At 74.2% G+C, this 53,923-nt stretch carries 58 protein-coding genes and 1 pseudogene; 31 read left to right on the top strand and 28 right to left on the bottom strand.

Features of this window, described 5'->3' with window-relative positions; genetic code table 11:
• Window positions 1–33 precede the first annotated feature (33 nt).
• The 4 genes from ABD324_RS08800 (at window position 34) to ABD324_RS08785 (ending at window position 2,131) form a co-directional block, all read left to right on the top strand.
• Window positions 34–870, top strand: coding sequence for a sulfurtransferase (locus ABD324_RS08800; protein ID WP_344414398.1), 837 nt, complete (start codon window positions 34–36; stop codon window positions 868–870).
• Window positions 871–872: 2 nt separating this feature from the next.
• Entirely contained in the window at window positions 873–1,172 is a 300-nt protein-coding gene (locus ABD324_RS08795) for a DUF1416 domain-containing protein (protein WP_344414396.1), read from the top strand.
• A gap of 177 nt (window positions 1,173–1,349) precedes the next feature.
• The gene (locus tag ABD324_RS08790) at window positions 1,350–1,508 is read left to right on the top strand and encodes a hypothetical protein (protein ID WP_344414394.1); all 159 of its coding nucleotides are present in this window, start codon (window positions 1,350–1,352) and stop codon (window positions 1,506–1,508) included.
• Window positions 1,505–2,131 carry a heme-binding beta-barrel domain-containing protein gene (locus ABD324_RS08785; RefSeq protein ID WP_344414393.1) on the top strand — a complete coding sequence of 209 codons (627 nt, stop codon included), beginning with the start codon at window positions 1,505–1,507 and terminating at the stop codon, window positions 2,129–2,131. Before ABD324_RS08790 ends, ABD324_RS08785 begins: the two co-directional genes overlap by 4 nt.
• A gap of 34 nt (window positions 2,132–2,165) precedes the next feature.
• On the opposite strand, the gene ABD324_RS08780 is transcribed toward ABD324_RS08785, so the two are convergent.
• A complete protein-coding gene (locus ABD324_RS08780) occupies window positions 2,166–4,205 on the bottom strand; it encodes a hypothetical protein (protein WP_344414391.1) in 2,040 nt (679 codons plus the stop codon).
• Between the two features lie 44 nt (window positions 4,206–4,249).
• Window positions 4,250–5,485, bottom strand: coding sequence for a hypothetical protein (locus ABD324_RS08775; RefSeq protein ID WP_344414389.1), 1,236 nt, complete (start codon window positions 5,483–5,485; stop codon window positions 4,250–4,252).
• Between the two features lie 164 nt (window positions 5,486–5,649).
• On the opposite strand from ABD324_RS08775, the gene ABD324_RS08770 reads away from it, so the two are divergent.
• A complete protein-coding gene (locus tag ABD324_RS08770) occupies window positions 5,650–6,090 on the top strand; it encodes a Fur family transcriptional regulator (protein WP_425565765.1) in 441 nt (146 codons plus the stop codon).
• On the top strand, window positions 6,087–7,139 hold the full coding sequence (gene ygfZ, locus ABD324_RS08765; RefSeq protein ID WP_344414387.1) for a CAF17-like 4Fe-4S cluster assembly/insertion protein YgfZ: 1,053 nt from the start codon (window positions 6,087–6,089) through the stop codon (window positions 7,137–7,139). The genes ABD324_RS08770 and ygfZ overlap by 4 nt, the downstream gene beginning before the upstream one ends.
• Window positions 7,140–7,144: 5 nt before the next feature.
• Here the strand turns inward: ygfZ and ABD324_RS08760 are convergent, their stop codons facing one another.
• Complete coding sequence (locus ABD324_RS08760; RefSeq protein WP_344414385.1) at window positions 7,145–7,966, bottom strand: DUF8083 family protein; 822 nt, start codon at window positions 7,964–7,966, stop codon at window positions 7,145–7,147.
• A gap of 187 nt (window positions 7,967–8,153) precedes the next feature.
• On the opposite strand from ABD324_RS08760, the gene ABD324_RS08755 reads away from it, so the two are divergent.
• Complete coding sequence (locus tag ABD324_RS08755; protein WP_344414383.1) at window positions 8,154–8,354, top strand: DUF3073 domain-containing protein; 201 nt, start codon at window positions 8,154–8,156, stop codon at window positions 8,352–8,354.
• Window positions 8,355–8,508: 154 nt separating this feature from the next.
• On the opposite strand, the gene ABD324_RS08750 is transcribed toward ABD324_RS08755, so the two are convergent.
• Complete coding sequence (locus ABD324_RS08750; RefSeq protein WP_344414381.1) at window positions 8,509–9,498, bottom strand: Gfo/Idh/MocA family protein; 990 nt, start codon at window positions 9,496–9,498, stop codon at window positions 8,509–8,511.
• Window positions 9,499–9,603: 105 nt separating this feature from the next.
• On the opposite strand from ABD324_RS08750, the gene ABD324_RS08745 reads away from it, so the two are divergent.
• Window positions 9,604–10,005, top strand: a complete 402-nt coding sequence (locus ABD324_RS08745) for a VOC family protein (RefSeq protein WP_344414379.1) — start codon at window positions 9,604–9,606, stop codon at window positions 10,003–10,005.
• A gap of 54 nt (window positions 10,006–10,059) precedes the next feature.
• Here ABD324_RS08745 and ABD324_RS08740 read toward each other — a convergent pair whose 3' ends face one another.
• The gene (locus ABD324_RS08740; protein WP_344414377.1) at window positions 10,060–10,521 is read right to left on the bottom strand and encodes a MarR family winged helix-turn-helix transcriptional regulator; all 462 of its coding nucleotides are present in this window, start codon (window positions 10,519–10,521) and stop codon (window positions 10,060–10,062) included.
• Between the two features lie 76 nt (window positions 10,522–10,597).
• Between ABD324_RS08740 and ABD324_RS08735 the strand changes: the two genes are divergently transcribed.
• Together ABD324_RS08735 and ABD324_RS08730 are read left to right on the top strand one after the other, a co-directional pair.
• Window positions 10,598–11,266 (top strand): DUF4386 domain-containing protein, encoded by a 669-nt coding sequence (locus ABD324_RS08735; RefSeq protein ID WP_344414375.1) that lies wholly within the window; start codon window positions 10,598–10,600, stop codon window positions 11,264–11,266.
• On the top strand, window positions 11,263–12,081 hold the full coding sequence (locus tag ABD324_RS08730) for an LLM class flavin-dependent oxidoreductase (protein ID WP_344414373.1): 819 nt from the start codon (window positions 11,263–11,265) through the stop codon (window positions 12,079–12,081). Before ABD324_RS08735 ends, ABD324_RS08730 begins: the two co-directional genes overlap by 4 nt.
• Here the strand turns inward: ABD324_RS08730 and thpR are convergent.
• Entirely contained in the window at window positions 12,068–12,577 is a 510-nt protein-coding gene (thpR, locus tag ABD324_RS08725; RefSeq protein ID WP_344414371.1) for an RNA 2',3'-cyclic phosphodiesterase, read from the bottom strand. The two genes, ABD324_RS08730 and thpR, sit on opposite strands and share 14 nt — an antisense overlap.
• A gap of 50 nt (window positions 12,578–12,627) precedes the next feature.
• Here thpR and ABD324_RS08720 point away from each other — a divergent pair, with 50 nt between their 5' ends.
• The 3 genes from ABD324_RS08720 to ABD324_RS08710 all read left to right on the top strand — a co-directional run bounded on the left by ABD324_RS08720 (window position 12,628) and on the right by ABD324_RS08710 (window position 15,205).
• Window positions 12,628–13,440, top strand: a complete 813-nt coding sequence (locus ABD324_RS08720) for an MOSC domain-containing protein (RefSeq protein WP_344414369.1) — start codon at window positions 12,628–12,630, stop codon at window positions 13,438–13,440.
• A gap of 113 nt (window positions 13,441–13,553) precedes the next feature.
• A complete protein-coding gene (locus tag ABD324_RS08715; RefSeq protein WP_344414367.1) occupies window positions 13,554–14,504 on the top strand; it encodes a serine hydrolase in 951 nt (316 codons plus the stop codon).
• Between the two features lie 14 nt (window positions 14,505–14,518).
• On the top strand, window positions 14,519–15,205 hold the full coding sequence (locus ABD324_RS08710; RefSeq protein ID WP_344414365.1) for a type 1 glutamine amidotransferase: 687 nt from the start codon (window positions 14,519–14,521) through the stop codon (window positions 15,203–15,205).
• On the opposite strand, the gene ABD324_RS08705 is transcribed toward ABD324_RS08710, so the two are convergent.
• Complete coding sequence (locus ABD324_RS08705) at window positions 15,169–16,395, bottom strand: cytochrome P450 (protein ID WP_344416292.1); 1,227 nt, start codon at window positions 16,393–16,395, stop codon at window positions 15,169–15,171. The genes ABD324_RS08710 and ABD324_RS08705 overlap by 37 nt on opposite strands.
• Before the next feature lie 227 nt (window positions 16,396–16,622).
• On the opposite strand from ABD324_RS08705, the gene ABD324_RS08700 reads away from it, so the two are divergent.
• Window positions 16,623–17,246, top strand: a complete 624-nt coding sequence (locus ABD324_RS08700; RefSeq protein WP_344414363.1) for a TetR/AcrR family transcriptional regulator — start codon at window positions 16,623–16,625, stop codon at window positions 17,244–17,246.
• A 22-nt stretch (window positions 17,247–17,268) separates the two neighbouring features.
• Here the strand turns inward: ABD324_RS08700 and ABD324_RS08695 are convergent, their stop codons facing one another.
• Genes ABD324_RS08695 through ABD324_RS08685 form a run of 3 tightly spaced genes read right to left on the bottom strand, consistent with a single transcriptional unit; the run spans window position 17,269 to window position 19,471 of the window.
• Window positions 17,269–18,123 carry a 5-oxoprolinase subunit C family protein gene (locus ABD324_RS08695; protein ID WP_344414361.1) on the bottom strand — a complete coding sequence of 285 codons (855 nt, stop codon included), beginning with the start codon at window positions 18,121–18,123 and terminating at the stop codon, window positions 17,269–17,271.
• Complete coding sequence (locus tag ABD324_RS08690; RefSeq protein ID WP_344414359.1) at window positions 18,120–18,716, bottom strand: 5-oxoprolinase subunit B family protein; 597 nt, start codon at window positions 18,714–18,716, stop codon at window positions 18,120–18,122. Before ABD324_RS08690 ends, ABD324_RS08695 begins: the two co-directional genes overlap by 4 nt.
• Window positions 18,713–19,471, bottom strand: a complete 759-nt coding sequence (locus ABD324_RS08685; RefSeq protein ID WP_344414357.1) for a LamB/YcsF family protein — start codon at window positions 19,469–19,471, stop codon at window positions 18,713–18,715. Before ABD324_RS08685 ends, ABD324_RS08690 begins: the two co-directional genes overlap by 4 nt.
• A gap of 62 nt (window positions 19,472–19,533) precedes the next feature.
• Between ABD324_RS08685 and ABD324_RS08680 the strand changes: the two genes are divergently transcribed.
• Together ABD324_RS08680 and ABD324_RS08675 are read left to right on the top strand one after the other, a co-directional pair.
• Window positions 19,534–20,298, top strand: coding sequence for a sulfite exporter TauE/SafE family protein (locus ABD324_RS08680; protein WP_344414355.1), 765 nt, complete (start codon window positions 19,534–19,536; stop codon window positions 20,296–20,298).
• A gap of 230 nt (window positions 20,299–20,528) precedes the next feature.
• On the top strand, window positions 20,529–21,071 hold the full coding sequence (locus tag ABD324_RS08675) for a hypothetical protein (RefSeq protein WP_344414352.1): 543 nt from the start codon (window positions 20,529–20,531) through the stop codon (window positions 21,069–21,071).
• On the opposite strand, the gene ABD324_RS08670 is transcribed toward ABD324_RS08675, so the two are convergent.
• Window positions 21,068–21,541 (bottom strand): MarR family winged helix-turn-helix transcriptional regulator, encoded by a 474-nt coding sequence (locus ABD324_RS08670; RefSeq protein ID WP_344414350.1) that lies wholly within the window; start codon window positions 21,539–21,541, stop codon window positions 21,068–21,070. The genes ABD324_RS08675 and ABD324_RS08670 overlap by 4 nt on opposite strands.
• Window positions 21,542–21,644: 103 nt before the next feature.
• On the opposite strand from ABD324_RS08670, the gene ABD324_RS08665 reads away from it, so the two are divergent.
• Window positions 21,645–22,289: an FMN-dependent NADH-azoreductase gene (locus ABD324_RS08665; RefSeq protein WP_344414348.1), complete on the top strand. Its 645-nt coding sequence runs from the start codon at window positions 21,645–21,647 to the stop codon at window positions 22,287–22,289.
• Here the strand turns inward: ABD324_RS08665 and ABD324_RS08660 are convergent.
• The 3 genes from ABD324_RS08660 to ABD324_RS08650 all read right to left on the bottom strand — a co-directional run bounded on the left by ABD324_RS08660 (window position 22,286) and on the right by ABD324_RS08650 (window position 24,305).
• The gene (locus ABD324_RS08660) at window positions 22,286–23,350 is read right to left on the bottom strand and encodes an NYN domain-containing protein (RefSeq protein ID WP_344414346.1); all 1,065 of its coding nucleotides are present in this window, start codon (window positions 23,348–23,350) and stop codon (window positions 22,286–22,288) included. The two genes, ABD324_RS08665 and ABD324_RS08660, sit on opposite strands and share 4 nt — an antisense overlap.
• A 62-nt stretch (window positions 23,351–23,412) precedes the next feature.
• Window positions 23,413–23,826, bottom strand: a complete 414-nt coding sequence (locus tag ABD324_RS08655; protein WP_344414344.1) for a hypothetical protein — start codon at window positions 23,824–23,826, stop codon at window positions 23,413–23,415.
• Window positions 23,823–24,305, bottom strand: coding sequence for a GNAT family N-acetyltransferase (locus tag ABD324_RS08650; RefSeq protein ID WP_344414342.1), 483 nt, complete (start codon window positions 24,303–24,305; stop codon window positions 23,823–23,825). Before ABD324_RS08650 ends, ABD324_RS08655 begins: the two co-directional genes overlap by 4 nt.
• 123 nt (window positions 24,306–24,428) lie before the next feature.
• On the opposite strand from ABD324_RS08650, the gene ABD324_RS08645 reads away from it, so the two are divergent.
• On the top strand, window positions 24,429–25,286 hold the full coding sequence (locus tag ABD324_RS08645; protein ID WP_344414340.1) for an alpha/beta fold hydrolase: 858 nt from the start codon (window positions 24,429–24,431) through the stop codon (window positions 25,284–25,286).
• Here the strand turns inward: ABD324_RS08645 and ABD324_RS08640 are convergent.
• Window positions 25,283–25,744, bottom strand: coding sequence for a 6,7-dimethyl-8-ribityllumazine synthase (locus tag ABD324_RS08640; RefSeq protein WP_344414338.1), 462 nt, complete (start codon window positions 25,742–25,744; stop codon window positions 25,283–25,285). The genes ABD324_RS08645 and ABD324_RS08640 overlap by 4 nt on opposite strands.
• 140 nt (window positions 25,745–25,884) lie before the next feature.
• Here ABD324_RS08640 and ABD324_RS08635 point away from each other — a divergent pair, with 140 nt between their 5' ends.
• Window positions 25,885–27,108: a M23 family metallopeptidase gene (locus ABD324_RS08635; protein WP_344414336.1), complete on the top strand. Its 1,224-nt coding sequence runs from the start codon at window positions 25,885–25,887 to the stop codon at window positions 27,106–27,108.
• 70 nt (window positions 27,109–27,178) lie between these two features.
• On the opposite strand, the gene ABD324_RS08630 is transcribed toward ABD324_RS08635, so the two are convergent.
• Window positions 27,179–27,715, bottom strand: coding sequence for a dihydrofolate reductase family protein (locus ABD324_RS08630; protein WP_344414334.1), 537 nt, complete (start codon window positions 27,713–27,715; stop codon window positions 27,179–27,181).
• A gap of 61 nt (window positions 27,716–27,776) precedes the next feature.
• The gene (locus ABD324_RS08625; RefSeq protein WP_344414331.1) at window positions 27,777–28,148 is read right to left on the bottom strand and encodes a hypothetical protein; all 372 of its coding nucleotides are present in this window, start codon (window positions 28,146–28,148) and stop codon (window positions 27,777–27,779) included.
• A gap of 202 nt (window positions 28,149–28,350) precedes the next feature.
• On the opposite strand from ABD324_RS08625, the gene ABD324_RS08620 reads away from it, so the two are divergent.
• The gene (locus ABD324_RS08620; protein ID WP_344414329.1) at window positions 28,351–29,577 is read left to right on the top strand and encodes a glycosyltransferase family 4 protein; all 1,227 of its coding nucleotides are present in this window, start codon (window positions 28,351–28,353) and stop codon (window positions 29,575–29,577) included.
• Between the two features lie 141 nt (window positions 29,578–29,718).
• Window positions 29,719–30,294 carry a dihydrofolate reductase family protein gene (locus ABD324_RS08615; protein ID WP_344414327.1) on the top strand — a complete coding sequence of 192 codons (576 nt, stop codon included), beginning with the start codon at window positions 29,719–29,721 and terminating at the stop codon, window positions 30,292–30,294.
• 52 nt (window positions 30,295–30,346) lie between these two features.
• On the opposite strand, the gene ABD324_RS08610 is transcribed toward ABD324_RS08615, so the two are convergent.
• Window positions 30,347–32,077: an FUSC family protein gene (locus ABD324_RS08610; protein WP_344414324.1), complete on the bottom strand. Its 1,731-nt coding sequence runs from the start codon at window positions 32,075–32,077 to the stop codon at window positions 30,347–30,349.
• A 188-nt stretch (window positions 32,078–32,265) separates the two neighbouring features.
• On the opposite strand from ABD324_RS08610, the gene ABD324_RS08605 reads away from it, so the two are divergent.
• Window positions 32,266–35,052 (top strand): ATP-binding protein, encoded by a 2,787-nt coding sequence (locus ABD324_RS08605; RefSeq protein ID WP_344414320.1) that lies wholly within the window; start codon window positions 32,266–32,268, stop codon window positions 35,050–35,052.
• 62 nt (window positions 35,053–35,114) lie between these two features.
• Window positions 35,115–36,605 (top strand): FAD-dependent monooxygenase, encoded by a 1,491-nt coding sequence (locus ABD324_RS08600; protein WP_344414318.1) that lies wholly within the window; start codon window positions 35,115–35,117, stop codon window positions 36,603–36,605.
• Between the two features lie 43 nt (window positions 36,606–36,648).
• On the opposite strand, the gene ABD324_RS08595 is transcribed toward ABD324_RS08600, so the two are convergent.
• The 5 genes from ABD324_RS08595 to ABD324_RS08575 all read right to left on the bottom strand — a co-directional run bounded on the left by ABD324_RS08595 (window position 36,649) and on the right by ABD324_RS08575 (window position 42,610).
• Entirely contained in the window at window positions 36,649–37,341 is a 693-nt protein-coding gene (locus ABD324_RS08595; RefSeq protein ID WP_344414317.1) for an LLM class flavin-dependent oxidoreductase, read from the bottom strand.
• On the bottom strand, window positions 37,338–39,260 hold the full coding sequence (locus ABD324_RS08590; protein WP_344414315.1) for an acetoacetate--CoA ligase: 1,923 nt from the start codon (window positions 39,258–39,260) through the stop codon (window positions 37,338–37,340). The genes ABD324_RS08595 and ABD324_RS08590 overlap by 4 nt, the downstream gene beginning before the upstream one ends.
• A 71-nt stretch (window positions 39,261–39,331) precedes the next feature.
• Window positions 39,332–40,096, bottom strand: coding sequence for an SDR family NAD(P)-dependent oxidoreductase (locus ABD324_RS08585; RefSeq protein WP_344414313.1), 765 nt, complete (start codon window positions 40,094–40,096; stop codon window positions 39,332–39,334).
• Window position 40,097: 1 nt separating this feature from the next.
• Complete coding sequence (locus tag ABD324_RS08580; RefSeq protein ID WP_344414311.1) at window positions 40,098–41,087, bottom strand: LLM class flavin-dependent oxidoreductase; 990 nt, start codon at window positions 41,085–41,087, stop codon at window positions 40,098–40,100.
• Complete coding sequence (locus ABD324_RS08575; protein ID WP_344414309.1) at window positions 41,084–42,610, bottom strand: acyl-CoA synthetase; 1,527 nt, start codon at window positions 42,608–42,610, stop codon at window positions 41,084–41,086. Before ABD324_RS08575 ends, ABD324_RS08580 begins: the two co-directional genes overlap by 4 nt.
• Window positions 42,611–42,722: 112 nt before the next feature.
• On the opposite strand from ABD324_RS08575, the gene ABD324_RS08570 reads away from it, so the two are divergent.
• A complete protein-coding gene (locus ABD324_RS08570) occupies window positions 42,723–43,340 on the top strand; it encodes a TetR/AcrR family transcriptional regulator (protein ID WP_344414307.1) in 618 nt (205 codons plus the stop codon).
• 4 nt (window positions 43,341–43,344) lie between these two features.
• Here ABD324_RS08570 and ABD324_RS08565 read toward each other — a convergent pair whose 3' ends face one another.
• Window positions 43,345–44,244, bottom strand: a complete 900-nt coding sequence (locus tag ABD324_RS08565; protein WP_344414305.1) for a LysR family transcriptional regulator — start codon at window positions 44,242–44,244, stop codon at window positions 43,345–43,347.
• 108 nt (window positions 44,245–44,352) lie between these two features.
• Between ABD324_RS08565 and ABD324_RS08560 the strand changes: the two genes are divergently transcribed.
• From ABD324_RS08560 to ABD324_RS08550, 3 genes are all read left to right on the top strand, one after another.
• Window positions 44,353–45,285, top strand: a complete 933-nt coding sequence (locus ABD324_RS08560; protein WP_344414303.1) for a family 2A encapsulin nanocompartment shell protein — start codon at window positions 44,353–44,355, stop codon at window positions 45,283–45,285.
• Window positions 45,260–47,122 carry a family 2A encapsulin nanocompartment cargo protein cysteine desulfurase gene (locus tag ABD324_RS08555; protein WP_344414301.1) on the top strand — a complete coding sequence of 621 codons (1,863 nt, stop codon included), beginning with the start codon at window positions 45,260–45,262 and terminating at the stop codon, window positions 47,120–47,122. Before ABD324_RS08560 ends, ABD324_RS08555 begins: the two co-directional genes overlap by 26 nt.
• Before the next feature lie 124 nt (window positions 47,123–47,246).
• Window positions 47,247–47,753 (top strand): pyridoxamine 5'-phosphate oxidase family protein, encoded by a 507-nt coding sequence (locus ABD324_RS08550; protein WP_344414299.1) that lies wholly within the window; start codon window positions 47,247–47,249, stop codon window positions 47,751–47,753.
• A 13-nt stretch (window positions 47,754–47,766) separates the two neighbouring features.
• Here the strand turns inward: ABD324_RS08550 and ABD324_RS08545 are convergent, their stop codons facing one another.
• The 4 genes from ABD324_RS08545 to ABD324_RS08530 form a co-directional block, all read right to left on the bottom strand.
• Window positions 47,767–48,507 (bottom strand): hypothetical protein, encoded by a 741-nt coding sequence (locus tag ABD324_RS08545; protein ID WP_344414297.1) that lies wholly within the window; start codon window positions 48,505–48,507, stop codon window positions 47,767–47,769.
• 115 nt (window positions 48,508–48,622) lie between these two features.
• Window positions 48,623–49,300, bottom strand: coding sequence for a class I SAM-dependent methyltransferase (locus ABD324_RS08540; protein ID WP_344414295.1), 678 nt, complete (start codon window positions 49,298–49,300; stop codon window positions 48,623–48,625).
• 83 nt (window positions 49,301–49,383) lie between these two features.
• Window positions 49,384–49,584, bottom strand: a complete 201-nt coding sequence (locus ABD324_RS08535) for a cold-shock protein (RefSeq protein WP_344414293.1) — start codon at window positions 49,582–49,584, stop codon at window positions 49,384–49,386.
• 178 nt (window positions 49,585–49,762) lie between these two features.
• Entirely contained in the window at window positions 49,763–49,960 is a 198-nt protein-coding gene (locus ABD324_RS08530; RefSeq protein ID WP_344414291.1) for a hypothetical protein, read from the bottom strand.
• Between the two features lie 437 nt (window positions 49,961–50,397).
• Between ABD324_RS08530 and ABD324_RS08525 the strand changes: the two genes are divergently transcribed.
• The 4 genes and pseudogenes from ABD324_RS08525 to ABD324_RS08510 all read left to right on the top strand — a co-directional run.
• Entirely contained in the window at window positions 50,398–51,348 is a 951-nt protein-coding gene (locus tag ABD324_RS08525) for an acyl-CoA desaturase (RefSeq protein WP_344414289.1), read from the top strand.
• A 162-nt stretch (window positions 51,349–51,510) separates the two neighbouring features.
• On the top strand, window positions 51,511–52,197 hold the full coding sequence (locus ABD324_RS08520) for a response regulator transcription factor (RefSeq protein ID WP_344414287.1): 687 nt from the start codon (window positions 51,511–51,513) through the stop codon (window positions 52,195–52,197).
• Window positions 52,194–53,555 (top strand): HAMP domain-containing sensor histidine kinase, encoded by a 1,362-nt coding sequence (locus ABD324_RS08515; protein ID WP_344414285.1) that lies wholly within the window; start codon window positions 52,194–52,196, stop codon window positions 53,553–53,555. Before ABD324_RS08520 ends, ABD324_RS08515 begins: the two co-directional genes overlap by 4 nt.
• Window positions 53,556–53,679: 124 nt before the next feature.
• Window positions 53,680–53,923, top strand: a pseudogene (locus ABD324_RS08510) (hypothetical protein); the annotation flags it as partial.

Below are 53,923 nucleotides of genomic sequence, written 5' to 3'. Positions count from 1 at the left end.
CCCTCTCACCACGACACAACAGGAGTGACTGAAATGAGCCGCGAGGACGTCCTGGTCACCGCCGACTGGGCGGAGAAGAACCTGGGCACCGAGGGCGTCGTGTTCCTCGAGGTCGACGAGGACACCACCGCCTACGACGGCGGCCACCTCCCGGGTGCCGTCAAGATCAACTGGACCACCGAGCTGCAGGACGCCGTCCGCCGCGACATCCCGACGCAGGAGCAGTTCGGCGCCCTGCTGTCGGCCAAGGGCGTCACGAACGACGACCTCGTGGTCCTCTACGGCGGCAACAACAACTGGTTCGCGGCCTACGCGTACTGGGAGTTCAAGCTGTACGGGCACGAGAAGGTCGTGCTGCTCGACGGTGGCCGCAAGAAGTGGGAGCTCGACGGTCGCACCCTGACCACCGAGGTCGCCGACCGCACGGCCACCAGCTACACCGCCAAGCCGGCCGACAACTCGATCCGCGCCCTGCGGGACGAGGTCGTCGCGGCGATCGACACCAAGAACCTGGTCGACGTCCGGTCGCCCGACGAGTTCTCCGGCAAGATCCTCGCGCCGGCGCACCTGCCGCAGGAGCAGTCGCAGCGGCCGGGGCACATCCCGTCGGCCATCAACATCCCGTGGTCGAAGGCGGCCAACGAGGACGGCACGTTCAAGTCGGACGAGGACCTCACCGCGCTCTACGGCGAGGCCGGTTTCGACGGGGGCAAGTCGACCATCGCGTACTGCCGCATCGGCGAGCGTTCCTCGCACACCTGGTTCGTGCTGCGGGAGCTGCTGGGCCACGGCGACGTCAAGAACTACGACGGCAGCTGGACCGAGTACGGCTCGCTGATCGGCGTGCCCATCGAGCTGGGAGCGAAGTAAGTATGTGTGGAGCACCTGACCAGACCGTGACCCTGCCCGCGGGGACGGACCTGACCAAGGAGACCGTGCTGTCCGGGCGCGTCGTGGCCGGCGGGCAGCCGGTCGGCGGCGCGTTCGTCCGGCTGCTCGACGGCACCGGCGAGTTCACCGCGGAGGTCGTCTCGTCGGCCTCCGGTGACTTCCGGTTCTTCGCCGCCCCGGGCACCTGGACGGTCCGGGCGCTGTCCCGGAGCGGCAACGGCGAGTCCGTGCTGACCCCGGCCGGCCCCGGCCTGCACCGCACCGAGATCGCCGTCGCCTGACGCTGCTCTCTCCCCCACCGCCCCGGCTGCCCTCCGGCACCGGGGCGGTGGTCTGTCCACCCCCGCCCCGCGAGTCGGCACTTTCGGTCGCCCGAATGTGACGTTCCGGTGGTCCCCCGGGCCGGGGCAGCGTGCCGTCCGGGCCGGGGTCCGCCGGTCGGACTATGCTCGCCCGCCGTGCACTGGTTCTTCACCGTGCTGGTGATCGGCGCGAGCGCGGGGACACTCGCGTTCACGGGCGCCCTGCTGCGCCGGCTGTTCACCACCGCGCCCGACGCCGCGGCCGCCCTGGCGGCCCACCCGACCGAAGATCTCCCGGAGGAACCCTCCGCATGACCCAGCCAGACCCGGACCTCCCCACCACGATCACCGGCCCGGTCAATGCCGCACCGGACTCGCCGCAGCGCAACCGCCCGCGCTGGGAGGACCTGCCGGTCCCGGACGACACCGCCAACCTCCGCCAGGGGCCCGACCTGCACGAACAGTGCGTCGGCCTGCTGCCGTTGATCGGCGTGTGGCGCGGCACCGGCGAGGTCGTCTACCCGACCATCGACGGCCCGTTCCACTTCGGACAGCAGCTCGTGTTCGCCCACGACGGGCGCCCGTTCGTGTCCTACGAGGCGCGGGCCTGGCTGCTCACCGAGGACGGCGAGGTGATCCGGCCCGCCGCCCGCGAGACCGGGTTCTGGCGCCCCCAGCCGGACGGCTCGCTCGAGGTCCTCATCGCGCACGCGACCGGGATCATCGAGGCCTGGTACGGCGAGAAGGGCGACCTGCGCTCCTGGCAGATCGAGACGGACGCCGTGGTGCGCACGCCGTCGGCCAAGGAGGTCACCGCCGCGAAGCGGCTCTACGGCCTCGTGAACCAGGGCGATCTCGCCTACGTCGACGAGCGGGCGATGATGGGCCAGGACCTGCAGCCGCACATCTCGGCGCTGCTGCACCGCATCGCGGGCTGACCGGCGGGCTCTCGGGCCCGCCGGCCCCGGCAGATCAGCGGTGCTGCTCCTGCGCGAGCAGGCGCTCCACCTCGGACGGGTCCATCCCGCTGAGCTTCGCCACCTGGGCGGGCTCGAGCCCGGCGGCCGCGAGCCGGCGGATCACGCCGTGCAGCTCGTCCGTGAGGCGGGCGAGGTCCTCCTGATGGGCCTGCAGGTCCACGGTGGCGCCGACGGCGCGCGCCGGGTCCGACAACAGCACGGCGAGGAGCTTGTCACGGGCGTCGCCCCGGCGTAGCTCCGCCAGCTGGGGCCGGTTGACCCGGGCCCGGGCCGCCAGCGCGTTCTGGACGGCGGCGGCGACGGACCGGCCCGCGCCGGTCTCCTCCGTGCGGGACGCGGGGTGGGGCTCGACGGCGTCGCCGACCGGAGCAGACGCTGCCCGGGCGGGCGACTCGTCGGGTTGGGTCGTCGCAGGCGTGCGGTCACCGTCGGGCAGCTCCGCGGGCCGGCTCGGCTCCTCGGCGGAGGGTGCGAGCGTTGCGTCCTCGGGGTGCGGCGTGCGAGCCGCGCCGTTGACGGGGCGATCGCCCGCGGCAGGCCAGGGCGATGCGGGGGTGGGCTCGGCGCTGTCGTGTCCGGCCGGGTCCGGGGTCTCCGCCCGAGGAGCGGCCTCAGCGCCGGGCGTCGTCGCGCGGGCGGTCAGGCCCAGGCCCGCGGCTCCGGCCAGCCCCGCGGCCCCGAGGGCCGCGATCTGAGCCGCGCTCGGGCGCTCGTCGCCGGGAGCGACGGCGTCGGCCGTGGCGTCCGGCCGAGGGACGACGACAGGGCCTTCGGCACGCTCGACGAGCGCGGCCTGCGGCACCGACGCGGCACCGGCGCCCGGCTGATCGTCCCGCTCGGTCGAGGCAACAACTGGCTGCTCATCCGGCCCGGCCGACGCGCCAGGAGCACCCGGCTGCTCGTCCTGCTCGGCCGACGCACCGACGCTCGACTGCTCGTCCGGCCCGACCGACGCGGCAGCTACGCCCGGCAGCTCGTCCCGCCCGGCCGACTGCTCGGCCGACGCACCGACGCTCGACTGCTCGTCCGGCCCGACCGACGCGGCGGCTACGCCCGGCAGCTCGTCCCGCTCGGCCGAGGCCACGGAGACCGGGCCGACCGCCGTCGGCTCATCGGCGGGAGTGCCCGTCGAGGCGAGGCGCGGAGGCTCGTCCTCGGCCCGGCGCGGGGTGGGGCGGGGAGTGGGCCGGGGGCTGAGTGCCTCCGCGTCCCCGATACCCGCCACGGCGGGCCGTTCGTCGGAAGCCTTGCCGGCGTGGGCATCCGGCGTCGTCGCGACGCCGTCGGACGCACCGTCCGCGGCGTCCGCCTCCACCTCCGCGGCCCCGCGGTCGGCGGCGGACGGATTGGGCGCACCCTGCTCGGCGGCCGACGACACGGTCGCGCTCTGCTCGGCGGTCGACGACACACTCTGCTCGGCGGCCGACCCGCTCGTCTCGTGCGCCGCAGCGGATGTCACGGTCGCGGCACCCTCGCCGTGCGAGGGCACCGGACGGCCGACATCCGAACCGGCCGCCGGATCGGGGTCCGGTGTGGACGCCGCCGTCGACGAGGTCGATCCCGCCGCCCGGCTCGCCTCGGCCTGCATCGCCGCGGCCTGTTCGGCGGCGGCGCGGTGGGCGCGGGCCCGGGCGAGGAGGACGTCCGTCTGGATCGGGAGCGGGGCCGTGTCGGCCTCGCGCTCCGCGACCGCCTCGGCGACCGTGGTGGGGCGCCGCGGAGCCGGGGCCGGGGCCGGCGCGGGAGTCACGTCGACAGCCGGCTCGGGCAGCGACACCCCACGGACGGCCTCGCCGGTCCAGTCCGCGGCCGTCGGCTCGGCGACCGCGGCGACCGTCGCCATCGCCGGCGCGACGGCGCGCTCGGCCGGGCCGGACGCGGGCGCCGCGAGCGCCGCGTCGGTCCTCTCGGCCGCGCGCCGCTTCTTCCTGCCCCGCACCGCCCGCACGACGACGATCACGATCGCCACGACGAGCGCGGCCACCCCCACGCCCAGCGGCACGAGGACGTCCGCCGAGAACGCCTGCTCCATGGGCGCGCACGCTACGCTGTTTTACGTCACGGTGCGCAACCGTCTTATCCGGAGCGTGACTCCGTGCGCGCCCGCCCGGAACGCTCGGCGTCGGAGCTGCCGTTCGTCCCCTTCGGACTCTGGCCAGGCTTCGCGTCGCCACCCCGCTCGGATGCGGACGAACCCGAACCGGACCCGTTGGAAGCCACTGACCTGCCGTTACTCGGCACGTCCTTGGCGTCGGAGGCGGGTTGGAGGGGGCGCACGGCACTGACCTTGACGGTCTCGGACACCTCGCCCGACCGGGCGTCCGACGTGGCCGCGGGGCGCTCCGAACCGGACCCGGGCTTGTCGGTGGCACCGGACCCGTCCTCGCCGGCCTTCGACTTTTCAGCCGATCCGGTGTCCCCGGATCGCTGCACCTTCGGCACGACGACCGTGCTGTCGGGGTGCTTCTGCGCCGGTTCCTTCTGCTGCGCAGGGCGTTCCCGCTCCGGGATCTGCATCGCCCGGGTGGCGTCGGCCGTCTCGGGACGCTTCTTCTCCGACGCCGGCCGGAACAGGTCCCCGGCATCCGACTCGGCGGGCGGCACGCGGAGCGCGGTGGTCTCGTCCGCCGCCGGCACTCCCGACGACGCACCGGGCAACGGCTGCCCGGACGGGTCCGGCGCCGGCTTGGGCCGCGGGCTCGGCCGCGGGGGCCGGGCCTCCTCGGCCGCGGGCTCGACCGGGCGAGCGGGCTCGGCAGGCCGGGCGGGCTCGGCAGGCCGGGCGGGCGGGGTGACCGCGAACCGCGCGGTGGGCGCCGCGAGCAGCCCCTCGAGCTGCCCCCGGAGTCGGGTCAGCTCGGCCACCACGGCGTCACGCTGCCGGTTCAGCTCCCCGAGCTCCTCGCGACCGGCGATGGTGTCCCGGCGGACCTGCTCGCTCTCGGCCTGGGCCTCGCGACGCGCCGAGGAACGGATCTCCTGGGCTTCCTCCTCCGCAGCCTGCAGAATGCTCTGCATGCGGTCGGTGAAGGGACCGATCACATCCGGCTGCCCCTCCGGGCCACGCGGGTGTGGTGCCGGTCGCGGGCGCGGCGACGGGCCACCGGGCCCCATCGGGCCGGGCGGCGGTGCCATTCCGGGCCGGACGGCCGGGAACGGCTGGCTCCGGGCCGCGTCGAGGTCCGCGCGCATCCGCCCGAGCACCCGTTGCAGCCGGGCGACGTGTTCGTCGACCTGTCTGCGGTCGTAGCCCCGGAGCACGACGTCGAACCGCGGGGCACCGAGCGAGCGCTCACCCCCGTCAGCCGTCATGACCCGACCCTTTCCGTCGCCACCTACCGCTCACCTCGCCGAGGGTAGGGAGATCCGCCCTGCCGTTCCGGAGCGTTCACCCTAACGGAGCACGATCCCACCCGGCCAGTCGATCAATGACAGCGGTCCGTCGACGGGCGACCCGAAGGCCTATCCTCGCGGAGGTGGACACGACGCTCAAGCGGACGCTGCACCGCCGCGGCCTGCGGATGACGCCCCAGCGCCAGCTGGTTCTCGATGCGGTGCGCGAGCTCGGGCACGCCACCCCGGAACAGATCTGCGCGAAGGTCCAGAGCGCGGCGCCCGCGGTGAACATCACCACGATCTACCGCACGCTGGACCTGCTCGAGGAGCTCCGGCTGGTGCGCCACGCGCACCTCGGGCACGGGGCCCCGACCTATTCGGAGCGCGAGCACGAGCACGTCCATCTCGTCTGCCACCACTGCGGCGCGGTCAGTGAGGCCCCGTCGTCGTTGATGGAGGCGCTGGTGGAGCGGCTGCGCGAGGACGAGGGCTTCGAGCTGGACGTGACCCATGTCGCCCTGTCCGGCCGTTGCCGGGACTGCGCGTCCGGCGAGACATCCGACACCGAGGAGCCCGAGTGACCGATCCGGACGAAGCGGTACCCGCCCACCGCGGGGACCCCCTGGCCGAGCAACGGGCGATGGCCCGCTCCGCCGCGGTCGTCGATCGGTCGCACCGCGGGGTGATCGCCGTGCCCGGGGAGGACCGCCTGTCCTGGCTGCACCTGTTGCTGAGCCAGCACGTCAGCGAGCTGCCGGAGGGCTCCGGCACCGAGGCGCTGATCCTCGACGCGCAGGGCCGCGTGATGCACCACATGATCGTCTCCCACGTCGGGGACACCGTGTGGATCGACACCGAGGCCGCCGATCTCGCCCCGCTGCTCGAGTACCTGCAGAAGATGGTCTTCTGGTCCAAGGTCGAGCCCCGGGACGCCACCTCCGAGATCGCGGTCCTGTCCGTCGTCGGGCCCGACACGGCGACCGTGCTGGCCACCGCCGGCCTGCCGGTCCCCGAGGGCGACCACGCGAGCGCGGCGGTCGACGGCGGCGGCCTGGTGCGGCGGATGCCGTGGCCCGGGCCCGACGCGGCGGACGTCCTCGTCCCCCGCGCGGATCTCGACGCCTGGTGGGCCCGGCTCACCGCGGCCGGCGCCCGGGCGGCGGGGACCATGGCGTTCGAGGCGCTGCGCGTGGAGTCCCGCCACGCCCGTGTCCACCTGGACACCGACGAGCGGACGATCCCGCACGAGGTCGACTGGATCCCGTCCGCCGTTCACCTGACGAAGGGCTGCTACCGCGGCCAGGAAACGGTCGCGCGGGTGGCGAACATGGGGCGCCCGCCGCGCCGCCTGGTGCTACTACACCTCGACGCCGGGGACGAGGAGCTCCCGGTCGAGGGCGATCCCGTGTTCCGGGACGGCCGGAACGTCGGCCGCGTGGGAAGCGTCACACTCCACCACGAGCTGGGCTCCGTGGCGCTCGCCCTGCTGAAGCGGTCGGTGCCCCTGGACGCCGAGCTCGTGGCCGGGGAGGACCAGCAGGCCTCGCCCGCGGCCATCGACCCGGACTCCTATGTGGCCGACGACGGCGCTCCGCCGCCCGGGCGGGCCGCCCAGCAGCGGATCCGCTAGCCGCGCTACCCGTCGCGCTGGCGGCCGGCGACGTCGCCCCAGAACTCGCGCAGCTCCGCGTAGCACTCCGCGGCGCCGTCGGGGTCTCCCGCCCGCAGCAGCCGGAGCGCCTTCTGCACGAGGGCCGCGGACTCGTCGTCCCGGATCGCCTCGTCGTCGAGGAGGTCGACGAGGCCGCCGTAGTCGAGCTCGACGATCGACCGTCTGTCGAAGCGCTCGAGCCAGCCGCGCGTCTCCGCCAGGACCTCCGCGGGGCCGCCGTCGCCGAGGTTCTCGCGCACCAGCCGCTCGGCGCGACCGGCCCGGGTGATCGCCTTCGCGATCGGCACCCGCCACCACACCCGACGCTGCGTACCCGTCCCCACCTGGCGTTCCTCGGGATCGACGAGGGCGAACCAGGGCAGCGGCACCGTCCAGCCGGCGCTCACGACGTGCGCCGCGCCCTCGCCGAGCTCGGTGACAGCGTGCTCCGCGCCGCGCCGCGCCGACCGCTCCGACGTCCCGAAGATCACCGAGCGCAGCGCCGGTGCCTCCTCCTCGGCGAGGAAGCCGAGGATCGCGGCGGCCGCGCGCGGGCGGGTGTCGAGCGGGCAGACGAACGGCTCCCCGCCCTCCCCGCCGAGCACCAGGACATCGACGCTCCCGGACGCGGGTAGCAACCGCCCGTGGACGGTCGCGCGCAGGCACAGCTCGCGCTCGCGGCGCCCGGCCCGCTCCGGGCGGACGGCACCGCGCGCGAGGCCTTCCCGGACCGCGGCACCCGCGGGGCCGTCGAACGCCCGTAGGGGTTCGTAGACCCGCAGGTAGGAGAGGAACGGCCCCGGCACGAGAGCGAATCCTTCCGTACGGACCCGGGCGGTGGCGGGACCGGTCGACCGGGCGCTCGTCACACCATCGACGCCACGTCGCACGCCCGCCGGATCGCACGGTACTGTGGGTCCCAGGACACTGATGACATGAATGGGGCCGCCGAGACATCCGGCCGCCCCTTCCCTGTTGTAAGGGGGACCAGCTATGGGGCGCGGACGAGCCAAGGCCAAGCAGACGAAAGTGGCCCGAGAGCTCAAGTACAGCTCCCCCACGATGGATCTCGATGCTTTGCAGAACGAGATCGGGAGTGGGACGGCGGTAACCGAGGCTGACGAGGAGTACGACGAGTACGCCGCGCGCTACTCGAACTACGCCGACGTCGACGAGGAACGCGACCGCCGCTGAGCGGGCGCACCCACCCCTCGGTGGGTCGGTCCTGACGTGCTGCCGACGCGGCCGCCGCTGATCCGGCGGCCGTGTTCGCGTGCGCGTGACACGGTTGTCCACAGCTGTGGACAGGTGTGTGGGTAAGTCGAACTTCTGTTCGACGTGAAAACGGTCAGAGCTGGTCGGGCCCCTCCACCACCCGCATGCCCAGCTGCGCGGCCACCTCGCCCATGATCTCCTGGACGGCCACCGTGTCGGCCAGGGGCATCACGTCGCTCTGCGTGCGCCCTGCGGCGACCGCGCCGGTGACCTCGACGATCTCGTGCGAGTACCCGGCACCGGTCGCGGGGGCGGCGATCTCCTCCGGCTCGTGGCCGTTGCGGGTGAGCACGAGGCGGGTCGGGTGGTGGAAGCGCGGCGGCACGTCGATCCAGCCGCCGGTGCCCACGACCCGGGCCGCACCGGGCGTCTGGCAGCGCAGCGAGGCGAACAGCGTCGAGGTCCGCCCGTCGCCGTGGTCGAGCAGGATCGACTCCTCGACGTCCACACCCGAGTCGGCGAGCACCCCGCGGGCGGTGACGTGCACGGCCGGGCCGAGCACCATCTGCGCGAACGAGATCGGGTAGACCGCCAGGTCGAACAGCGCGCCGCCGCCGAGCTCGGGGGCGTAGAAGCGGTCCGCGGGATCGGTGGAGTGCTGCGCACCCAGGTCCGCCTGCACGGCCGTGACCTCACCGATCGCACCGTCCGCGATCAGCTCGCGCAGCCGCGCGACGGCCGGCTGGAAGCGCGTCCACATCGCCTCCATCACGAACACCCCGCGCTCGACGGCCAGGTCCACGATCTCGCGGGTGGCCTCCGGTGTGACGGTGAACGCCTTCTCCACCAGCAGCGCCTTGCCCGCCCGGATGCCGGCCAGCGCGATCGCGCGGTGCTGCGGGTGCGGGGTGGCGATGTAGAGCGCGTCGACCTGCGGGTCCGCGAGGATGGCCCGGTAGGAGTCGTGGACGGTCGGGACCCCGAGATCCCGGGCGAACGCCTCGCCGCGCTCCTTCGACCGGGAGGCGACGGCGACGAGCTGCGCCTCCGGCACGTGCGGGAAGTCCGCCGCGACCTTCCGGGCGATCCGGCCCGGCCCGATGATGCCCCACCTGACGGTCATGTCCCCCACCCTCGCATCCCCGCGGGCCCCGGCTCCGGTGGGGCCGATGAGTTCCGTACGGTTCGTCCGTCTTCCCTGCGACACCCCTTCTGAGGAGGCACCCCGATGGCCACGACCACGATCTTCGTCAACCTGCAGAGCGACGACCTCGCCCGCGCCCGCGCCTTCTGGACCGCCCTGGGCTACTCGGTCAACGAGGCCTTCAGCGGCGAGGACTCGCTCGCCCTGGTCCTCGGCGAGGGCATCAACGCGATGATCCTCTCGCCGAAGCACTTCGCGGACTTCACGGTGAAGCCCGCCTCCGACGGGAGCGCCACCGAGGCGATCGTCGCCCTCGGCGTCGACTCCCGTGAGGAGGTCGACCGGCTCGGCGACGCCGCGCTGGCGAACGGCGGCGGCAAGGCCCAGGACCCGCAGGACCACGGCTTCATGTACGGCCGGTCCTTCCTGGACCCGGACGGCCACCACTGGGAGGTCGTCTGGATGGACCCGTCCGCCCAGAGCTGAGCACGCTCCTCCCCGAACGGCATCCTCGCGCCGCGAGGGTGCCGTTCGCGCGTTCTAGAGGTGCCGGTAGCCGGGATGGACGCCCGGGGTGAGGCCGTGGGCCACGGCGAGCTTGCCGAGGAGTCCGCGCAACGCCGATCGCTCGGCGGGATCGAGCGCGCCGGTGATGTCGTCGTCGTGCGCCTTCCCCACCTGCGCGATCCGGCCCAGCAGCTCCTGCCCCGCCGGCGTGACGTGGAGCGCGTGCAGCCGCCGGTCGTCCGGGTTGCGGCGGCGCTCGACCAGGCCCCGCTCGTCGAGGCCGTCGACGAGTGCGACGAGCCGGCTCGGCGGCGTGCCCAGCAGGGTGGCCAGCGCCTGCTGGGACTGACCCGGACCGGCCGCGATGGCCCGTAGCAGGCCGGTCTGCGGCGGCGTGAGCTCCAGGTCCGCGATCCGCTCGGCGAAGCGCCCGGCGGCGTAGGTGCCCAGCTGGGTCAGCAGGAACGCCGATCCGGGGCCGTTGCGATCGTCCACACCCCGAACCGTATCTGTTGACAAACCATAGTCACAAGAGAATCGTTCTGACTTGTAACGACTACAAGGGGGAACGATGACCACGCTCACCACCGACAGGCCCGCCCGGACCGAGCGGGAGGGCGGACCGCCCCTGCTCGTCCCCGCGCTCGTGCTCGCCGCGCTCACCGTCGCCGGGGCCGTCCTCGGCGGCGCGGGCCCGCGGCCCGACACCGGGGCGGACGCGGTGCTCGCCTACGCCGCGGCGAACGGGACCTGGATGTCCGTCGGGGCCGCGCTGCTCCTGGGCTCGGCGTTCCCGCTGGTCGTGTACGCCGCCACCGCGGTCCGCCGGATGCAGCGGCTCGGCGTCTCCGCACCCGGTCCGCTGATGGGCCTCGCCGGCGCGGTGCTCGCCGCGGGTTCGCTGATGCTCAGCGCCCTGTTCAGCTGGACGGCCGCGCAGACGGCCGGGTCGGGGGACGCGGGCCTCGCCCGCACCCTCGCCACGCTCTGGTTCGGCACCGGCAGCGTCGGGTTCGCCGCGCCGCTGGGCCTGTTCCTGCTCGGCCTCGGCGTCCCGGCGGTGATCCGCAGGCTCGTGCCCGCGCCGATCGCCTGGGCCGCGATCGCCGTCGGCGTGCTCGCGCTGCTCAGCACGTTCGCGCTGATCACGCCCGCGCTGTACTACCTCGTCCCGGTCGCCCGGTTCGGCGGCCTGCTGGTGATGATCGCGATCGCCGCCACCCTGGGGAGGACACGATGACCGGCTTCCGTTTCGGTGTCGTGGCGGCGCCGCAGGGCCCCGGAGAGGCGTGGGCCGGGCGGGCGCGGCGGATCGCCGGCCTCGGCTACTCGACCCTGCTCGCCCCGGACAACCTCCACCTGCACGCGCCGATGCTCGCCCTCGCGACCGCCGCCCAGGCCGCACCCGACCTGCGGATCGCCCCGTTCGTGCTGGCCGCGCCGCTGCGCCCGGCCCGCACGATCGCCTGGGAGGCCCACACCCTGGCCACCCTGACCGGCGGCCGGCTCGATCTCGGGCTGGGCACCGGACGTCCGGACGCCCGGGGTGAGGCCGAGCGCCTCGGCCTGCCCTGGGGCTCGGGGGCGCAGCGGCGCGCGCAGATCGTCGAGGCGATCGACGCGCTGCGCGAGCGCGAGGCGGACGGCCCGCGGACACCGGTCATGATGGCCGCGAGCGGCCCGAAGGCCCTGGGCCTGGCGGCCGAGCGGGCGGACGTCGTCATGCTGGCGGCGCAGCCGCTCACCCCGCGGGGCGAGGTCGGCCGAATGGCCCGCGACCTGCGGGAACGGGCCGCGGGGCGCGAACTCGAGATCGGCATGAACGTGTTCGTGGTGGGCGACGAGATCCCGGACTGGGCCGTGCAGTGGGCCGGGGACGGGATCGCCGACGCCCTCCGGGACTCCGACACCCTCGCGGTCCTGCGCGGCACGCCGGACGAGATGGCCGACGAGCTCGAACGCCGCCGGGCCGAGCTCGGGGTGAGCTACTTCGCGGTCGCGGAGGGGTTCGCGCAGGCGCTCGCGCCGGTGGTCGAGCGGCTCACGGGCCGGTGAGCGGCCAGGTCGCCACGCCCGAGTAGCGCGGGCCCAGGTCGCTGCGCACGAGATGCAGCGTCCGGGCCCGCCAGCCCGGCCCGCGGTGGTCGCGCAGGGCCGCCACCTCGGCGTCGAGCGGGCGGGGCGGGGCGGCGAAGCCCAGCGTGAGATGGGGCCCGTACGGACGGTCGTCGAGGGTCAGCCCGGCGGCGCGAGCGACCTCCGCGACCGCGCCGGCCAGCGCCGCCAGACCGTCGAGGTCGCCCGAGAGCCCGGCCCACAGCACCCGGTTCCCGAAGGAGCCGGCCCCGGAGAGGGCCAGGTCGAGGGGCGGGTGACCGGCGGCGACCCGGGCCAGACCGTCGCGCAGCGTCTCCGGATCGGCCTCGCCGAGGAACGCCAGGGTGACGTGCCACCCCGCCGGGTCCGTCGCCCGCAGCCCCGCGACCGGTGCGACCTCCTGCAGATCGGCACGCACCTCGACCGGCGGGACGACGGCGGTGAACAGACGCATGAGGTCATCCTTCCCCGCCGTCCCCCGATCGCGGGACGTAGGTTCCTCCGGTGAGCGCGGTCGTCGGCGGGCTCTTCCGCTACCCGGTGAAGTCCTGCCGGGGCGCCTCCGTGCCCGTCGCCTGCGTCGAGCCCTGGGGGCTGCGCGGGGACCGTCGCTGGATGGTCACCGATCCGGGCGGCGCGTTCGCCACGGCACGCACCCTGCACCGGTTACTGCTGGTCGAGCCCACCCCGGTCGCGGACGGGCTGGTGCTGCGGGCCCCCGGCGCCGAGCCCCTCCACGTGGCGACACCCGAGGGCCCGCGGACGGACGTCGTGGTCTGGCGGGACACCGTCTCCGCCACCCCGGCGGGCCCCGAGGCGGACGAGTGGCTGAGCGCGGTGATCGGCAGGCCCCTGCGGCTCGTGCATCTCGACGACCCGACCCGCCGCGGCGTCGACCCGGACTACGGCCGCGCCGACGACCGGGTCTCCTTCGCCGACGGCTATCCCCTGCTGCTCACCACCGAGGGCTCGCTCGAGGCACTCAACGCGCTGGTCGCGGAGGGCCCGAACGCCGCCGAGGCGCCGCTGCCGATGGTCCGCTTCCGGCCGAACGTCGTGGTCACGGGCACGCCCGCCTGGGCCGAGGACGGGTGGAGCTCGGTCCGGATCGGCGCCGCCCGCTTCCGCGTGGTCAAGCCGTGCGGGCGCTGCGTGATGACGACGGTCGACCCGGACACCGCCGAGAAGGGCCGCGAGCCCCTCGCGACGCTGGCGAAGCACCGCCGCAGCGGCACGAACCTCCTGTTCGGGATGAACCTGATCCCCGACACCCCCGGCGTCACGATCCGGGTCGGCGACGAGGTCACCCCGACATGACGCACCATGGAGCCACAACGCACGTCACAGGGCCCTCGACAGTGCGTTATGGAGCCACAACGCACGTCAGAGGGCCCGCGAAGGTGCGTTATGGCTCCATAATGCGGGCGGCGGTGGGAGTGCTGCTGCTCGCGGTGCTCGGGGGATGTGCGGTGCCGGTCGCGGGAGCGCCCGTCGCTGCACCCGCCCCCGGCAACACCACGGCCCCGCCGACCACCGCCGCCCCGTCGCCCACCGCCCCGCCGCCCACCGCCCCGTCGCCCACCGCCACGGCCCCGGCGTGCCCGGACACCGGCTGGTCCTGCGCCCAGCAGGCCCGCTTCGCCGCCGTCGCCCAGCGGATCGCGCAGCTGAAGGCGCCGAACGGGTATCTCGGCATCGTCGTCCGGGACCGGGCGACCGGGCTGACCTGGCAGGCCGGCGACACCACCCACGAGGGCTGGACGGCGTCGACGATCAAGCTGGCGATCGCCACCGACCTGCTCGTCCGAGACCGCAGCGGGGCGATCACCCTGTCCGCCGCGGACCGCCACGACATGGACACCATGCTGAACTTCTCGGACGAGGCCGCGTCCGACCGGCTCTGGGACCGCTACGGCGACGACGCCATGCTCGCCCGTTTCCGCAGCGTGTTCGGCATGTCCGGGCTCGAGTTCGTCCCCGGCTTCACGAAGGGCACCTACTGGGGCTTCGTGAAGTGCACGACCACGGATCTCGCCGCGCTCGCCGGCTACGTCCTCGGCCGCACCGCACCCGCCGACCGCGCCTACCTGGTCAAGGCCCTCCGCGGGGTGGCCGAGAACCAGCAGTGGGGCGTGTGGGCCGCCGGGGACGCCGGCAACAAGGACGGCTGGTCCTTCGAGCAGGACTCCTACGGGAAGCACTGGGTGCTCGACTCGGTCGGCTTCACCGGGCCGGGCGAGCGGTACGTCGTCGCGATCATGGACCAGGTGCCGCCCTCCGGCTCCGAGGCCGACGGGGTGCACGCCGTGAGCGATCTCGCGGCGCTGGCGTTCGGCAAGAGCGTGCCGGCGAAGGTCACGGTGCCCGAGCCCGACGGCTGAGGCACGCTCGGGCCATGGCCCGCGCGCTGATCCTCGTCCACGATCCCGACCCGGCCAGGCAGCGCCGCATCCCGGGCACGGTCCTCCCGGTCCTAGAAGACCTGGGGTTCGAGGTGCGGCTCGCCACCTTCACGGCGGGCGGCGCGGTGCCGGATCCCGCGGACGTCGACCGGATCGTGGTGATGGGCTCCGCCGAGGCCGCCTACGACGACACCCTGCCCTGGCTCGCCCCCGAGCTCGCCTTCCTGCGCGCCGCCACCGCGCACGGCACCCCCACGCTGGGGATCTGCTTCGGCGGCCAGGCCCTCTCCCGTTCCCTCGGCGGGACGGTCGGGCGCGCGCCGCGACCCGAACGCGGGTTCACCGACCTGGACACCGGCCGGTGGATGGAGTTCCACTACGACGCCTTCACCCTGCCGCCGGGCGCCACCGAGCTGCTCCGCAACGACGTCGCGCTCCAGGCGTTCGCGCTCGGCCCGCACCTGGGCCTGCAGTTCCATCCGGAGATCACCCTGGACGTCTTCGCCTGCTGGACGAGCGGCTGGTCGCCCGCGGTGGCGGCGGCCGTGGCCGCCGAGGTGGACCTCGACGCCGTGCGCGCCGAGATCGTCGACCGGGCGGAGACCAGCGCGAAGGCCTGCCGGGCGCTGGTGGCGGACTGGGTTCAGCGCACCAGCACGGGCAGCGTCTCCACGCCGTAGACGATCGAGGCGTCCCGGAACTGCAGCTCGTCGGCCGGGACGGCGAGCCGCAGCTCGGGGAAGCGGCGCAGCAGCGCGGGATAGGCCGCGCGCAGCTCCATCCGGGCCAGCTCGGCGCCGATGCAGCGGTGGATGCCGTGGCCGAAGGCGTAGTGCGGCGCCGGGGCCCGGTACAGGTCGAAGGGCTCGGCGCCGTCGCGGTCCGCGGAGAGCAGCGAGCAGATCACGCCGTCGCCCTCCTTGATCGTCACGCCGCCGACCTGCATGTCCCGCTTCGCGAAGCGCGGGAACGCGACCTGCACGACCGTCAGGTACCGCAGGAGCTCCTCGACGACCGGGCCCGAGTCCCCCTCGCGGACGGTCCGGGCGGCGTCGGCGTCCTCCATGAGGACGAGCGCACCGAGCGCGAGCATCGACGCGGTGGTCTCGAACCCGCCGGTCAGGACGCCGTCGGCGAGGCCGGCCAGCTCCTCGTCGTCCACCTGGTCGCCGTGCTCGCGGATGATCTGGCCGAGCAGGCCGTCCGTGGGGTTGTCGCGCTGCTTCTTGACCTGCTCGCGCAGGAAGACGAGCGAGTCCGAGATCGCGCCGAGCGAGGCGGACGCGCCGCCGAGCAGGTCGAAACGGGCGGTCGCGACCTCCTGGAACGCCTCGCGCTCGGAGTACGGCACGCCGAGCAGCTCGCAGATCACCAGCGACGGGATCGGCAGCGCGAAGGCCTCGACCAGGTCGACCGGCCCGTCGGCGGCCGCCATCGTGTCGAGGCACTCCTCCACGATCTCCTCGATCCGCGGGGTGAGCCGCGCGAGCCGGCGCATCGTGAACTCCGGCGTGAGCAGCTTGCGCAGCCGGGTGTGCACGGGCGGGTCGGAGAAGCCGAGGCCGCCGGGGTTCTCGCTCTCGGCCATCCCGACCTGCACGGCGAGGTTGTTGAAGTCGCTGGACCAGTCGTCGACCGAGCCGAGGACCGTCCGGACCTCCTCGCGCCCGCTGACCAGCCAGACGTCGATCTTCAGGGGGATGTCGAGCTTGCTGACGGGTGCGGCGGACCGGGCCGCGGCCAGCGCCGGGATGGGGTCGAGCCCGTCCCTGCGCAGCGGCATCAGGGCGGACTCGGGGAGCAGGGAGCCGAGATCGAGGCCCTTGCGGTTCATCCGGGCCAGCTGGCGGCGGACGAACCAGGACGCGATCCGCGCTCGGAGCGTGGGCACGGGTCCGAGCGTAGCGAGGGCGCCGGCCGCACCGAATCGAGCGTGGCGAGCGGCTCATCGGCCGTGGTGGCCGGGCCAGTGCGGCCCCGGGCTCCCGGGGCCGCACCCGGCCGTACTCGCGCCGCGACCCGTGCCGACCCCCCGGCCTCGACCCACCGGCACGGACGGGTGCTAGTACGGCTGTACCAGAACCTACCGTGTGCGCTGTGCTAGACAAAGCCATGCCGCGCCTCGCCGATCACGACGCCCGGCGCGCCACGATCGTCGAGGCGCTCTGGCGGGTCATCCGGCAGGCCGGGATCGCGGACGTGTCCGTGCGGACGGTCGCGGCCGAGGCCGGCATGTCACCCACCGCGCTGCGGTACTACTTCCCCACCCAGGACGCGCTGCTCACGAACGCGATGCGGGAGCTCGTGGCGGTCGCGTCGCTGCGGGTCGTGCCCCTGCTCGAGGCGGCCCGGGACCGGCGCGGGGTCGAGACGATGCTCGCCGAGCTGCTGCCGGTGGGCGAGCAGGGCCGGGCGGACCAGCAGATCTACCTCGCCTTCGCCGCCCACGCGCTCGCGTTCCCCGGCCTGCGCGGGATCAGCGAGGAGACGGGCCAGGGGATCCGCCGGCTGGCCGACCGCGCGGTGGAGATCATGATCGCGAGCGGGGAGCTGCGCCCGGACCTCGATCCGGAACGGGCCGCCGCGAGCATCGACGCCCTGGTCCAGGGCCTGACCTTCCAGGGCTGCGCCCGCCCCGCCCTGACCTCCCCCGCCGAGCTCCGCCGCACCCTCGCCGAGCACCTCGACCTCCTGTGCCGCCCACCCCGTGAGTGCGAATAGTCGCCAGAGCGACTATTGCCACTCACGAGGGTCGGAGTCGGATCCGCACCTGTTGTCCGGGCCGGATCTGCGCAGCCCGGTCCACCTCCGCGTCCTCGAGCACCGCGATCACCGGGTATCCCCCGGTCACGGGATGGTCGGCGAGGAAGACAACGGGCTCCCCGCCCGGCGGCAGCTGCACCGCACCGCGGGTCAGGCCGATACTCGGCAGCGTCCCCGCGCCGTCGGCCGGCTCCAGGGTCGCGCCCTCCAGCCGCATCCCCACCCGGTCCGTCCGGTCGGAGGCGACCCAGGGCGAGGTCGCGAGCCCGCCCGGGTCCACCGCGTGCGAGGCATGGGGACCCCGGACCGCCCGGAGCGTGACGAGCCCGGCCGGCGGCGGGGCCACCGGAGCGACCTCCACCAGCGGGAACTCCGAGGGCTCCGGCCCGATCGGCAGCTCGGTCCCCGCCTCGAGCGGCGCCGGCCCGATCCCCGAGAGCAGGTCCGTGCTGCGCGACCCGAGGACCTGCGGGACGGCGATCCCCCCTCGGACGCAGACGTACGTCCGCAGTCCCGAGGTCGGTACCCCGAGCCGCAGCTCCTGGCCGGACCGCACCGGGACCAGCGCGAAGTGCCCCACCGGCCGCCCGTCCACCGACGCGGGCGCCGGCGCCCCGGTGAGCGCCACCAGCAGGTCCCGCGAGGCCCGCAGCGCCAGCCCGCCGAACAGCACCTCGATCGCGGCGGCGTCCGGCGGGTTCGCCACCAGCCGGTTCCCCAGCCGCAGCGACGCACGGTCCGCCGCCCCCGAGCGACCCACCCCCAGGGCCGCCAGCCCGGGCCGCCCCAGGTCCTGGACCAGCGCCTGCGCCCCCGTCCCCAGCACCGTGATCACGACTCGACGAACCTCACCTCGGCACCCGGCACGAGCAGCGCGGGCGGGTCCCGGTCCAGGTCCCACAGCACGGCGTCGGTGCGCCCGATGAGCTGCCATCCCCCCGGCGACGAGCGCGGGTACACCCCGCTGAACTCCCCGGCGAGCCCCACCGACCCCGCCGGGACGGACGTCCGTGCCGACGACCGACGCGCCACGTGCAGCCGGGGGTCCCCGCCGGTCAGGTAGGCGAAGCCGGGCGCGAACCCGCCGAACGCCACCCGCCACGGCGTCCCCGTGTGGGCGGCGACCACCCCGGCGCGGTCGAGCCCGGTCAGCGAGGCGACCTCGTCGAGGTCCGGGCCGTCGTAGGTCACCGCGATCCCCACCGAGCCCGCGTCGAGGGCCTCCACCGGCCGCACCTCCAGCGTCTCGACGGCCGACCGCAACCCGCCGAGGTCCGTGCCCGGCGTGCACACCAGCAGCACCGACTCCGCCGCCGGCACCACGTCGAGCACCCCGGCGAACGCTGCGGACCGGCACGCCGCACCCAGCGCGACCGGGTCCTCGTGGGTCACCAGCAGCGCGGCGTCGCCGAACGGGAGGACCGTCACGCGAAGCCCTCCAGGATCACTCCCGCGGCCGCCAGCCCGTCCCGCACCGCCTGCGCCATCGCGACCGCGCCGGGCGAGTCCCCGTGCAGGCACGCCGACTCCGCCCGCACCCGCACGTCCGTCCCGTCGACCGCACGGACGACCCCGTCGGTCACCATCCGCACCAGCCGCTCGGTGACCTCCGCGGGATCGCGCAGCAGCGCCCCCTCCTCGCGCCGCGGCACCAGCGATCCCTCGGGCGTGTACCCGCGGTCGACGAAGAACTCCGGCACCGCCCGCAGCCCCCGCTCCTCGGCCGCCCGCAGCAGCTCCGAGCCGGGCAGGCCGAGCACCGGCAGCGTCGGGTCGTACTCGGCGACCGCCGCCACCACGGCCCGGGCCTGCGCCGCGTGGTGCACCGACGCGTTGTAGAGCGCCCCGTGCGGCTTCACGTACCGGACGGCCGTTCCGGCGGCCCGGCACATCGCCTCGAGCCCGCCGATCTGGAACAGCACGTCCGCGGTGAGGTCCTCCGGTTCCACGTCGACGAACCGACGCCCGAACCCCGCGAGGTCCCGGTAGGCCACCTGGGCCCCGACCACCACCCCGTTGCGGGCGGCCGCGGACACCGTGCGGCGCAACGTCGTCGGATCCCCGGCGTGGAAGCCGCACGCGACGTTCGCGCTGGTCACCAGCCCGAGCATCGCGTCGTCGTCGCCCAGGGTCCAGCGGCCGAAGGACTCGCCGAGGTCGGAGTTGAGATCGAGCGCGGTCATCGGCACAGCGTGCCAGCCGACATCACATTCCGTTCCCCGGCGAGCCGTGCTTCGGTCGAGGGATGACCGCCGCGACGCTGGGACTTCTGTTCCTGGCCGGGCTCGGCGGCGGGTTCACCGGTGCGGTGGCGGGGCTCGCGTCCCTGATCTCCTATCCCGCGCTCCTGGCGGTCGGCCTGCCACCGGTCGTCGCGAACGTCACCAACACCGTCGCCATGATCGGGACGACGGCCGGCTCGGTCGCCGGGTCCCGCCCGGAGCTGAAGGGCCAGGGCCCGGTCCTCGTCCGCCTCTGCCTGCTGACGGCGGTCGGTGGCGCGGCGGGCGGCGCGCTGCTGCTGGTCACCCCCGGCGACACGTTCGCCTCGGTCGTCCCGTGGCTGATCGCGCTGGCCAGCGTGCTGCTGGTGGTCGCCCCGCGGCTGCGGCAGTGGGCGGAGCGCCGCACCGAGGAGGGCGCGGCGAGCACCCCGCTCGGCCCGCTCACGCTCGTCGCCGCGTTCGGCGTCGCGGTCTACGGCGGCTACTTCGGCGCCGCCGCCGGCGTCATGATGCTCGCGCTGCTCTCCGTGGCCTGGTCGCAGAGCCTCGCGCGCTCCAACGCCGCGAAGAACGTGGCGACGGGCGCGGCCAACATCGTCGCCGCCGTCGTCTTCGCCTTCACCGGCCCCGTGAACTGGGCCGCCGCGGGCGTCCTCTGCGCGGGCCTGCTGGTCGGGTCGCGGATCGGCCCCGTGCTCGTCCGCAGGGTGCCGGCGACCCCGCTCCGGATCGCGATCGGGCTGGCCGGGCTCGGCCTCGCCGTGAGCCTCTGGCTCCAGGCCTGATCCGGGAGGACCGGGACGGCATCCGGACGGGACGAGCGGTCCGCCCGCCCGTTCGGCGACGCGCCTGAGAGGCCCCCGGCGCAGCCCGCTCCGCCCGGTGGAGCAGCGCGGCGCCGTTCGCCTCCCCGCGCCGGCGGATCGCCGGACCACAGGCAACCACCCTTCTCAGACTCGGCCACCGGCAGCGGGCACCCACCTACCGTCGGGCCACCCGACAAGGAGAACCCCCGATGGCCCGTCGCTCCCCCCTGACTCTGGCCTGTCTCGCCGCCGCCGGACTGCTCGCGCTCGGCGCCTGCAGCTCCCCCCAGGCACCCTCCGCAGCAGCCCCCGCCGCCCAGCACCAGATGCCGGGCATGGACATGGGCGCGATGCCCGGCATGAGCCACGGCTCCGGCGGCGTCGAGCTGTGGGCCGTGCAGAGCGGTCCACTGGGGACGGTCGTCACCGACGGCTCCGGGCACGTCCTGCACCGCTTCGACAAGGACTCCGCCGCGCCGCCGACGTCGACCTGCACCGGCGCGTGTGCGACCACGTGGCAGCCCTTCCTGCTCCCCGACGGCCAGCAGCCCGAGCTCATGGGCGTCGACGCGGCGAAGGTGGGCACGGTCAAGCGCGCCGACGGCGGCACCCAGCTCACCCTCGCCGGCTGGCCGCTCTACACCTGGTCCCGCGACGACGGCCTGCTCTCGACCGCCGAGGGCCAGGGCACCGACAGCACCTGGTACGCCATCGCCCCCGACGGCACCAAGGCCGTCAAGGCGATCTCCTAGCAGTTCTCGATCTGCTCCGCCGCCGCACACGCGTCGGCGGGGCCGGCGTCCGTGGCCAGCTTGGCCAGCAGCGCCCGCAGCTGCCCCTGCTCCGCCGCGTCGAGCGGGCTGAGCAGCGCCTCCTCCGCGGCCCGCAGCCGGCGCTCGAGGTCGCAGAGCCGGCCGCGCCCGGCGTCGGTGATCACGATCTGCCGCGCCCGCCGGTCCGCCGGATCGGGCTGGCGGCGCACCAGCTCGGCCTTCTCCAGCTCGTCGAGCAGGTAGGTCATGACGGTGCGGTCCACACCCAGCTTCTGGGCGAGCGCGAGCTGGTTCCCCGGTCCGCCGTTCGCGGCCTCGACCAGCACCTGGTAGCCCCGCGGCCCACCCGGCAGCCCGGCGACGACCTCCTGTGCGGTGCGCAGGTGCGCGCGCATGACCTTGCCCAGCGCCCAGCCGAGATCGGCCTCGACGTGCTGCGGGGTGGTCATGTCCGAAGGGTACCGGTGAGACGAGCCACTGCCGATGTTCTGCTCCTGAGATAGTCTGCTATACAGAACATCTTACAGACAGCACGTCCTCCGGAGGTCTCCCGTGTCCCTCTTCCGTCTCGACAGCAGCATCCGCACCGAGGGCTCGGTGAGCCGCGAGGTCGCCGACACCCTCGAGCGCGCCTACCTCGAGCAGCACCCCGGCGGCAGCGTGATCCGCCGCGACGTCGGCACCGCACCGCTCCCGGCCGAGGTCTGGGCCACCGCCGCGTTCGCCGGCTACACCCCCGAGGACCAGCGCACCGAGGGCCAGAAGGCCGCCGTCGCGCTCGCCACCACGCTGGCGGACGAGGTGCTCCGCGCCGACACCGCCGTGATCGCCGCGCCGCTCTACAACTTCGGCGTCTCCCAGCACCTCAAGGTGTGGATCGACCTCGTGATCACCGACCCGCGTTTCGCCCCCGGCACCACGCCGCTCGCCGGCCGCCAGGTCGCGATCGTCGTCGCCCGCGGCGGCGGCTACGGCGAGGGCACCCCGCGCGCCGGCTGGGACCACGCCACGGACTGGATCCGCCGGATCTTCGGCGACGTGTGGGGCGCCGAGGTCACCCTCGTCGAGGCCGAGCTGACCCTGGCGGACGTGACCCCGCAGATGGAGGCGCTGCGCCCGCTCGCCGCCGAGGTCCGCGCCAAGGCCCACGAGCTCGCCGCGAGCACCGGCAAGCAGTTCGCCTCCCGCGCGGCCTAGCCCGGCAGTGACAGCACCTGGTCGCCGAGGGCCTCGTCCCACTCCATGTCGACGAGCCCCCGCGCCCGGGCCGCCTTCACGAACGCCTGGAACCCCGCGAAGCCGTAGCGCTTCTCGCTGAAGTCCGGCTCCCGCTTGCGGATCTGGTCCTTCAGCCCGGAGAGCTGCGGCCGGCCGAGCCCGCGCACGGTGTCGACGAGCAGCGTGAACGCCGCCTCGTCGCCGGGGCCGCGCTCCGCGAAGGTCACCTGCGGGTCCCCCTGCGCAGAACCCACCCCCAGCTCGACGACGCCGTCGTTCTGGAGGTGGCGCAGCAGCTCGCCGAACCCGCGGAAGCCGTGGTCGGCCTCGTCGAACGTGGGGTCCTTGCGCAGGATCGCCCGCTTGAGCCGGGAGGCGAGCACCGGCCCGTCGGCGTGCCGCTGGAGTCCGGCGAGGGTGCTCACCACCAGCTTGCCGACGTCGACGCCGTCCGCGGGCTCCTCCTCCGGCTCTGCGGGGGCCTCGACCACCGGCGCCGGTTCGGGTGCGGCGTGCTGGGCCGGCTTCCCGTTCCGGCCCCGCCGCGCCGCGGGCTTGGCCTCGACACCCACCAGCCGGTCGTAGAACAGGAACTCGTCGCAGGCCGGCGGCAGCAGCGCCGAGGTCGAGGACTGCACCCCGATCCCGATCACCCGCTTGTCCATCTCGCGCAGCTTGTGGACGAGCGGGGTGAAGTCCGAGTCCCCGGTCCCGATCGCGAAGGTCGTGATGAACGGCCGCTCGTAGGCCAGCTCCAGCGCGTCGAGGGCCATCTTGATGTCCGCCGCGTTCTTGCGGGCCACCCCGAGCCGCTGCGGCATCTCGATCAGCTCGACCTGCTGGCGAGTGAGCAGCCGGCGGTCCTCGTCGAAGAACGACCAGTCCGCGTACGCCCGCCGGCTCACCACCCGGCCGCGTTCGGCGAGCGCGTCGGCCACCGGGCCGAAGGCGAACGGGCTGACGCCCAACCCGTCCCGGGCCCCGATCGCGAGGTTCTCGTAGTCGAGGAACAGCGCGATCCGTTCGTCCTCGTTCTCCACCGGGCGGACCCTAGCCCCCGCCCCGGATCCCGTCAGGCCAGGAGCATCCCGAGCCGCGCCGCTCAGCCCGCGGCGCGCTTCCCCGCCCGCACCCGGACGAGCGCGGCGGCGCCGGCGAGCGCGGCGCTCCCCGCGACGACCCCACCCGCGATGATCCCCACCCGTTTCACCTTCGCGCCGACCTCGGCGCGCAGCCGGGCGAGCCCCCGGTCGAGCGCGGCCAGGCTGTCGACCAGCTCGGCGCGCGCCGTCGCGACCTCCGCCTCATGGCCGCCCCGCAGCACCCCGGCCTCGGCCAGGGCCCGCGCCCGCAGCTCCCGGGAGCTGATCCGGGTGCCGTCCACGACCGGCCGCTCGCTGTCCACACCCCATTGAACAGCGCCGCGGCCCCCGCCCGCCACGCCCCGAACGGACAGTCCCGGGTCGAGACGAACCGAGCCACCGGGGAGCACCCCGCCCCGGTGGCTGGGGTTCATCTCGGCGACAGCGCGAGGTGCATCCGTCGCACGGGCAGCACGAGCCCGCCCATCACGGTCTCGGTCCCGGCCTCCCCGAGCACCCACCCCTCGCGGAGGTAGAACCGGACCGCCCGCGCGTTCCCCTCCAGCACCGACAGCTCCGCGCCCTCGGCCCCACCGGCCCGGATCCGCTCGACCCCGCCGTCGTGCAGCGCGAGCCCCACACCCGTGCCCCACACCGACGGCAGCGTGTAGAGCGCGTGGAGCATCCCGGGGCTCACCGCGACGAACCCGACGACCTCCCCGCCCACCTCCGTGACATCGAGGTGCGCCGCGGGCGCGGCGAGCGCTCCCGCCCAGACCGCCGTCCGGTCCTCGACGGACAGCCCGTCGAGCACGTCGTCGGCGATCAGTCCGCGGTAGGCCGCCCGCCAGGACTCCACCTGCACCCGCGCGATCGCTCCCGCATCACCGGCGCGGGCGGTGCGCACCTCCATGCACCGATGCTGGCACGGCTGTCCAGCGGGCATCGCCGACGACGCCGCGGCGCGGGTGGGGCGGCTGGTCGCCGGATGGCGCCACCTCCGATGAGTTTCGCGGCGCCGCCCGGTCTCACGAGCATGGAGACCCGAGTCCTCGTGACCCCCGACGTCGACCTCACCTACGACGTGTTCGGCCCGCTCCCGCCCGCGGACGGCCGCCCGATCCTGCTCGCCGTCGGCCAGCCCATGGCGGCCGACGGCTTCCACGTCCTCGCCGGGTTGCTGCCCGAGCGGACCGTGGTCGCCTACGACCCCCGCGGCCTCGGCCGCAGCGTCCGCAAGGACGGCGGCACCACGTTCGATCCCGAGGTCCAGGCCGAGGACCTCCACGCCCTGATCGCCGAGCTCGGCGGCCCGGTCGAGGTGTTCGGCAGCAGCGGCGGCGCGGTCACCGCGCTCGCCCTGGTCGCGGCCCATCCCGGGGACGTGATCACCCTCGTGGCGCACGAGCCGCCGCTCATCCCGGTCACGCCGGACGCGGCCAACGGGTTCCGGGCCCGCGCCGCCGTGACCGAGGCCTACGAGGCGAAGGGCTGGGGCGCCGGCATGGCGGCCTTCATCGCCATGACCTCGTGGGCGGGCGAGTACACCGAGGAGTACCTGGCGCAGCCGGCGCCGGATCCCGCGCAGTTCGGCATGCCCACCGAGGACGACGGCAAGCGCGACGACCCCCTGCTCTCCGACCTGTCGTGGGCCGTGAGCGGTTACGAGCCCGACGTCGACGCCCTGAGGAACGCCTCGTCGCGCGTCGTGATCGCGGTCGGCGAGGAGTCCGCGGGCACCTTCACCGACCGCACGTCGAGGGCCGCGGCCGCGCTGCTCGGCCAGGAGGTCGCCGTCTTCCCGAGCCATCACGGCGGCTTCCTCGACGGCTCCTTCGGCTACGCGGGCAAGCCCGAGGAGTTCGCCGTCCGCCTGCGCGAGGTTCTCGGCTAGACGGGGAGACGGTCGAGGGCCGCGACCGTCTCCGTGTACGCCTTCGCCACCTCGCGGCCCTTCACGGCGAAGTGGTCGTGGAAGAAGCCGTGGTGCTCGTCGTGCTCGTGGAAGTGGTGCGGGGTGAGGACCGCGGAGAAGACCGGGACCCCCGTGTCGAGCTGCACCCGCATGAGGCCGTCGATCACCGCGGTGGCCACGAACTCGTGACGGTAGATCCCGCCGTCGACCACCAGGCCGGAGGCCACGATCCCCGCGTACCGGCCGGTCTCGGCGAGGCGCTTGGCGTGCAGCGGGATCTCGAAGGCGCCGGTGACCTCGAAGAGGTCGATCCGGTCCGCGGGGACGCCGCGCTCGGCCATCTCGGCGAGGAACGCGTCCCGGCACTGGTCCACGATCTCCCTGTGCCACAACGACTGCACGAAGGCGATCCGCCGCTGCTGCCCGTCGTCCACCATGTCCGGCTCCTCTCGATCACCCGTGCCACCCGGGAGGTTACGCCCCCGGCCGGCCCGGGCCCTGCGCCTCACGTCGCAGGAGGACGACGTACCCAATCCGGACGATGTGGACCACCGTCGATCACTGCTGTCATCCGCGAGTGGCACTGATCTCGAGGTCGAACCGGACGATCGTCGCGGCGCTGGGCGGGCTGACCGCGGCGGCACTGCTGACCGCCTGCGGAGCCCCGGCGGTGACGCCCGCGTCGCCGCCGGCCGTGGCGCCGCAGGGCCTCACCCCGCTGACGCTGGCGCCCATCGGCGACCCGCTGGTGGTCCCCGGCAGCGACGGCCGGACCCACGTCGAGTACGACGTGCTGGTCACCAACGTCTTCACCGCGCCGGTCACGCTGACCTCGGTGGAGGTGCGGGACCGGAAGGCCGGCACCCCCGTGCTCACGCTCAGCGGTCCGGAGCTCGCCGCGCGCACGCAGCAGAACTTCATCCAGCGGCCGGTCACCCCCGCCGCGCAGATCCCCGTGTCGGGCCAGGTCGCCGTCGAGGTCGACATCGCGCTGCCGGCGGGTGCCGAGCCTCCGGCCGAGCTCGACCACGCGTTCTCCTGGAGCGTCCCCGCGGACGCCCCCGCACTGTCCATCCTCGACGGGCGGACGACCGGGCAGGTCACCGGCCTGCCGCGGAAGGTCTCACCGATCGAGCCCGTGCGGATCTCCGCCCCGCTGAGGGGCGGCGGCTGGTGGAGCCTGCAGGGGTGCTGCGAGCCCAACGGGCACCGCTCGCTGCGCTACTCGGTCGACGGCCAGCACGAGATCAAGTCCGAGATGTTCGCCGTGGACTGGGTGCGGCTGGAGAACGGCGCCTTCTTCGCGGGCGACGGCAGCAGCAACGACCAGTACTCCTACATCGGCGCCGACGAGCTGGCGGTCGCGGACGGCACGGTCGTCGCGACCCGCGACGGGCTGCCGAACGAGGCCCCGCAGGTCACGCCGGCGAAGAACGTCAAGGTCGGCGAGGACTACATCGGCAACAGCGTGGTCATCCGGATCGCCCCGGACCGCTTCGCCGTGTACGGCCACATGCAGCCGGGCAGCGTCACGGTGAGACCGGGGGACACGGTCAAGGCCGGCGACGTCGTGGGCACGCTGGGCAACAGCGGCAACTCCACCTCCGCCCACCTGCACTTCGTGATCACGGACGGGCCGGACTTCCTGACCGCCACCAGCATCCCCTTCGTGATCGACAGCTGGACGCTGCAGGGCACCGCCGCGTTGCCCGACGCCCCGGGTCCGATCCCCACGACCGGCCCGGCCGTACCGCAGTCCGGCACCCATCCGCTCTTCGAGAGCGTGTCGGACTTCGGCTGAGGCGTCCCGGCCCGTGGGCGCGGGGGAGATCGTCCTCCTCGGACGGTCCGCGGGGTGCCGCCCCCCGGGCCTACCGCGTCTCGGGCGTGTAGGTCAGGTGCAGGGTCCCGTTGGTCAGGGTGGTCGCGGAGGCCAACGGCAGCGGGTAGGACCCGTCGTCGCCGAACACCCGCAGGCCCTTGCCCACGACGACCGGGTGCACGAGCAGGTGCAGCTCGTCGAGCAGGCCCTCGGCGATCAGGCCGCGGACCAGCGCGACGCTGCCGCTCATGCCCAGGTCCGGCCCGCCCTCGGCCTTGATCTCACGGATCCGGTCCGCCCAGTCCGCGCCGAGGATCGAGGCGTTGCCCCACTCCGCGGACTCCAGGGTGCGGGACACGACGAACTTCGGCGGCGCCGCCATCTGGTCGGCGAAGTCCTGCCCCGCCATCGGGGCGAAGGCCTCGGCGAAACCGACGTAGGTCTTGCGGCCCAACAGCATCCGTGGCTGCATCAGGGTGCCGACGACGGCGCCGACCTCGTCGTCGAAGTACGGGAAGTGCCAGGTCTCGGGCGCCTCGACGACGCCGTCGACGGAGCTGAACAGGCCGGCGATGATCTTGGTCATGATGCCCTCCGGGGCAGTGTGCTGTCGATGTCGAGCGGTAGACGGCGGGCCCCGGCAAAACTCATCGCACCGGTTGCCGCCGTGCCGCGCGGACCGTGGTGACCAGCAGGACCACCACCCCGATCGCCTCCACGACCAGGGTCGTCGTGGCGAGGTCGTAGCTCAGGCTGGAGCGGATCCCGAAGAGGCCGACGGTCAGGGCCAGCACCAGGGCGAGCAGTGTGCCGCCCAGGAACAGCAGGCTCAGCACCGAGGAGACGAGGAGCAGCCGGCCCCGGGTCGCGAGCATCGCGATCGCGAGCGCGAGGCCGCCGATCGCGTTGAGCACGAACAGCACGCCGAGGATGCCCCCGGTGCCGTGGAAGACCAGCCAGAGGTGCAGGCCCCCCATCGCGAGCAGGGCCAGGGCGCTCAGCAGCCGCCAGAGCATCATGCGGGCCTCCCGGTGCAGGTGAGGGCGGCCAGTGGACCACATCCGGTGCCCGAAAGCGACGGTCCGTCCGGTTCGGGTGGGGGGTGAACCCTACCCGGGTTCGGGGGTGGAGCCCTGCCGGTCGGCGGGTGCACACGATCGTTTGCCGGGGCTCTGAGCAGCAGTCTTGTTCCTGTCAGCAGGAACGGACGAGGAGCCCCCGATGTCGAACACCACCACCGCCACCACCGGCCGGTTCACGATGGTGCGCGAGGCCCGCCGCTTCCTCACCCACCTCCGCGCCCAGCGCACCATCACCCCCACCACCGGCACCCTGCGCCCCGCGGTCTCCGCGCACGAGGACGGCCTCAACGTCCTGATCGTCACCAGCGAGGCCCCGCCGATCGTGTCCGGGATCTCCCGCTGCGTCGACCGCCTCACCACCGGCCTCCGGGGCCGCGGGCACCGCGTGGACGTCCTGTCCAGCGTGCAGATCCCGCGGCTGTCGTTCGGCGAGTACCGGTTCTCGGCGATGCTGGCCTACTGGCGCCACATCTCGGCCATGACCCGCGACTACGACGTCATCAACCTCCACGGCCCGGTCCCCACCATGTCCGACGTCTTCCTCCTCCTCGCCGGCGCGCGGCGCGGCACCCCGGTGGTCTACACCCACCACTCCGCCCTCGCCGTGCGCGGCGCCGAAACCCTCTCCGGGGTCTACAATCGCCTCCACCGCATCCTCTCCGGCCGCGCCGACATGACCCTGACCACCTCGCAGTTCTACGCCGACAGCGAGTCCCGCGGCTCGGGCCGGCCGCCGGTGAAGGTCATCGAGTGGGGCACCGACCTCCGCCCCCTCGCGGAGAAGAAGACCGACGGTCCGCTGCAGGTGCTGTTCGTCGGGCAGATGCGCCCCTACAAGGGCCTCGAGTGGCTCATCCCCGCCGTCGCCGGCCAGGACGGCATGGAGCTGACCCTGATCGGGGACGGCCCGCACCGCGCCGACTACCAGCGCCTCGCCGCCGGCGCCACGAACATCACCTTCCGCGGCCGGGTTTCCGACGAGGAGCTCGCCGCCGCCTACGACTCCGCCGACGTGGTCACCCTCCCGTCCGTGACGCAGGCCGAGGCGTTCGGCCTGGTGGTGCTGGAGGGCATGATGGCCGGTGCTGTCCCGGTCGTGTCCGACCTGCCCGGTGTCCGCGACCTGGCCGCCGGCCCCGGCACGATCGTCCCGGCCCGCGACGTCGACACCCTCCGCGCCGCCCTGCGCGAGCTGGCCGACGACCGCGCCCTGCTGGCCACCCGTTCCGCCCAGGCCCGGGCCAAGGCCGAGACCCTGACCTGGGACTCCTGCATCGCCCGCTACGAGGACGCCCTGTTCACCGCGATCGAGGCCCGCGGCACGGTTGCCCCGGTCACCGCCCCGGCCATGGCCCTCGCCGCCTGAAGAGCCGCCTGAACCACCTTCCCCACAACCGACGATCCGGGTGCCCCTCGAGGCACCCGGATCGTCGTGTGACCGATGACTTTCGCGCCCCCCTACGGTCTCCCTGGCAACCGCATCGTCACGCGCTCCCCGGAGGACACCATGAGCCGCCTTCTGATCAGCACCGCGTTCGTCTCGCTCGACGGCGTCGTGGAGGCCCCCGGCGGCGAGCCCGGCTACCGCTCCTCGGGCTGGACCTTCAAGGACATCGAGCAGGACGCCGACGCCTACGAGATGAAGGGCTCCGAGCAGGAGGAGGCCACGGCCATGCTGATGGGCCGGACCAGCTACGAGGCCTTCGCTCCCGTGTGGCCGGACATGGACATCTTCGCCGGCTACAACGCGATGCCCAAGTTCGTGGTGTCGACCACGCTGGCCGAGGCCGACCTGGCCACCAACTGGGGCGAGACCACGATCCTGCGCGGCCTCGACGACGTCGCGGCCCTCAAGGAGACCGACGGCGGGCCGATCATCATCCACGGCAGCGCCACCCTGAACCGCGGCCTCTCCGACGCCGGCCTGATCGACCGCTACCACCTGCTCGTCTTCCCGCTCCTGCTCGGCGCCGGCAAGCGCATGTTCAGCGAGACGGACAAGGACAAGCAGATGCTGCGCCTGGTCGACAGCAAGGCCTACTCGAACGGGCTGCAGAAGCAGGTCTTCGACGTCGTCCGGTAGCGGATCGGCCGGGGCGCCGGGCCGAGCGCCGCGGCAGGGACCGGCGACCCGCTCAACGGCCGAGGTACGCGGTGAGCAGGTTCGCGGCCTCGGCCGGGGTCGCCGGGCGCTCCGGCGGCAACGCCAGGGGACCGCCTGCGGTGCAGGCGTGGTCCACGGCCCGCTCGAGCAGGAGCGCGACGGGCAGCCACGCCGCGGCGGCCCGCGCCGGGTCCGCCTCGGCCAGGTCCCGTTCCAGCTCGGCCCGCCAGGCGTGGGCCCACCGGTAGGCCTCGTCCGTGGCGCCCGGTGCCGAGGAGGCGATCCGGGCGAGGGCGTCCAACCCGGTGGCGAACGCCCGCGGCTGGTCGGGCAGGCCGCGGCGGGGCCAGAGCAGCACCCCGCCGAGCAGCGCGACCGCGCACCCCAGCGCCGTGTCGAGCAGCCGCGGGGCCGGCTGGATCGCCGCCGGGTTCGCGAGAGCCACGCTGAGCAGCGCGGATCCGGTGATCCCGACGACCGCGAGCCCGTAGATCCGGGGCCGGGCGAACGCCGCCAACCCGAGCGCGAGCGCCGCCACCACCGACAGCACGACCGGGGACGAGGTGAGCGCCAGCGCCGCCGCGACCACGCCGACCCCGACGAGGGTCCCGACGAGCCGGTGCACGGACCGGACCAGCACGGCCCCGTACTCCGGCCGCAGCACCACCGCGACGGTCAGCGGGATCCAGTACGCGTGTTCCGGCGGGTGCAGCGCGATCGCCAGCGCCGTGGCGGCCCCGACGCACAGCCCGATCCGGGCGCCCGTCTCCAGCGCGGCTCGGCCGGTAGACGCGCGGACCGCCGCCCGGACCGAGGGCACCCAGCCGCCCCACCCGGCCTCCCCTGTGCCGAGGACCCCCGCACCACCGACGGCCTCCCGACCATCGGCGGCGAGCTGGTCGCCGCCCCGCCCGCCGCGGTCCGGGGGTGTACGACCCCCCTCTCCCGCTGCACGGTCGGCGCCCGAGCGGACGAGCGGGCCCGAGCGCACCTCCGCCGCTCGCTCCCGCCACTGCCGTGCGGGCTCGGGCGCGGGAGCAGCCGCACCGTCCGCGAGCGCCGCCGCCTGCGCCGCCGCGTCCCGGGCGCCCGCCCACACCTCCGCGATCGGGCCGCTCACCGGCCGGATCCGGTACCCCGCCACCGCGGTCCGCGCGGCCGCGGAGGCCAGCGCCAGCCGGTGCCGCGCGGCGTCGGACGGCCACTCGGCGAGGTCCGCGGCGGCGTCGAGCACCCCGGCCACCGCCGCCCACCGGCCCCGGCACCCCAGCGCGCCGGGCACCGCGAGGGCGAGCAGCAGCGCCCCGCCGATCGCGTAGGCGACGACCGGCTCCCACCAGGGCATCGCGAGCCGCCCGAACTGCGTGTACGCCACCCCGATGACCGCCATCACGGCGCCGCCGGTGGACGCGGGCCCGATCCGGCCGACCGCCCCGGCCAGGAACCCGACGACCACGGCGGCCCCGATCACCCAGGCCGCGGTGGTCGGCACGAGCGCCCCGACCGTCATCCCCAGGCCCGCGCCGAGGGCCTGCCCCGCCACCCGCACGGCGCGCGAGCGGAGGTCGCCCACACCGATGAAGCTCGCCGCGCACGCCACGCCGAGATAGGCGATCCCGCCGGCGGACAGGTCCGCGACCAGCACCGATCCACCCAGCACGAGCGCCGCGGCCGCCGTGGCCCGCAGGCCGGCGACGAGTCCCCACGGCCCGGGCGCCGGGACGAGCGCCGCGCGGAGCGCCGCACCGAAGGTCACGACCACCCCGGAATTCTGGATCCGCCGCGGCCGGCGGTCCAGCACCCGTGATCACCGGCCGTGACCCGTCGACGCCGTAGTCGGCGCCGAGGGGTCCGAGACGGGGATCTCCGCCTGGTCAGTGACACCGGTCACACTGACGTTATGTCCGATCTCGTGACCGCGAGCTCACCCACGGTGGCGGAGGTGGGCAGATGACTGGGGCGACGAGGCCGCGATTCCGGGACCTGGGGCCGATGCTCGTCGAGCGGGACGGCGAGACCCGCCCCGTGGGTGGCGCGCGCCTGGAGGCGGCGCTCGCCCTGCTGATCGTCCACGTGGGTCACCCCGTCGGATCGGACCAGCTCGCCCAGGCCGTCTGGGGCGATGCGGGCGTGGCCCGCTCGGTGTCCACCCTGGACTCGCACGTCTGGCGGCTGCGCCGCGTGCTGGAGCCGGACCGGGCCGCCGGCGCCCCGGCCACCACGCTCGTCCGCGAGCCCGGCGGGTACCGGCTGGTGGCCGAGCCGGACGACCTGGACTCGGAGCGTTTCGTCCGGCTGGCGACGGCCGCCGCGGACCTGCTCGACGCCGGCGTCGCCGATCGGGCGCTGGGCACCGCCGAGGAGGCCCTCGGGCTCTGGCGGGGCCGCCCGTTCGGGTCGGCCGCCGAGCAGGAGTGGGCCCGCGCCGCGGTCGCGCGACTCGAGGAGGTCCGCGACCAGCTGCGCGAGACGCACATCGGCGCGCTGCTCGGCACCGGGGCGACCGACCGGGCCCTCGCCGAGCTGGAGACCGCGCTCGCCGCCACACCGCTGCGCGAGCGGCTCTGGGCCCACCGCATGACCGCGTACCGGGATGCCGGACGCCGCCCCGAAGCACTCCAGGCCTACGCGGACGCGAGGACCGTCCTCGTCGAGGAGCTGGGGCTCGACCCGGGCCCCGACCTGCAGGCCCTGCACGCCTCGCTCCTGCAGGACGATCGCCCGGCGGCCCCGGCCGGCCCGGCCCTGCCGGCCGCGCGCGGGCGGCTGATCGGCCGCGCCCGGGAGGTCGCCGCGGTGCTGGACCTGCTCGGATCCGGGCAGGTCACGACGCTGGTCGGCGCCGCGGGCTGCGGGAAGACCCGGCTGGCCCTGGAGGTCGCCCGCCGCCATCCCGCGCAGAGCTGGTTCGTCGATCTCACCGTGGCCACGCCCGATCGCGTCCTCGACACCGTGACGTCGACACTGGGCCTGCCCACCGGCGGGCCCGCCGACCCGGCGGAGGCGCTGCGCCGGTTCGCGGCCTCGCGGCCGGTGCTGCTCGTGCTCGACAACTGCGAGCACGTCCTCGACGCCGCCGCCGGGCTCGTGGAGGACCTGCCGGCCGGCGCCACCGTGCTGGCGACCTCCCGCGAGCCGCTGGAGGTCGACGGCGAGCAGGTCCTCCCCCTCGCGCCGCTGGCCACGGACGCCGCGGTGGAGCTGTTCCTGGACCGGATCCCGGCCGGGCGCCGGGACGACACGGCGAGCGCACGCACTATCGCCACGGCGGTCGACGGCCTGCCGCTGGCGCTGGAGCTCGCCGCCGGCCGGGCGCGGGCCTACACGCTGCCCGAGATCGCCGAGCAGGTCCGCGCGGACGCCAGCAGCCTCGCCCGGGTCGGGCGCGGCGCGGCCCACCACCGGACGGTCCGGGACGCGATCGGCGCCAGCTACCGGACGCTGCCGGACCCCCTCGCCGCGCTGCACCGGGCGATGGGCGCGGTGCCCGGCCCGTTCACGGCGAGCCTGGCCGCCGGCATCCTCGGCGCGACGGCGGCCCCCGGGAACGACCGCGGCCAGGTCACCGATGCGATCGCCGGGCTCGTCCATCGCTCGCTGCTGACCCCGCTCGGGCCACCGCGTCCGGGCGCCGCATCCCGGTTCGCCCAGCTCGCCACCGTGCGCGGGCACGCGGGGCACCTCGCGGAGGAGGCCGGCGAGGACCCGGCCGCCGCCCGCGACGCCTGGGTCGCCGCACTCGTCGACACCCGGTCGGCGCTCGGCTCGCCCGACCAGGCCCGCTGGTACGACGCGGTGGACGACGACCTGGCCGGCCTGCGCGCCACCCTGCACCACACCCTGGTCGACGCGCCGTCGGGCACCGGGGTCGCGGTCGCCGCGCGGCTCGGCCTCTTCTGGACCTTCCGCGGCATGGGCCTGGAGGGGGCACGCTGGCTGAGCTCCGCCGTGCTCGCCCTCGACCGGGCCGGGCGGGACGGCACCCGCGCGATCGACCGCGCCCTGCTGCACGTCTCCCTCGGCTGCTCCTGGCTGGTGCAGGGGCGGATCGACGCCGGCCTCGAGGAGGTCCGCGCCGGGCTCGCCGAGGCCGCCGACGTCACCGGCGCGGACGCCCTGCTGCTCTGCGAGGAGCTCGCCGTGGTGGCCGGGCCGGTCGCCCGGGTCTCCGACGGGGACCTGCTGGCCGAGATCCTCGCCGTCATGCGGGGCCTCCCGGCCGAGGGCACGGACGTCGTGGTCCGCCACGTCGAGCTGATCCACGAGACGATCACCGCCCCGAGCCCGGGCCTGATCCCGCGCTACGCGGTGCTCCACGACGACGCCCGCGCCGCCGGCAACTTCTACACGGCCTGGAACGGCGCCGCGAACGCCGCGCGGCTGCTCCTGACGATCGGCCCACCGGCGGAGGCGCTGGTCTGGGCCCGGGCCGCGGTGCGCGCGTCGGTGGAGGCGGGCCTGAAGGACAACCCGTACGCACTGGAGGTCTACGGCGCGGCCCTCGGCCAGGCCGGGGAGCCGGACGCGGCGCTGCGGGTGTTCGGCGCCGTCGAGGCGCGCCACCGGGACGCCGGGGTGCCCTGGCCGCGCAGCGAGGACGAGGCCACGATGATCGCCGCCCTCACGACCCGGCTCGGCGAGGCGGCCGCGGCGCGGGCCCGCGCCGAGGGCGCCCGCCGGACGCTGGCCGAGCTCGCGGAGCTGTCAGGGCTGTCGGGGCTGTCCAACGCCCGTTGAAGGTCGATTGGAGGCCGCCCGCGCACGGTGTCCCCACAGATCCGCAACGGAAGGACGGAATGATGGACACGGTGGACGTGCTGGTCGTCGGGGCGGGGCCGGTGGGTCTCACCGCCGCCTGCCAGCTGGCCCGGTTCGGCGTCGGGGTGCACGTGGTGGAGGCGCTCGCGGAGCCCACCACCGAGTCGCGCGCCGTCGGCGTGCACGCCCGCAGCCTGGAGATGCTGGCGACGCTGGGGGTCGTGCCGCAGCTGGAGGCCCGCGGCCGCCGGATCGGCGCGCTCGAGATGGTCGACGGCCGGACCGGCCGCACCCGCGGCGGCATGCGCGTCGCCGACCTGCCGGGCCGCCACCCCTACGTGCTCGACGTCGCGCAGCCGGACACCGAGGCCGTCCTGGCCGACCGGGCCGCCGAGCTGGGCGTCGTCGTCGAGCGGGGTGTCCGGCTGACCGGCCTCGCCCAGGATGCGGACGGCGTGGTGGCCACCCTGGACGGTGGCCGCACGATCCGCGCCGGCTGGGTGGTCGGCGCGGACGGCGGGCACAGCACCACCCGCGCCCTGGTCGGCACCACGCTGCACGGCGGCTTCCACGGCCAGCACTTCGCCATGGCCGACGTGGACGTCGACACCCCGTTCGCCCCGGACGCGATCCGCATGTTCATCCACCCCGACGGCATGGGGATGCTGTTCCCGCTGGCCGGGGACCGCGCCCGGGTCATGTTCGAGGTCGCGGAGCCCGGCCCCGGCGACCCGACCCTGGCCCAGATCCAGGCCCTCGCCGACACCCGCACCGGCGGCCGGATCGCGGTGCGCAACCCCCGCTGGCTCACCTACTTCGAGGTGCACCACGCGCAGGTCCCGCAGTACCGCTTCGGCCGCGTGTTCCTGGCCGGCGACGCCGCCCACATCCACAGCCCGGCCGGGGCGCAGGGCATGAACACCGGCATCCAGGACGCCGCCAACCTGGCCTGGAAGCTCGCGCTGGTCGTCCGCGGCCGGGCCGCCGAGGTCCTGCTGGACAGCTACGACGCCGAGCGGCACCCGGTCGGTGCCGCGGTCGTCCGCGAGACCACGCTGCTCACGAACGTCGGCACCGCGTCCGGTCCGGTCGCCGCGATCCGCAACACGGCCCTGTTCCTCCTCGGCCACGCCCACGCGATCGGCGACGCCGCCGCGGCGAAGATGGCCGAGGTGACGATCGGCTACCCGAAGAGCGGCCTGTCGCGCCAGCACGGCCACGCGCACGTCCGCTGCGGCCAGCACGCCCCCGATCCCGAGAGCCTGCCGGTGCCGCTCGAGGAGCTGCTCACCGAGCCGGGCCTGCTGCTCCTGGTCGCCGCCTCCACCCCGACCGACGAGCTCGCCGCGGTGCTGGGCGACCTCGGGCGCGTGGTCGGGGTGCCCGACGACGTGTTCGCCGCGACCTACGGCTGCGGCCTCGCCCTCGTCCGCCCGGACGGCTATCTCGGCCTGGTCGCCGACTCGACCGATCCGGCCGTACTGCGCAGCTACCTCGCCGACACCCTCGGGGCCGTGGAACCCGTGGGGTGACCGGACCCGCCGCGGCAGCCAGACACCCAGCATGTCGGCGGGCTCAGGGATACCGGGCCCGGACGTCCTCGGGCTCCGGGCCTCCCGGCCCGAACACCAGGATCGCGTCGTCGAAACCGGCCGCGGCGTAGCGGTGGAGGTCCTCGCGCAGCGTGGGCGCGCCGGCCGGTACCGCGCAGACGATCGCCCGCCTCCCGCCCGCCGCGCGGAAGGCCGGGAGCGCGGCGACGATCTCGTCCGGGCTGCTGCGGTAGCCCGAGGCGATCCAGCCGTCGACCTGCCGGGCCGCCTTCACGGCGTTGCGCCCCCAGGACCCGCGGAGCATGGGCGGCACGGGATCCAGCAGCTCACGAAGCCGCACGATGTTCTCGTCGAACATCCGGAAACGAGAGCCGTAGTCGCGCTCGAGGAGCGCGTAGTCGGTCCGGGTCGAGCCGGGGCTCAACCCCAGCGTCAGCCGGTCGCCGCACACCAGCTGCAGCGACCGGATCCGGTGGGCGAGCTCGGCGGGATGGTGCAGCGGCACCTGCACCGTGGCCGTCCCCACCTCGATGCCGTCGACGGCGGCGGCCGCCGCGGCGAGCGCGACGAACGGGTCCGGGACCAGCCCGCCGCGGCCGATGATCTCCGGCGCCCACAGGCTCTCGAAGCCCGCCGCCGCCAGGCGCCGCGCCCACGGCACGACCGGGTACGGCTCGCCCTGCCCCAGGTGCGAGAGGTACGCCCCGAGCCTCACAACCGGTCCGCCGCGAAGCGCGCGTACCAGCGCAGTGCCTCCGGATCGTCCACGGACGAGAGGTTGGCCGCCTTGCCGAGGGGCCGCCCGGCCAGCAGCTTCTTGATCGGGACCTCGAGCTTCTTGCCGCTCAACGTGTGCGGCACCGCGGGTGCCTCGACGATCTCGTCCGGGACGTGCCGGGCGGTCAGCCGGGTCCGCAGCGTGCTCCGGATCCGGTCGCGGAGCGCGTCGTCGACCGCGTGCCCCTCGGCCGGGACGACGAACAGGCCGAGCCAGTAGCCGTCGTCCGGCCGGTCGACGCCGATCACCAGGGACTCGGCGACCTCCGTCATGGCGTCGAGGACGTCGTAGAAGTCGCTGCTGCCCAGCCGCACACCCTGCCGGTTGAGCGTGGAGTCCGAGCGGCCGTGGACCGAGATGCTGCCGTCGGGGTGGAAGGTGACCCAGTCGCCGTGCCGCCAGACGCCGGGCCAGGTGTCGAAGTAGGAGTCCGTGTAGCGCTCCTCGCCGGGGTCGTTCCACAGCTCCGTCGGCATGGACGGCATCGGCTGGGTGATCACCAGGTCGCCGACGTCGTCGACGAGCGGGTTCCCGTCGTCGTCCCACGCCGCGCAGTCGACGCCGGCGATCCGGCCGCCGATCCGCCCGGCCCGCACCGGGGCGTACTCGTTGCCGCCGACGAACGAGCCGGAGATGTCCGTGCCGCCGCTGGTGGAGTCGATCCGCAGGTGGGAGCCGATGTTCTCGAGGAGCCAGTGGTAGCCCGCCGTGGGCAGCGCCGAGCCGCTGACCATCACGTGCCGCAGGCGGCCGAGGTCGACGCCCGGGGGCTCGGTGGACGCCGTGACCACCGCCGCGCCGAGCAGCATCACGTCCGCGCCCGTGCGCGCGGCGACCTCCCAGACGGCGCCGCCGCGGGGGCTGCCCTCGTACAGCACGATGCTCGCGCCCCGGCTCAGCGCGCCGAGCTGCATGTTCCACAGCGCCCAGCCGGTGGAGGTGAACGTGAACATCCGCTCGCGTTCGCGCAGGCCGCAGTACAGGCCGGACCACATCAGCCCCTGCAGCGTGATGCCGCCCTGGCTGTGCACCAGCCCCTTGGGCAGCCCGGTGGTGCCGGAGGTGAACAGCACCCAGAGCGGGTGGGAGAACTCGACCTGCTCGAACACGAGCGGCATGTGGTCGGCGACGACGTCGTCCCACGCAACCGTGCCCGCCGGGGCCGGCCGGTCGAAGACGTAGGGGACGTGGACGACGTGCTGCACCGTCGGGAGCTGCTCGCGCAGCCGCGCGACGACGTCGCCGCGGTCGATGTCCTTGCCGTTCCAGTGGTAGCCGTCCGCGGCGACGAGCACCGTCGGTTCGAGCTGGGCGAGGCGGCCGAGGGTGCCGTCGGCGCCGAAGTCGGGCGAGCAGCAGGACCACACCGCGCCGACCGCGGCCGCCGCGAGCAGGCCGATCACCGCGTGCTCGGTGTTGGGGAGGTAGGCGCAGACCCGGTCGCCGGGCCGCACCCCCGCCCGTCGCAACCAGCCGGCGGCCGCGGCGACCGACTGCCGCAGCGAGGCCCAGGTGATCTCCCTCGCCGGCCCGCCGCCCTCCCGGACGCAGAGCAGCGCGACGTCGTCGTCGGCCCCGCTGCGGAGCGCGTGCTCGGCCCAGTTCAGCCGCGCGCCGGTGAACCAGCGGGTGTGCGGCATGGGGTCCAGGGTGCGGACCTCGCCCCACGGCACCGAGAACCCGACGTCGAAGAAGTCCACGATGGACACCCAGAAGCGGTCGAGGTCCTCGACCGACCAGGCCCACAGCGCGTCGTGGTCCGGGAAGGGCCGGCCCTCGCGCTCCTGCAGCCAGTCCAGGTACTCCTGCAGGACGGAGCGCTCGATGCGCTCCGCCGTCGGGCTCCAGAGGACCATCGACCCCTCCGCTTCGGACGACCGGGTGCACGCGCCGGCGGACCCCGTACGGCCCGCCGGCGCGGCAGTCTCTAGACGAGCGACGCGGTCAGGCCACCGTCGAGGACGTAATGGCTGCCGGTCACCCACGAGGCGCGGTCGGAGGCGAGGAAGGCCGCCACCTCGGCGATGTCCTCCGGCGTCCCGAGCCGGCCCTGCTTCATCGCGACGAGGTCGCCGAACGGCACCTGGGTGGCCGCCTCGAAGTCCGGCACGAGACGCTCGACCATCGCGGTGTCCGCGAAGCCCGGGCACACGGCGTTGAACCGCACGCCCGCGGGTCGCATCTCCACCGCGGCGACCCGCGTCATCTGGATCAGCGCGGCCTTGCTGGCGCAGTACGAGCCGAGCAGCGGGCTGCCGCCGATGCCGGCGATCGACGCGATGTTGACGACGTTGCCCTTGGACTCCATGAGGTGCGGGATCGCCGCCTTCATGGCGACGAACGGCCCGCGGACGTTGACCGCCCAGATCTTGTCGAAGCTCCCCGTGTCCTGCTGCAGCAGCGGCGAGGACACCTCGATGCCGGCGTTGTTGACGAGCACGTCCAGGCCCCCGAGCAGGTCGACCGCCTGCTGGATCGCCGTCTGGACCTGCGCCTCGTCCGTCACGTCGCAGTTGGCGACGCCGGCGGCACCGATCTCGTCCGCCGCCTGCTTGGCGGTGTCCGCGTTGATGTCGCTGATGACGACGCGGGCGCCCCGCTGTGTGAACAGCGCGGCGATCGCCTTGCCGATGCCCGCACCGGATCCGGTGACGAAGACCCGCTTGCCCTCGAGCTCTGTCGACTCACTCATGTCAGGACGCCTCCACCTTCGGCATGATGTCGTTCTTGATCCGCTTGAGGTCGTCGAGCGTCTTGGACACCGGCACGTCCGCGAACGGCGGCCAGAACATCGGCATCGTCATGCCGGCCTCCTTGTACGCCTTGAGCTTGTCGGTGATCTGGCGCTCGCTGCCGGCCAGCAGGTTCGTGACCTTGCCCGCCGGGGAGTCGTCCAGGTCGACGTCCGTGATGACCGTCCAGATCATGCTGCTGATCTCGAGGTCGCCGATCTTGCGGTCGCTGCCGATGGCCTCGAGCTCGCGCTCGATGCCGCCGCGCCAGGTCGCGATGTCCTCCGGGGAGTCCTGGATGCCGATCCAGCCCTTGAGGTCGTACTTGCTCACGCGCTTCGCGGCCCGCGCCGGGTCCTTGAGGCCGGAGAAGAAGATCGGCAGCGGGTCCTGCAGCGGCTTGATCCCGAACCCGCAGCTCTCGAAGTCCGCGAACTCGCCGTGGTACTCGAAGAGCTCGTTGTTCCAGATGCCCTGCATGATCTCGATCGTCTCGCGGACGTGCTTGTGCCGCTTCGGGAAGATGTGCGCGGCGCTCGACGCGGCGAACTCCTCGGGCATCCACCCGGAGCCGACGCCGACGTTGAGCCGACCGCCCGCGAGGTGGTCGATCGTGGCCAGCTCGGTGGCCAGCACGCCGGGGGCCCGGTAGGGCGTGTCGATGATGCTCATGCCGATCCGGAGCTTCGTGGTCTTCGCCGCGAGCCACGGGATGAGCGGGTAGCCCTGGAACCACTGGCCGCGCGCGGACACCGGCAGCGCCTTGGGCAGGCCCTCCATCATGCCGAACGAGTGCTCCAGCTCCTGGCGGTCCGACGACTCCGGCACGACGATCCGGTCGAGCGTCCACACCGAGTCGAAGTCCAGCTCCTCGGCGAGGGCGGTGAGGTCCTCGAGCTCCTTGATGGTCACCTTGTCGCGGAAGTTCGGCAGGTACAGGGCGAGCTTCATGAGGCGGTCTCCTTGCTCGTGAGGGTCGTGCGAATCTCCGTCTTGAGGACCTTGCCCACGGTCGACCGCGGCAGGTCCGGCCAGATCTCGATCTGCTTGGGGGCCTTGACGCTCCCGATGCGCTGCTTGACGAAGGCGGTGAGCTCCGCGACGTCGATCTCGGCGCCCGGCTGGGCCTGGATCACGGCGGCGACGCGCTCGCCCCATTTCTCGTCCGGCAGGCCGATCACCGCGCAGTCGCGCACCGCCGCGTGGGCCATCAGCGCCTGCTCGACCTCGGCGGAGTACACGTTGAAGCCGCCGGTGATCACCATGTCCTTGGCCCGGTCCACGATGTACAGGAAGCCGTCGCCGTCGAGGAACCCGATGTCGCCGGTGTGGTGCCAGCCGTGGGCCGACGCCTCGGCGGTGGCCTCCGGGTTCCGGTAGTAACCGGCCATCACCAGCGAGCCGCGCACGCAGATCTCGCCACGTTCCCCTTGCGGCACAACGCGTCCCTCGGGATCGAGGATGGTGACGGTGACCAGCGGCGACGGGCGCCCGGCGGAGGAGAGCCGCTCGGTGGCGATCGTCCCGTCCGGGTGGCGGTGCTCGGCCGGGGACATCGTCGAGATCATCATCGGCGCCTCGGACTGCCCGAACAGCTGCGCCATCGGCCCGATCCGGTCCAGGGCCTCGGCGAGGCGGGCCGCGGACATCGGTGCGGCGCCGTACCAGAAGCACTGCAGCGAGCTCAGGTCCCGGCTCGGCAGCGTCTCGTGGCCGAGCACCATGTAGATCAGCGTGGGCGGCAGGAACGTGTGGGTCACGCCGTGCCGTTCGATCAGCTCCAGGAACCGCCCGACGTCCGGCTTCGCCATGATCACGACCTCGCCGCCGCGCGCCATGATCGGGAAGCAGAGCACGCCGGCCGCGTGGGTCAGCGGGGCCTGGGCGAGATAGACCGGGCGCCCCTCGAAGGGATAGCTCATCAGGGTGATCGCCGACATCGCCTCGAGATTGCGATCGGTCAGCATCACCCCCTTGGGACGCCCGGTGGTGCCGCCGGTGCCGACCAGCGCCACGACGTCCTCGGGCTGGGCAGCCTCGGCCGACGGGTCCTCGCGGGCCGCGTCGAGCCAGGCGTCGAAGTCCGCGCCGAGCCGCACCCGGGTGGTCACCTTCGGGAGGCTCGGCGCGATCTCGGCGACCAGCTCGTCGAAGGACGGCTGGTGGATCAGGGCGACGCAGTCGAAGAGGTCGAGCAGCTCGGCGTTCTCGCTCCCGGCGTTGCGCGGGTTGATCGGGCACCACACCGCGCCCGCCCGCGCGATGCCGAAGACGCAGGAGAAGGCGACCGGGTCGTTGGACGACAGGATGCCGACCTTGTCCCCGGGCTTCACCCCGGCGCGGCGCAGGGCTCTCGCGACGGCGTGGGACAGGTCGACGACCTCGCCGTAGGTCAGCGAGGCACCGTCGAGGGTCAGGCAGGGCGCCCCCGGATCCAGCGAGGCACCCTTGTCCAGGTAGAAGGTCAGCGACATCGTCGCCTCTCAGGTCGCCAGCGGCAGTGATGACAGTCACGACCGTGGCCCTGCCCTGGACGGATGTCAAGATTTTCCTGGACGAGTGGTCAGGACGTGTATCGTCGGGCCCATGGCCAGCCCAGCCACCGTGGGGAGACGCTCCGGCGTCGACAAGTTCGAGGAGCGGCGCCGCGAGCTCGCGGACGCCGCGCTGCTGACCCTGGCAGACCTCGGCTACGCGCGCACGAGCCTTCGCACGATCGCGGACAACACGGAGTTCTCGCACGGGTTGCTGCACTACTACTTCGCGGACAAGACCGAGCTGATCACCTATTGCGTGCGGCGCTACAAGGACGCCTGCATGCAGCGCTACGAAGGTCTCGTGGCCGTCGCGGCCACGCCGGCGGAGCTCGCCGTGGCCTGCGGCGAGGGCCTCGCGGCCACGCTCGCGGACGCCCCGCTGATGCACCGGCTCTGGTACGACCTGCGCTCGCAGTCGCTGTACGAGGAGGCCTTCCGCAAGGACGTCGCCGAGATCGACGGCGGGCTGCAGGACATGATCTGGCGGCTCGTCAGCGCCTACGCGGAGCTCACCGGCGCGGAGCCGACGACGTCGCCGTCGGCCGCCTACGCGCTGTTCGACGGGCTCTTCCAGCAGGCCCTGCTGCGCTACATCGGGGGAGCGGACACCGCGCTCGACGAGCTGAAGGACAACTGCGCGGCGCTGCTGCCGCGGCTGTTCGTCTGACGGGTCAGGTCGGCCAGGCGGGCGGGCGCAGCGTGGCGGCCAGGGCGTCCTGGAGCACCTGGGCCGGCCCGGACAGCGGCTTGCCGTGCGCGGCCACGAGCACCTGCCGGGTGAGTCCCTCGACGCGGTGCAGCCGGACGCCGGGATGGCGGTTCGCCACCAGGGTCAGCCCCGGCAGCAGGCTGACCCCCAGCCCGGCCGCCACCAGGGCCTGGACGGCCACGTAGTCCTCGGTCTCGAAGTCCGACTCCGGGGTGAAGCCGGCCCGCCCGCACGCCACCACGAGGTGCTCGCGGCAGCGCTCGCACCCGGCGATCCACCGTTCGCCGGCGTAGCTCGCCAGGTCCCCCGCCCGGCCGTCGTCCGGACGGTTCGCGGGCACCGCCAGGAACAGCGGCTCCTCCAGCAGCGGCCGCAGGCTCGTGTCCCGCAGGTCCGCGCGGCTCGGGTCCCCGTACTCGAAGACCACCGCGAGATCGACCTCGCCGGCCCGCAGCGCGCTGAACGCCTCCGGCGGCTCGGCCTCGGTGAGCGCCAGGTCCAGGCCGGGATGCTCCGCGGTGATCTGGGCCGCCGCGGCCGGCACGATCGTGGCCAGCGCGGACGGGAACGCGGCCAGCCGCGCCCGGCCGGTCCGGAGCCCGACGAGCTCCTCGACCTCGCACTGCGCCGCCTCCACCTGGGCCAGGATCACCTCGGCGCGGGCGACGAGGAGCCGGCCCGCGTCCGTCAGGCGGATGCCGCGGCCCATCCGCTGCAGCAGCGGCACCCCGATCTCCGCCTCGAGCTTCGCGAGATGGTGGCTCACGGAGGGCTGGGCGTAGTGCAGGACCTCCGCCGCCGCCGTCACCGATCCCTCGCGCGCCACGGCCACCAGCACCCGCAACCGCCCGAGGTCCAGCACGGTGCCAATGATAGGTCCGCTCGATGCGGGCATCGAAAACAGGCATTGGACGCGAATGACCGTCCGCGAAACGCTGTCACCGACGCTCCTGAGAAGAGGGAAGACAGCATGACCAACGCCGTGAACCCGCGTTCGACGTCGCTGGGTGACGAGGCGGCCCGGACGCTCGCCAACGCGACCAAGACCGTCCCCCAGATGAGCACCATCACCCCGCGGTGGCTGGTGCACCTGATGTCCTGGGTCCCGGTCGAGGCCGGCATCTACCGGGTCAACAAGGTCGTTCACCCCGAGTCGGTGAACATCCAGTGCGACAACTACGACGAGTCCCCGCTCGAGGAGACCTTCGTCGACTACGAGACCGAGCCGCGCGAGTACCGGCTCAAGGCCGTCCAGACGATCCTGGACATCCACACCCGCATCTCGGACCTGTACTCCAGCCCGCACAACCAGACCGCGCAGCAGCTGCGGCTGACGATCGAGGCGGTCAAGGAGCACCAGGAGAACGAGCTGATCAACAGCCCCGAGTACGGGCTGCTGACCAATGTCGCACCGGCCCAGCGGATCTCGACCCTGGGCGGCCCGCCCACCCCGGACGACATGGACGCGCTGATCGCGAAGGTCTGGAAGCAGCCGGCGTTCTTCGTGACCCATCCCGAGGCCGTGGCCGCGTTCGGCCGCGAGTGCACGCGGCGCGGCGTGCCGCCGCCCACGGTGTCGATGTTCGGCTCGCAGTTCCTCACCTGGCGCGGGCTGCCGATCGTGCCGTCGGACAAGGTCCCGGTGGTCGACGGCAGGTCGAAGGTGCTGCTGATGCGCACGGGCGAGGCCCGCCAGGGCGTGGTCGGCCTGTTCCAGCCCGGGGTGTCCGGGGAGCAGGGCCCCGGCCTGTCCGTGCGGTTCATGCAGATCGACCGGAGCGCCATCGCGTCCTACCTGGTGTCGCTGTACTGCTCGCTCGCGGTGCTGACGGACGACGCGCTGGCGGTGCTGGACGACGTCGAGGTGGACAGGTTCCATGACTACTCCCCGCAGTACCGCTGACGGCCTCCCGGCGGGGCGCGCCGACGGCCTGCCGGCCTGGCTCCCCGACGAGGACACGCTGAGCCGGCTGGCGGGCGAGATGTTCCGGGCCCTGCCCGGGGCCGACCTGCCCGCCGCGAGCGCTCCGCCGGAGACGCCGGCCGCCGCTCCCGGCGTGGACAGCGGCCGGCTGTCGTCGGTCGGGGGCCCGGTCCCCGGCGACGACGTCCCGGGTTTCGGCGCGCCGTTCGCCGCCGGACCACCCTCGGTCCCGGGTGCCGGATCGCCGGGGCCGGGTGCCGGGACTCCCGGACTGCCCGCCCCCGAGCCGCCCGGTGTCACCGCGGGCACGTCGCCGCCCGCGGGCCCGCCGCCCACGAACGCGGCCGCCTCCTGGGCGTCGTTCGGGGCGACGACCCCGATCAGCCCCGAGACGCCGGCGGTCCCGGTCATCCCGACGGCGCCGGCGGTCCCCCTCGACGCCGGCCAGTTCTACTTCCTCACCGGCTCACCCACGTCCACGGGCGTGCCCGTCGCGCCTGCCTTCGGGGAGCTGGCGGTGCCGCCGCTGCCGCCCACCGCGGAGCCGGTCCGGACCTCCGGCCCGTACTACTTCGCGTCCACACCGGAGCCGTCGGCCGCGGCGTTCGACGTGCGCGGGGTCCGCCGGGACTTCCCGATCCTGTCCGAGCGGGTCAACGGCACGCCGTTGATCTGGCTGGACAACGCCGCGACCACGCAGAAGCCCCGCGCGGTGATCGACCGGCTGGTGCATTTCTACGAGCACGAGAACTCGAACATCCACCGCGCCGCGCACGAGCTCGCCGCCCGCGCGACGGACGCCTACGAGGGCGCCCGCCGCACGGTCGCGGACTTCCTCGGGGCCCGGTCGCCCGAGGAGATCGTGTTCACCCGGGGCACCACCGAGGCGATCAACCTCGTCGCCAACACCTGGGGCGCGAAGAACATCGGGGCCGGGGACGAGATCGTGATCTCGCACCTGGAGCACCACGCCAACATCGTCCCCTGGCAGATGCTGCGGGAGCGGACCGGCGCGGTGATCAAGGTGATCCCGGTCGACGACCGGGGCGTGCTCCTGCTCGACGAGGCCGCGAGGCTCATCGGCGAGCGCACCAAGCTGGTGTCGGTCACGCAGGTGTCCAACGCGCTCGGCACCGTCGTGCCCGTCGAGCAACTCGTGGCGATGGGGCACGCGGCCGGGGCGCGGGTCCTGGTCGACGCCGCGCAGTCCGTGCCGCACATGCCGATCGACGTCACCGCGCTCGACGCGGACTTCCTGGTGTTCTCCGGCCACAAGATCTTCGGCCCGACCGGGATCGGTGCCCTCTACGGCAAACGCGAGGTGCTCGAGGACATGCCGCCCTGGGAGGGCGGCGGGAACATGATCGTGGACGTCACGCTCGAGAGGTCCACGTTCCACGGTCCACCTGGCCGGTTCGAGGCGGGCACCGGCAACATCGCGGACGCCGCCGGGCTGGGTGCCGCACTGGAGTACGTCTCGCGCATCGGCCTGCCGGCCATCGCCGCGTACGAGCACATGCTCGTCGAGTACGCGACGGCCGGGCTGCGTGAGGTGCCGGGGCTGCGGCTGGTCGGCACGGCGCCGGAGAAGGCGAGCGTGGTCTCGTTCGTCCTCGACGGCTACGACCCGCCGCAGGTCGGCTCCGCCCTCAACGAGGACGGCATCGCGGTCCGGGCCGGGCACCACTGCGCCCAGCCGATCCTGCGCAGGCTCGGGCTGGAGGCGACGGTGCGCCCGTCGTTCGCCTTCTACAACACCTGCGACGAGGTCGACGCGCTGGTCGCGGCGGTGCACCGGCTCGCGGCCCGGCGCTGAGCAGGGTGGCGAGGTCCGCGGTGACCTCGCCACCTTGTGATCCAGATCACTTTCGACGGATGTCGAGGAAGGATCCACGGTCCCGTCCCCGGTGCGACAGACCACGACACCGAGGGAGACCCCGATGGACATCCGGACCGTGACCGCGACCCTGGCCCGCCCCGTCGCCCAGGAGCTGCTGTTCTCCGACATCCCCGCCCGGCTGTCGTACGTCGGCACGGACGGCGACCCGCGCGTCGTCCCCACGGCCTTCTGGTGGACGGGTGACACGGTCGTCCTGGCGACCGTCGTGAAGTCGGCCAAGGTCTCGGCGATCCGGAGGCACCCGCGCGTCGCCCTCTGCGTCGACCGGCCGGGGCTCGCGTCGGCCTCCGGGATCCCGCGCTCGCTGCTGATCCGCGGCTCGGCCACCGTCGAGATCGTCGACGGCGTGCCCGAGGAGTACGTCGCCGGCTCCCGCAAGATCACCCCGGCCGAGGCGATGCCGGCCTGGGAGGAGGGCGTACGCGCCCTCTACCCGCAGATGGCGGTCATCACCGTCACGCCGGACCACGTCGTGCTGCACGACTTCGGGACGACGATCCCGAAGGCCGTCGCGGACCTGGTCGCCGCGCACGGCGACCCGCGCTGAGCCACGCCGACACTCAGCGCTCGGCGATCACCTTCTTGAGCAGGGACACCGCCGCGTCCTCCTTGTCGCCGATGTCGGCGCTCCCCGCGTTGAAGATCTCCACCAGGATCACGGAGTCGCCGGCGACGGCGAGGGCGTTGCTCCGGCCGGGACCGCCGAACGCCTCGCCCTTGTCCCCCACCGAGATCGACGACGGCGTGGTGCCCTGGGTGGCCGCGTCGGAGGCGAGCTGGGAGAACTGGTCGTCGGCGGCGAGCGCGAAGCCCTTGGTGATCTGCACGTTCGCCCCGGCGGTCCGGTCGACCGCCATGTAGCTGCACCCCGACGCGACGACGACGTTGCCGCTCAGCACCAGGGTGACCTTCGACCCGACGATCGACGACACGTCCTGCTCGGTGGGGCACTTCGCCTGGCCGAAGGTGCCGCCGTTCGCGACACCGCCCGCGACGTCCTTGACGGCGTTGACGCCGCGGTTCACGAAGTACACCGCCGCCCCGATCCCGGCGACCAGCAGCACCGCGACGACCACGACCACCACGACGCAGCCGCGCCCGAGCTTCGGCCCCCGCGACGGCGGCCTCTGACCTGGCTGCGCCGCGTACTGCTGCGGGTAGTACTGCTGCTGCCCGTACTGCTGCTGCGGATACTGCTGCTGGGGATACTGCTGCTGCGGGGGGTACGGCTGTTGCTGCGGCGGGTACCAGCGGCCGTCGGTGGCCTGCCACCAGCCCGGACCCTGGGGTTGCTCGGACATGGTCGACTCCCTCGCGGCGGCGGCCGGGCAAGAGTAGAGCGACGGGACACCGGGGCATCCGTCACCCTCGCCCCGACGCGGCCCGGCGTCGTGCCCGGCCCGCCGCAGGTGGCCGTCAGGCGGGGACGGGGCGGAGGCGGTGGATGCTGACCTCGGAATGCGCGGTGGCCGAGGTGTCGACCGAGGCCCACCGCGCGCAGCCCTGCAGGAAGGCGTGGGCCGGCGGGCGGTCCTGGTCCGCGATCCAGATCTCGCCCGTGCCCCGGACGAGGCGGGGCAGCAGGGCGGCGAGGGCGGGGAGGGACTCGTGGTTGTAGAGGACGTCCGCGGCCAGGACGAGGTCCCAGGGCGCGCCCGCGACCGCCGACCACGGATCCGACCAGTCGCAGTGGGCCACGTCGAGCCGGATCCCGTTGCGCAGGGCGTTGTGGGCGGCGAACCGCAGCGCGCCGGACGCGTTGTCGGTGGCGAGGACCCGGGCACCGCCCTGCGCCGCGGCGAGGCTGGGGAGGGCGAGGCCGCACCCGAGCTCGAGCACCCGCGCCCCGCCGAGCTCCGTGCCGGCCACGGCGGTGGCGAGCTCGACGCCGCTCGGCCAGGCCAACGCCCAGTACGGCGGCTCGGTCCCGTCCGTCGCGCGTTCGTGCTCGTAGATCTGCTCGAGCGCGTCGCTCGGCTGGGCGAGCTCGATCCGGCCGGTCGGCAGGTCGAGCACGCTGTGACCGAACTCGGAGCGGCCGGGAGCCGCCGGGTTGTCGCCGTACAGGGTCGTTCCGCTGATGGCGGAGGGCATGAAGGCCTCGGATCATCGTGCGGGCGACGGCCCGCGTTCAGGTGGGCACCGTCGGGCGCCGGGGAGATCGGGGTGGGGCGGGTTCAGAGCCGGTGGACGCCGGAGACGGCCAGCCCGGAGGCGGCCTCGTGCAGGTCGAACTCGACCCGGTCCTGCGCGACGAGGCTCTGGCTCCCACCGCCGTCGATCTGGGCGCGGCGCACGGGGACCACCCGGCCGTCGTCCAGCACGATGAGGCCCGACCCCTGCTGAGGGTCGAACCAGCTGACGGTTCCCGTGGCCATGCCCAGCTCCTCGCGCCCCGACTGAGTGGAACTCATCGAGCGGCTGGGCAGTGCGCCTCGACGGATTGGCGCAACCGACCCTACGCGCACCCCTCCCCGGGGGCGCCGCGCGGTGCGGGGTCACGGCCGCCGTCGACCGCGGTCCGGAGCCGCGAGGACCCGGGACCGCGGGGAGGAGTCACCCGATCCGCTCGGGCTCCGCGCCGAGTCCGAGCATGGCGAGCAGCTCGCGGCAGTCCGCGGCGTCCGTCGCCCGGCCCGCGACGACCCGCGCCGCCTTGCCGCTCTGCGTCCGGCAGGCCACGTCGTAGGCGGCGGCCTGGACCGCCCACTCGTTCGCCTCGTGCTGGGGACGGTCGACTCCGGGGCGGCTCATGGGACGTGCTCCTTCGATCGGCTCAGCGATCACCAACTGTGCGCGGAACGCGTGACCCTGCCATCGACGACCTGCGCGACGAATGCCGTGCATGGTCACCGGTGCTGTCCGACCTGACCGGTCCAGCCTACTCCAGACGGGGGACGGCCGGTGGCCGTCGAGTCGTTCCCCACTCGATCGGCGGCAGTCGATCACGACCGGGAGCAGCGGACATGAGCAGCAGAAACACCCGGCCATCGGGAACTCCCGCGCCCGCCCGGCCGTTGACCGCGTAGGTCGTTCGGTTCGAGGTTCGTGTCCGCACAGGGTGTGCGAGCCGTCTGATGGACGTCACGTCCGCATCGCCGGCTGGAGCCCGCTTCCCGTCAGGGAGACGGGCTCCGCTCTCTTCCACGCCCTTCCCCCACCCTGTTCTCGCACCCCCTCCGGGAGCCCGTATGACGCTCGCCCCCTCGACCGCACCCCCGCGACCCACCCCCGAGCCCGTGCTCGGCCGGGCGAAACCCCGGGCCGAACAGCTGCTGATCGGCCTGTTCACCGCGGTCCCCTCGCTCGCGCTGCTGGCGGCGGTGCCGTTGACCTGGGGCTGGGCGCTGAGCTGGACCGACGTCGGCCTCGCGGCCGGCTTCTACCTCGTGTCGGTCCTCGGGGTCACCGTCGGTTTCCACCGCTACTTCACCCACCGGTCGTTCAAGGCGAACCGGGGGCTGCGGATCGCCCTCGCGATCGCGGGGAGCCTCGCGTTGCAGGGTGACGTGATCTCATGGGCGGCCGACCACCGCCGTCACCACGCCTTCACCGACAAGGAGGGCGACCCTCACTCCCCGTGGCTGTTCGGTACCGGGCCGGTCGCGCTCGCGAGGGGTTTCTGGCACGCGCACACCGGCTGGCTGTTCGACCGGGACCGCACCAACGCCGCTCGCTTCACCCCCGATCTGCTCGCCGATCGCGATCTCACCCGGATCGGCAGGCAGTTCCCGCTCTGGACGATCGTCAGCCTCGTCGCGCCCGCGCTGCTCGGCGGCCTGATCACGATGTCCTGGTGGGGTGCGCTCACCGCCTTCTTCTGGGCCGGCCTGGTGCGCGCCGGGCTGCTGCACCACGTCACCTGGTCGATCAACTCGATCTGCCACATGATCGGCCGGCGCCCGTTCACGGGACAGGGCCGGGCCACGAATTTCTGGCCGCTGGCGGTCCTGTCGATGGGCGAGTCCTGGCACAACCTGCACCACGCCGACCCCACGTGCGCCCGTCACGGTGTCGAGCGGGGGCAGATCGACATCTCCGCGCGCGTGATCCGGATCTTTGAGCAGCTCGGCTGGGCGCACGACGTCCGCTGGCCGACGACCGTCCGCCTCGCACGGCTCCGCGCCGAACCCGCCCGGTAGCCGGCGTCGCTCCCCCGGGCCACGACCGGCGGTCCTCACCCGCCTCACGTACGGCGCACACCGGCGGCTCACCCGCGGTGCGCACCCTGGCCGCCGGTCGTCCTTCCCGGGCGGTCCGTGGACCGGCGGCGGGCGAGGGGCGCGACAGTGCACGATGACGGTGTGCCGAACCGTGTCCTCATCGCCGACGACGACCGGGCGATCCGTGAGTCCCTGGCCCGGGCGCTGGAGCTCGAGGGCTACCGGGTCGACACGGTCGACGACGGCGTCCAGGCCCTGACCCGGGCCCGCCGGGACCCGTTCGACGCCCTGGTCCTGGACGTGATGATGCCGGACGTCGACGGGCTGGGCGTGTGCCGCGTCCTGCGCGCCGAGGGCGACCGCACGCCGATCCTGATGCTGACGGCGAGGGTCGAGACCGCGGACCGGGTCGCCGGTCTCGACGCGGGCGCGGACGACTACCTGCCCAAGCCGTTCGAGCTCGACGAGCTCCTGGCCCGGCTGCGGGCCCTGCTGCGGCGGGCCGCCCCGGCGCCCGAGGCCCGGCCCGAGGTCCCGCTCGTCGACCGGCTGCGGGTCGACCCGGCGGCCCGGCGGGTCTGGTGGGCCGACACCGAGCTGACCCTGTCGAAGACGGAGTTCGACCTGCTCGAGCTCCTGGTCCGCAACGAGGGCATCGTGCTCGACCACTCCACGATCTACGCACGCATCTGGGGCTACGACTTCGGCCCGGACTCGAAGAACCTCGCCGTCTACGTGGGCTACCTGCGCCGCAAGCTCGCCGCCGTCGGGGCCCCGGCGCTGATCCACACCGTACGCGGGGTCGGCTACACGGTGCGGCGCGCATGAGCCTGCGGACCCGCCTGGCGTGCGCGTTCGTGCTGGTCGGGGTGGTCGTCTCGGGGCTGGTGGGGCTGCTGAGCTACCGCGCGGCGTCGGACCGGATCTACTCCGCGCTGGACCAGTCGCTGCGCGCGACGACCACCGCCGTCGTCGCCGGGCAGGTCGAGATCCTGGCCGTCACGACCGATCCGGGGCCCGGACGCGGTCGCGGCCCCGCTCCCCGGTACGGCGAGACGTTCTACGTCGGGCAGCTGGTCGACACGAACGGGACGACGACGTCGCTGGGCGGCCGCGCGGTGGTCCTGCCGGTGACCCCGCCGGCCGCGTCGGTCGCCGGCTCGGCGACCGGGCGGACCGACACGTCCGAGGTGGCGGTCGGCCGGGACGCCTACCGCGTGCTCACCACCGCACTCGGCGACGGCCGCGCGCTGCAGGTCGGGGTGAACATCGACGAGGCCCGGACGGTGCTCGGGCAGATGGCGACCCGGATCGCCGGGGTGAGCGTCGCCGTCCTGCTCGCCGCGGCGGTCGCGGGCTGGCTGCTGGCCACGCAGATCACCCGGCGGCTGGTACGGCTGGCCGGGGTGGCAGAGGACGTCAGCCGGACCGGCAGGCTCGACCGGAGCGTCCCGGTCGAGGGCCGCGACGAGGTCGGCAGGCTGGCCGCGGCCTTCACCACCATGCTGGACCGGCTCGCGGGGGCCCGGGAGGCCCAGGACCGGCTGGTCCAGGACGCCGCCCACGAGCTGCGCACCCCGCTGACCAGCCTGCGCACGAACGCCAGCGTGCTGCGCCGGCTCGACGAGCTCTCCCCCGACGCCCGCGTGCGGCTCGTCGCCGACGTCCAGAGCGAGACCCGCGAGCTCAGCCGGCTCGTCGAGGAGCTGGTCGAGCTCGCGCTGGCACGCCACGAGGACGAGCCCGAGTCCGATGTGGACCTCGGCGTGGTGGCCGAGCAGGCCGCCGACCGGGTGCGACGGCGGAGCGGACGGGAGATCCGCATCTCGCGTGCGCCCGGGACCCAGGTCGTCGGCCGGCCCCACGGGCTGGAACGCGCCGTCGGGAACCTGCTGGAGAACGCCGTCAAGTTCGACGACGGCGGCGGGCCGATCGACGTCGCGGTCGGCGACGGGGCCGTGTGGGTGCGCGATCGTGGCCCCGGCATCGCGGCGGCGGACGCCGAGCGGGTCTTCGACCGCTTCTACCGCGCCGACGCGGCGCGGGCCCTGCCCGGCTCGGGCCTCGGGCTCGCGATCGTGCGCGACGTCGCCGTGCGCCACGGCGGCGCGGTCTTCGCAGGTCCGCGCGACGGCGGAGGGGCCGAGGTGGGCTTCACCGTGCACCCCGGCCGAGTGCTGCGCTGAGGATTCCCGGCGCTGAGGTTCTTACCGTCCTCCCACCCGGGCCCTGCCCGCGGTTCACCGGCGACGATCACGGTGGGGACCGACGGTGCCACCGCGCCGCCGCGATCGGAGAAGGAGCCACACCGTGAGCGAGAACGTCCCGCCGAGCGGATCCCGGTGGGAGCCCACCGACCCGAACTCCCCCGCCCCCGGGCAGCAGGCGCCGAACCCGGCGGAGGCCGCGCCGGCGGCCGGCCGGCCCGCGGACGAGCAGCCGACCGACGTGCACCCCGCGGCCGGGGCACCGTCCGAGAGCGGGTCGCCGACCCCGGCCGGGCCCGCGACCACCGCCGCACCGGCCGGGACCGGCCCCGAGCCCGCGTCGGCGG

It is taken from the genome of Pseudonocardia ailaonensis, from assembly GCF_039531635.1.
In the GTDB taxonomy this organism is placed as follows: Bacteria; Actinomycetota; Actinomycetes; order Mycobacteriales; family Pseudonocardiaceae; genus Pseudonocardia; species Pseudonocardia ailaonensis.
The sequence above is the reverse complement of the archived record's forward strand: the minus strand, read 5'-3'. Positions and strand labels throughout refer to the sequence as shown.

Bases quoted from the DNA above. Each gene is read 5' to 3' on its own strand.
- ABD324_RS08780 (WP_344414391.1), bottom strand. From the start codon at position 4,205: ATGGAGCAGGCGTTCTCGGCGGACGTCCTCGTGCCGCTGGGCGTGGGG.
- ABD324_RS08650 (WP_344414342.1), bottom strand. From the start codon at position 24,305: ATGGAGGTGCGCACCGCCCGCGCCGGTGATGCGGGAGCGATCGCGCGG.
- ABD324_RS08560 (WP_344414303.1), top strand. From the start codon at position 44,353: ATGACCAACGCCGTGAACCCGCGTTCGACGTCGCTGGGTGACGAGGCG.
- thpR (WP_344414371.1), bottom strand. From the start codon at position 12,577: ATGCGTCTGTTCACCGCCGTCGTCCCGCCGGTCGAGGTGCGTGCCGAT.
- ABD324_RS08575 (WP_344414309.1), bottom strand. From the start codon at position 42,610: ATGTCGCTGACCTTCTACCTGGACAAGGGTGCCTCGCTGGATCCGGGG.
- ABD324_RS08615 (WP_344414327.1), top strand. From the start codon at position 29,719: ATGAGCCGCCTTCTGATCAGCACCGCGTTCGTCTCGCTCGACGGCGTC.
- ABD324_RS08655 (WP_344414344.1), bottom strand. From the start codon at position 23,826: ATGAACCCCAGCCACCGGGGCGGGGTGCTCCCCGGTGGCTCGGTTCGT.
- ABD324_RS08600 (WP_344414318.1), top strand. From the start codon at position 35,115: ATGGACACGGTGGACGTGCTGGTCGTCGGGGCGGGGCCGGTGGGTCTC.
- ABD324_RS08535 (WP_344414293.1), bottom strand. From the start codon at position 49,584: ATGGCCACGGGAACCGTCAGCTGGTTCGACCCTCAGCAGGGGTCGGGC.
- ABD324_RS08515 (WP_344414285.1), top strand. From the start codon at position 52,194: ATGAGCCTGCGGACCCGCCTGGCGTGCGCGTTCGTGCTGGTCGGGGTG.
- ABD324_RS08630 (WP_344414334.1), bottom strand. From the start codon at position 27,715: ATGACCAAGATCATCGCCGGCCTGTTCAGCTCCGTCGACGGCGTCGTC.
- ABD324_RS08680 (WP_344414355.1), top strand. From the start codon at position 19,534: ATGACCGCCGCGACGCTGGGACTTCTGTTCCTGGCCGGGCTCGGCGGC.
- ABD324_RS08540 (WP_344414295.1), bottom strand. From the start codon at position 49,300: ATGCCCTCCGCCATCAGCGGAACGACCCTGTACGGCGACAACCCGGCG.
- ABD324_RS08550 (WP_344414299.1), top strand. From the start codon at position 47,247: ATGGACATCCGGACCGTGACCGCGACCCTGGCCCGCCCCGTCGCCCAG.
- ABD324_RS08800 (WP_344414398.1), top strand. From the start codon at position 34: ATGAGCCGCGAGGACGTCCTGGTCACCGCCGACTGGGCGGAGAAGAAC.
- ABD324_RS08545 (WP_344414297.1), bottom strand. From the start codon at position 48,507: ATGTCCGAGCAACCCCAGGGTCCGGGCTGGTGGCAGGCCACCGACGGC.
- ABD324_RS08775 (WP_344414389.1), bottom strand. From the start codon at position 5,485: ATGACGGCTGACGGGGGTGAGCGCTCGCTCGGTGCCCCGCGGTTCGAC.
- ABD324_RS08605 (WP_344414320.1), top strand. From the start codon at position 32,266: ATGACTGGGGCGACGAGGCCGCGATTCCGGGACCTGGGGCCGATGCTC.
- ABD324_RS08795 (WP_344414396.1), top strand. From the start codon at position 873: ATGTGTGGAGCACCTGACCAGACCGTGACCCTGCCCGCGGGGACGGAC.
- ABD324_RS08625 (WP_344414331.1), bottom strand. From the start codon at position 28,148: ATGATGCTCTGGCGGCTGCTGAGCGCCCTGGCCCTGCTCGCGATGGGG.
- ABD324_RS08685 (WP_344414357.1), bottom strand. From the start codon at position 19,471: ATGACCGCGCTCGATCTCAACTCCGACCTCGGCGAGTCCTTCGGCCGC.
- ABD324_RS08570 (WP_344414307.1), top strand. From the start codon at position 42,723: ATGGCCAGCCCAGCCACCGTGGGGAGACGCTCCGGCGTCGACAAGTTC.
- ABD324_RS08590 (WP_344414315.1), bottom strand. From the start codon at position 39,260: ATGGTCCTCTGGAGCCCGACGGCGGAGCGCATCGAGCGCTCCGTCCTG.
- ABD324_RS08645 (WP_344414340.1), top strand. From the start codon at position 24,429: ATGGAGACCCGAGTCCTCGTGACCCCCGACGTCGACCTCACCTACGAC.
- ABD324_RS08670 (WP_344414350.1), bottom strand. From the start codon at position 21,541: ATGACCACCCCGCAGCACGTCGAGGCCGATCTCGGCTGGGCGCTGGGC.
- ABD324_RS08525 (WP_344414289.1), top strand. From the start codon at position 50,398: ATGACGCTCGCCCCCTCGACCGCACCCCCGCGACCCACCCCCGAGCCC.
- ABD324_RS08640 (WP_344414338.1), bottom strand. From the start codon at position 25,744: ATGGTGGACGACGGGCAGCAGCGGCGGATCGCCTTCGTGCAGTCGTTG.
- ABD324_RS08745 (WP_344414379.1), top strand. From the start codon at position 9,604: ATGGCCACGACCACGATCTTCGTCAACCTGCAGAGCGACGACCTCGCC.
- ABD324_RS08750 (WP_344414381.1), bottom strand. From the start codon at position 9,498: ATGACCGTCAGGTGGGGCATCATCGGGCCGGGCCGGATCGCCCGGAAG.
- ABD324_RS08530 (WP_344414291.1), bottom strand. From the start codon at position 49,960: ATGAGCCGCCCCGGAGTCGACCGTCCCCAGCACGAGGCGAACGAGTGG.
- ABD324_RS08755 (WP_344414383.1), top strand. From the start codon at position 8,154: ATGGGGCGCGGACGAGCCAAGGCCAAGCAGACGAAAGTGGCCCGAGAG.
- ABD324_RS08620 (WP_344414329.1), top strand. From the start codon at position 28,351: ATGTCGAACACCACCACCGCCACCACCGGCCGGTTCACGATGGTGCGC.
- ABD324_RS08675 (WP_344414352.1), top strand. From the start codon at position 20,529: ATGGCCCGTCGCTCCCCCCTGACTCTGGCCTGTCTCGCCGCCGCCGGA.
- ABD324_RS08710 (WP_344414365.1), top strand. From the start codon at position 14,519: ATGGCCCGCGCGCTGATCCTCGTCCACGATCCCGACCCGGCCAGGCAG.
- ABD324_RS08580 (WP_344414311.1), bottom strand. From the start codon at position 41,087: ATGAAGCTCGCCCTGTACCTGCCGAACTTCCGCGACAAGGTGACCATC.
- ABD324_RS08585 (WP_344414313.1), bottom strand. From the start codon at position 40,096: ATGAGTGAGTCGACAGAGCTCGAGGGCAAGCGGGTCTTCGTCACCGGA.
- ABD324_RS08555 (WP_344414301.1), top strand. From the start codon at position 45,260: ATGACTACTCCCCGCAGTACCGCTGACGGCCTCCCGGCGGGGCGCGCC.
- ABD324_RS08735 (WP_344414375.1), top strand. From the start codon at position 10,598: ATGACCACGCTCACCACCGACAGGCCCGCCCGGACCGAGCGGGAGGGC.
- ABD324_RS08730 (WP_344414373.1), top strand. From the start codon at position 11,263: ATGACCGGCTTCCGTTTCGGTGTCGTGGCGGCGCCGCAGGGCCCCGGA.
- ABD324_RS08785 (WP_344414393.1), top strand. From the start codon at position 1,505: ATGACCCAGCCAGACCCGGACCTCCCCACCACGATCACCGGCCCGGTC.